Origin of the sequence: Acinetobacter sp. BSP-28 (assembly GCF_044130285.1) — a bacterium.
In the GTDB taxonomy this organism is placed as follows: Bacteria; Pseudomonadota; Gammaproteobacteria; order Pseudomonadales; family Moraxellaceae; genus Acinetobacter.
In genome coordinates, this window is sequence record NZ_JBIQOB010000024.1 from 1 (window position 1) to 50,978 (window position 50,978).

45 protein-coding genes and 2 pseudogenes are annotated in these 50,978 nt (G+C 43.2%); 17 read left to right on the forward strand and 30 right to left on the reverse strand.

Annotation, left to right across the window (positions count from 1 at the left end):
- Positions 1-195 precede the first annotated feature (195 nt).
- Positions 196-1,914, forward strand: a complete 1,719-nt coding sequence (locus ACE01R_RS14870) for a cation:proton antiporter (RefSeq protein ID WP_395552181.1) — start codon at positions 196-198, stop codon at positions 1,912-1,914.
- 53 nt (positions 1,915-1,967) lie between these two features.
- Here ACE01R_RS14870 and ACE01R_RS14875 read toward each other — a convergent pair whose 3' ends face one another.
- From ACE01R_RS14875 to ACE01R_RS14935, 13 genes and pseudogenes are all read right to left on the reverse strand, one after another.
- Entirely contained in the window at positions 1,968-2,246 is a 279-nt protein-coding gene (locus ACE01R_RS14875) for a hypothetical protein (protein WP_395552182.1), read from the reverse strand.
- 108 nt (positions 2,247-2,354) lie between these two features.
- Positions 2,355-2,858 carry a DUF6586 family protein gene (locus ACE01R_RS14880; protein WP_395552183.1) on the reverse strand — a complete coding sequence of 168 codons (504 nt, stop codon included), beginning with the start codon at positions 2,856-2,858 and terminating at the stop codon, positions 2,355-2,357.
- A gap of 73 nt (positions 2,859-2,931) precedes the next feature.
- A pseudogene (locus ACE01R_RS14885) lies at positions 2,932-3,246 on the reverse strand (ASCH domain-containing protein).
- A gap of 108 nt (positions 3,247-3,354) precedes the next feature.
- A complete protein-coding gene (locus ACE01R_RS14890) occupies positions 3,355-3,609 on the reverse strand; it encodes an RNA recognition motif domain-containing protein (RefSeq protein ID WP_395552184.1) in 255 nt (84 codons plus the stop codon).
- A 77-nt stretch (positions 3,610-3,686) separates the two neighbouring features.
- Positions 3,687-5,678, reverse strand: coding sequence for an ATP-dependent helicase (locus ACE01R_RS14895; protein WP_395552185.1), 1,992 nt, complete (start codon positions 5,676-5,678; stop codon positions 3,687-3,689).
- A 270-nt stretch (positions 5,679-5,948) separates the two neighbouring features.
- Complete coding sequence (locus tag ACE01R_RS14900) at positions 5,949-7,091, reverse strand: glycerate kinase (protein ID WP_395552186.1); 1,143 nt, start codon at positions 7,089-7,091, stop codon at positions 5,949-5,951.
- A 93-nt stretch (positions 7,092-7,184) separates the two neighbouring features.
- A complete protein-coding gene (locus ACE01R_RS14905; protein WP_395552187.1) occupies positions 7,185-7,757 on the reverse strand; it encodes an HdeD family acid-resistance protein in 573 nt (190 codons plus the stop codon).
- Between the two features lie 133 nt (positions 7,758-7,890).
- Positions 7,891-8,649, reverse strand: coding sequence for a hypothetical protein (locus ACE01R_RS14910; protein WP_395552188.1), 759 nt, complete (start codon positions 8,647-8,649; stop codon positions 7,891-7,893).
- A 1-nt stretch (position 8,650) separates the two neighbouring features.
- A pseudogene (locus ACE01R_RS14915) lies at positions 8,651-9,458 on the reverse strand (NYN domain-containing protein).
- Positions 9,459-9,552: 94 nt separating this feature from the next.
- Positions 9,553-12,192: a type I DNA topoisomerase gene (topA, locus tag ACE01R_RS14920; RefSeq protein ID WP_395552189.1), complete on the reverse strand. Its 2,640-nt coding sequence runs from the start codon at positions 12,190-12,192 to the stop codon at positions 9,553-9,555.
- Between the two features lie 35 nt (positions 12,193-12,227).
- The gene (locus ACE01R_RS14925; protein ID WP_395552192.1) at positions 12,228-12,677 is read right to left on the reverse strand and encodes an ammonium transporter; all 450 of its coding nucleotides are present in this window, start codon (positions 12,675-12,677) and stop codon (positions 12,228-12,230) included.
- Between the two features lie 70 nt (positions 12,678-12,747).
- Positions 12,748-13,746, reverse strand: coding sequence for a hypothetical protein (locus ACE01R_RS14930; protein ID WP_395552193.1), 999 nt, complete (start codon positions 13,744-13,746; stop codon positions 12,748-12,750).
- 225 nt (positions 13,747-13,971) lie between these two features.
- Positions 13,972-14,217, reverse strand: a complete 246-nt coding sequence (locus ACE01R_RS14935) for a SlyX family protein (protein ID WP_092819062.1) — start codon at positions 14,215-14,217, stop codon at positions 13,972-13,974.
- Between the two features lie 33 nt (positions 14,218-14,250).
- Between ACE01R_RS14935 and ACE01R_RS14940 the strand changes: the two genes are divergently transcribed.
- From ACE01R_RS14940 to ACE01R_RS14950, 3 genes are all read left to right on the forward strand, one after another.
- The gene (locus ACE01R_RS14940; RefSeq protein ID WP_395552194.1) at positions 14,251-16,161 is read left to right on the forward strand and encodes an ATP-binding cassette domain-containing protein; all 1,911 of its coding nucleotides are present in this window, start codon (positions 14,251-14,253) and stop codon (positions 16,159-16,161) included.
- A gap of 106 nt (positions 16,162-16,267) precedes the next feature.
- Positions 16,268-17,203: an LpxL/LpxP family Kdo(2)-lipid IV(A) lauroyl/palmitoleoyl acyltransferase gene (lpxL, locus tag ACE01R_RS14945; RefSeq protein WP_395552197.1), complete on the forward strand. Its 936-nt coding sequence runs from the start codon at positions 16,268-16,270 to the stop codon at positions 17,201-17,203.
- A gap of 267 nt (positions 17,204-17,470) precedes the next feature.
- The gene (locus tag ACE01R_RS14950; RefSeq protein ID WP_395552198.1) at positions 17,471-18,571 is read left to right on the forward strand and encodes a glycosyltransferase family 4 protein; all 1,101 of its coding nucleotides are present in this window, start codon (positions 17,471-17,473) and stop codon (positions 18,569-18,571) included.
- Between the two features lie 505 nt (positions 18,572-19,076).
- On the opposite strand, the gene ACE01R_RS14955 is transcribed toward ACE01R_RS14950, so the two are convergent.
- Both ACE01R_RS14955 and ACE01R_RS14960 read right to left on the reverse strand, forming a co-directional pair.
- Positions 19,077-19,433, reverse strand: a complete 357-nt coding sequence (locus ACE01R_RS14955; protein ID WP_395552200.1) for a hypothetical protein — start codon at positions 19,431-19,433, stop codon at positions 19,077-19,079.
- A 256-nt stretch (positions 19,434-19,689) separates the two neighbouring features.
- Positions 19,690-20,820: an endonuclease/exonuclease/phosphatase family protein gene (locus tag ACE01R_RS14960; RefSeq protein WP_395552206.1), complete on the reverse strand. Its 1,131-nt coding sequence runs from the start codon at positions 20,818-20,820 to the stop codon at positions 19,690-19,692.
- 189 nt (positions 20,821-21,009) lie between these two features.
- Here ACE01R_RS14960 and asd point away from each other — a divergent pair, with 189 nt between their 5' ends.
- From asd to truA, 5 genes are all read left to right on the forward strand, one after another.
- The gene (asd, locus tag ACE01R_RS14965) at positions 21,010-22,128 is read left to right on the forward strand and encodes an aspartate-semialdehyde dehydrogenase (protein WP_395552207.1); all 1,119 of its coding nucleotides are present in this window, start codon (positions 21,010-21,012) and stop codon (positions 22,126-22,128) included.
- A 146-nt stretch (positions 22,129-22,274) separates the two neighbouring features.
- Positions 22,275-23,708, forward strand: a complete 1,434-nt coding sequence (locus ACE01R_RS14970; RefSeq protein WP_395552208.1) for a FimV family protein — start codon at positions 22,275-22,277, stop codon at positions 23,706-23,708.
- 69 nt (positions 23,709-23,777) lie between these two features.
- On the forward strand, positions 23,778-25,094 hold the full coding sequence (locus tag ACE01R_RS14975) for a hypothetical protein (protein WP_395552209.1): 1,317 nt from the start codon (positions 23,778-23,780) through the stop codon (positions 25,092-25,094).
- A gap of 46 nt (positions 25,095-25,140) precedes the next feature.
- Positions 25,141-26,109: an asparaginase domain-containing protein gene (locus ACE01R_RS14980; protein ID WP_395552285.1), complete on the forward strand. Its 969-nt coding sequence runs from the start codon at positions 25,141-25,143 to the stop codon at positions 26,107-26,109.
- A 12-nt stretch (positions 26,110-26,121) separates the two neighbouring features.
- A complete protein-coding gene (gene truA / locus ACE01R_RS14985; RefSeq protein WP_395552212.1) occupies positions 26,122-26,919 on the forward strand; it encodes a tRNA pseudouridine(38-40) synthase TruA in 798 nt (265 codons plus the stop codon).
- A gap of 125 nt (positions 26,920-27,044) precedes the next feature.
- Here truA and ACE01R_RS14990 read toward each other — a convergent pair whose 3' ends face one another.
- On the reverse strand, positions 27,045-28,052 hold the full coding sequence (locus tag ACE01R_RS14990; RefSeq protein ID WP_395552213.1) for an AraC family transcriptional regulator: 1,008 nt from the start codon (positions 28,050-28,052) through the stop codon (positions 27,045-27,047).
- A gap of 231 nt (positions 28,053-28,283) precedes the next feature.
- On the opposite strand from ACE01R_RS14990, the gene infA reads away from it, so the two are divergent.
- Positions 28,284-28,505, forward strand: coding sequence for a translation initiation factor IF-1 (gene infA / locus ACE01R_RS14995; protein ID WP_001284370.1), 222 nt, complete (start codon positions 28,284-28,286; stop codon positions 28,503-28,505).
- A 135-nt stretch (positions 28,506-28,640) separates the two neighbouring features.
- Positions 28,641-29,042 carry a hypothetical protein gene (locus ACE01R_RS15000; RefSeq protein ID WP_395552214.1) on the forward strand — a complete coding sequence of 134 codons (402 nt, stop codon included), beginning with the start codon at positions 28,641-28,643 and terminating at the stop codon, positions 29,040-29,042.
- Between the two features lie 61 nt (positions 29,043-29,103).
- On the opposite strand, the gene leuB is transcribed toward ACE01R_RS15000, so the two are convergent.
- The 5 genes from leuB to ACE01R_RS15025 form a co-directional block, all read right to left on the reverse strand.
- On the reverse strand, positions 29,104-30,183 hold the full coding sequence (gene leuB, locus ACE01R_RS15005) for a 3-isopropylmalate dehydrogenase (RefSeq protein ID WP_395552215.1): 1,080 nt from the start codon (positions 30,181-30,183) through the stop codon (positions 29,104-29,106).
- A 44-nt stretch (positions 30,184-30,227) separates the two neighbouring features.
- Complete coding sequence (locus ACE01R_RS15010; protein ID WP_166169135.1) at positions 30,228-30,791, reverse strand: hypothetical protein; 564 nt, start codon at positions 30,789-30,791, stop codon at positions 30,228-30,230.
- 105 nt (positions 30,792-30,896) lie between these two features.
- Positions 30,897-31,547 (reverse strand): 3-isopropylmalate dehydratase small subunit, encoded by a 651-nt coding sequence (gene leuD / locus ACE01R_RS15015; protein WP_395552216.1) that lies wholly within the window; start codon positions 31,545-31,547, stop codon positions 30,897-30,899.
- A 21-nt stretch (positions 31,548-31,568) separates the two neighbouring features.
- Entirely contained in the window at positions 31,569-33,002 is a 1,434-nt protein-coding gene (gene leuC, locus ACE01R_RS15020) for a 3-isopropylmalate dehydratase large subunit (protein WP_395552217.1), read from the reverse strand.
- Positions 33,003-33,251: 249 nt separating this feature from the next.
- On the reverse strand, positions 33,252-33,443 hold the full coding sequence (locus ACE01R_RS15025; RefSeq protein ID WP_395552218.1) for a hypothetical protein: 192 nt from the start codon (positions 33,441-33,443) through the stop codon (positions 33,252-33,254).
- Between the two features lie 185 nt (positions 33,444-33,628).
- Between ACE01R_RS15025 and ACE01R_RS15030 the strand changes: the two genes are divergently transcribed.
- The 3 genes from ACE01R_RS15030 (at position 33,629) to ovoA (ending at position 37,285) form a co-directional block, all read left to right on the forward strand.
- Positions 33,629-33,871, forward strand: coding sequence for a DUF2061 domain-containing protein (locus ACE01R_RS15030; protein ID WP_395552219.1), 243 nt, complete (start codon positions 33,629-33,631; stop codon positions 33,869-33,871).
- A 206-nt stretch (positions 33,872-34,077) separates the two neighbouring features.
- Positions 34,078-34,950 (forward strand): LysR family transcriptional regulator, encoded by an 873-nt coding sequence (locus ACE01R_RS15035; protein ID WP_395552220.1) that lies wholly within the window; start codon positions 34,078-34,080, stop codon positions 34,948-34,950.
- A 151-nt stretch (positions 34,951-35,101) separates the two neighbouring features.
- A complete protein-coding gene (gene ovoA, locus ACE01R_RS15040; RefSeq protein WP_395552286.1) occupies positions 35,102-37,285 on the forward strand; it encodes a 5-histidylcysteine sulfoxide synthase in 2,184 nt (727 codons plus the stop codon).
- A 52-nt stretch (positions 37,286-37,337) separates the two neighbouring features.
- Here the strand turns inward: ovoA and ACE01R_RS15045 are convergent, their stop codons facing one another.
- Both ACE01R_RS15045 and ACE01R_RS15050 read right to left on the reverse strand, forming a co-directional pair.
- On the reverse strand, positions 37,338-37,583 hold the full coding sequence (locus tag ACE01R_RS15045) for a DUF2789 domain-containing protein (RefSeq protein ID WP_395552221.1): 246 nt from the start codon (positions 37,581-37,583) through the stop codon (positions 37,338-37,340).
- Positions 37,584-37,867: 284 nt separating this feature from the next.
- Positions 37,868-38,518: an HAD family hydrolase gene (locus ACE01R_RS15050; protein WP_395552222.1), complete on the reverse strand. Its 651-nt coding sequence runs from the start codon at positions 38,516-38,518 to the stop codon at positions 37,868-37,870.
- A 183-nt stretch (positions 38,519-38,701) separates the two neighbouring features.
- Here ACE01R_RS15050 and ACE01R_RS15055 point away from each other — a divergent pair, with 183 nt between their 5' ends.
- Together ACE01R_RS15055 and ptsP are read left to right on the forward strand one after the other, a co-directional pair.
- Positions 38,702-39,178 carry an RNA pyrophosphohydrolase gene (locus ACE01R_RS15055; protein ID WP_395552223.1) on the forward strand — a complete coding sequence of 159 codons (477 nt, stop codon included), beginning with the start codon at positions 38,702-38,704 and terminating at the stop codon, positions 39,176-39,178.
- An 88-nt stretch (positions 39,179-39,266) separates the two neighbouring features.
- Positions 39,267-41,564, forward strand: a complete 2,298-nt coding sequence (gene ptsP / locus ACE01R_RS15060; RefSeq protein ID WP_395552225.1) for a phosphoenolpyruvate--protein phosphotransferase — start codon at positions 39,267-39,269, stop codon at positions 41,562-41,564.
- Between the two features lie 6 nt (positions 41,565-41,570).
- Here ptsP and ACE01R_RS15065 read toward each other — a convergent pair whose 3' ends face one another.
- Together ACE01R_RS15065 and ACE01R_RS15070 are read right to left on the reverse strand one after the other, a co-directional pair.
- Positions 41,571-41,762, reverse strand: a complete 192-nt coding sequence (locus ACE01R_RS15065; protein WP_395552231.1) for a hypothetical protein — start codon at positions 41,760-41,762, stop codon at positions 41,571-41,573.
- Between the two features lie 324 nt (positions 41,763-42,086).
- Positions 42,087-43,736, reverse strand: a complete 1,650-nt coding sequence (locus ACE01R_RS15070; RefSeq protein WP_395552288.1) for an acyl-CoA dehydrogenase family protein — start codon at positions 43,734-43,736, stop codon at positions 42,087-42,089.
- A gap of 94 nt (positions 43,737-43,830) precedes the next feature.
- Between ACE01R_RS15070 and ACE01R_RS15075 the strand changes: the two genes are divergently transcribed.
- Positions 43,831-44,451 (forward strand): TetR/AcrR family transcriptional regulator, encoded by a 621-nt coding sequence (locus ACE01R_RS15075; protein ID WP_395552234.1) that lies wholly within the window; start codon positions 43,831-43,833, stop codon positions 44,449-44,451.
- A 115-nt stretch (positions 44,452-44,566) separates the two neighbouring features.
- Here the strand turns inward: ACE01R_RS15075 and ACE01R_RS15080 are convergent, their stop codons facing one another.
- From ACE01R_RS15080 to ACE01R_RS15100, 5 genes are all read right to left on the reverse strand, one after another.
- Positions 44,567-44,899, reverse strand: a complete 333-nt coding sequence (locus ACE01R_RS15080) for a hypothetical protein (protein WP_395552235.1) — start codon at positions 44,897-44,899, stop codon at positions 44,567-44,569.
- Between the two features lie 317 nt (positions 44,900-45,216).
- Entirely contained in the window at positions 45,217-47,409 is a 2,193-nt protein-coding gene (gene katG, locus ACE01R_RS15085) for a catalase/peroxidase HPI (RefSeq protein ID WP_395552260.1), read from the reverse strand.
- 269 nt (positions 47,410-47,678) lie between these two features.
- Complete coding sequence (locus ACE01R_RS15090) at positions 47,679-48,380, reverse strand: DUF542 domain-containing protein (protein ID WP_395552274.1); 702 nt, start codon at positions 48,378-48,380, stop codon at positions 47,679-47,681.
- A gap of 161 nt (positions 48,381-48,541) precedes the next feature.
- On the reverse strand, positions 48,542-49,597 hold the full coding sequence (locus ACE01R_RS15095; RefSeq protein ID WP_395552278.1) for an MBL fold metallo-hydrolase: 1,056 nt from the start codon (positions 49,595-49,597) through the stop codon (positions 48,542-48,544).
- Positions 49,598-49,672: 75 nt separating this feature from the next.
- Complete coding sequence (locus ACE01R_RS15100) at positions 49,673-50,611, reverse strand: cation diffusion facilitator family transporter (RefSeq protein WP_395552282.1); 939 nt, start codon at positions 50,609-50,611, stop codon at positions 49,673-49,675.
- Between the last annotated feature and the right edge of the window lie 367 nt (positions 50,612-50,978).

Here is a 50,978-nt window from a genome sequence, read left to right on the forward strand (position 1 = left end):
AAAATCCGTCAACACGTAATCTTCAAAGAAGCTAAAATTAAATAATTTTGACTTCTTAAAAAAGCGGCCCTCTGGGTCGTTTTTTTTTTGCATTTTTTTTGCTCGACTTGTTACACTTCTAAGCATTCTTTTTTGGCATTTTTTGTGCTTATTCTTTTTTACCCTTAACTTTGGCTCAAGCTTAAGGAGTTTTTAGTGCCTCATGATGTAGATCTGATTATATTACTTGCCGTTGGCTTTGGACTGGCGCTCATTTTTGGCTATATTGCCGCACGTATCCGCCTTCCCCCTCTGATTGGCTATCTTGTTGCCGGAATCCTGATTAGCCCCAACACCCCGGGAATCGTGGCAGATATGCATCTTGCCAATCAGCTGGCTGAACTCGGGGTAATGTTTTTAATGTTTGGCGTCGGGATGCACTTCTCCTTAAGCGACCTGATGCAGGTTCGCCGGATTGCCTTACCTGGTGCCGTATTACAAATTGCGGTCGCGACCTTGCTTGGTATAGGCGTTTCCATGATCTGGGGCTGGAGTTTTGGTTCAGCTCTGGTATTTGGTCTAAGCCTGTCCTGTGCCAGTACAGTGGTGCTACTTAAAGCCCTGGGAGACCGAGGTCTGATCAACTCCGTAAACGGCAAGATTGCCGTGGGCTGGTTACTGGTTGAAGATCTGGTCATGGTGCTTGTACTGGTCCTGCTCCCTGCCACAGCGGTTTTACTGGGTGGAGCAGCCATTACCGGATCAGATCCAAATGCTAATATCTGGATGACCTTAGCGATTACCCTGCTTAAAGTAGCCGGTTTTATTGCCTTTATGCTGATTGTGGGTAAGCGTCTGGTTCCCTGGATTATGCAGATCGTTGCCCGTCTGGGATCGCGTGAACTGTTTACCTTGACCGTAGTGGCCGCTGCGGTTTCTATTGCATTTGGGGCGTATAAGGTTTTTGGTGTGTCGATGGCACTGGGTGCATTCTTTGCCGGGATGGTGGTCAAAGAGTCCGATTTCAGCCATCGTGCAGAAGAAGAAACCTTACCCTTACGTGAAATTTTCTCGATTTTATTCTTTGTGTCGGTGGGCATGCTGTTTGATCCCATGATTTTAGTGCAGCAACCTTGGCATGTACTTGCCGTAGTTGCCATTATCATGATTGGTAAAACGATTGCCGCGATGGCACTGGTACTGTTCTTCCGCTATCCAATTAACACCGCTTTAACAGTCGGTGCCAGCCTTGCACAAATTGGTGAGTTTTCCTTTATTTTGGCGACTTTAGGGGTTTCACTGCATCTATTGTCTTTAGAGGGACAAAACCTGATTTTAGCCGGTGCACTCATATCCATTACCTTAAACTCGTTTGTGTTTTCTGCCATTGAACCGATACAAAACTGGATTCGTGAACGCTCACATTTGGCCCGCTTGCTTGAACGTAGTGGTGACCCGCTTGCCATGCTTCCTGATGAAGTATCACAAGATTACCTGCGTGATCAGGTGGTGATTGTCGGTCATGGTGAAGTCGGCCGTCGCATTACCAAAGCCTTGATGAAGCAGGATATTAAAGTGGTGATTGCCGAAGAGAACCGTGAGATTGTTGAAAGTTTACGTGCCAAAGGCATTGCAGCGGTATCTGGGCATGCTACCGATGCCGGAGTACTCATTCAGGCACATATTCAACATGCACGCCTGCTGGTTCTTTCGCCTATGGATATTTTAGATATTCATAAAATTGTCGATATTGCCAAAACCTTAAATCCACAGATTCAGGTTCTGGTATGTGCCGAAAGCAAGGAAGAAGCTGAAGTGATTCGTCGCGAAAATATTGGCCAGGTTTATTTCGCCAAAGAAGAAATGGCCATCAACATGACCAATCATATTTTAAATCAGATTCAGATTGCGCATCATCAAGCACCTACACACTAATCCTCAGCCCATAAAAAAGCGCACCAAAGTGCGCTTTTTAGGTTTAAACAAGCTTAGCTCAGATACTTCGGCTGTTCATCAACGATTTCAGCCTGCCATTCATTGACCTGCTTTTCCATCATGGCAAACAAAGCTGCTTGCACCATATGCTGGGCAATCACTGGCGTTTGATCACCAAGTAACGCTTTGACTTCATCATTAAACTGAATTTTGACGAGCGGTTCTTTTTCAGAGCCTGCATTTCGCAATGCCAACTCACCACCTTCAAGTTGAACAAGTTCTAAAATCGCTTCTTGATTACCAAATAATTCTTTCAAATGTTCTATAGACATATATCCTCCATGTTCAACATGGTGGCAAAGAGCTGTTGCACTTTGCATTGCTTAGACTATTTTATATAAGGTCGATGACAGAAACTTCAAGAGCACTGGTCGTAAAGTTTAAAATTCAACCATTTCATTACGAAAGCCATCAATCAGCTGGGTCAGATCACGGTGCCATTCACGCAAGATTCTAGTGTCCGGTAACCAAGCTTGTGGGGTTTGGGTCACTTTAATAATCAGGTTGGAAGAGGTTTCATCTTCAGGCTCTGGAGCACTCGGTTCCGGTGCATATTGGCACATACGATAAGCACGTTTTAGCTCGGCAATAAAACCCTGTTTCGCTAACTGCTGCATCACGGTCACTTCAGGCGAGATCTGCCCTTTTTCGGCCATCAGATCTTCAATAGACTTCAAGGTAGGCATAAAGTCATTTAAACGGTAGTAACGAACCAGTTCCTGCAAAAATGCCAATACAGCACCATGCAAATGAAATACCGCAGATTCACGGTGTGCCTGAGCCTGCTGAACATGATCTGTTTGCTCAGCTAGTTGACATGCAAGACGGGCAAAATACAGTTTCTGATTGGTACGATCGGCATGAAAACGGGCAACACGGGACATGGTGATTTCCTAAATTTTGGCGTGAGTTACCTCACTAAGATTAAACTTAATTTTGCTCAATTCACAATAAAAATTATGCATGATCCATTTCAATGAAATAGATTTTGCGCTTGGCCGGCATCTTAACCGGCGGATTTATGGGCCTAACATTGCTGATGACCTAGGCCCAGTATCCTTCCTGCCAATATAAGAGGCCATCGCTGGTCTTAACCTCTGCCTTTGTCCAGGGATGAACTGATTCAATATCTACAATAGCGACAGCCATACCTGATTCTTCATCGCTGGCACACTTTAAATAATGCCTATTTTAGACAATGACCAAGTCGGTTAAGGGTAACTACTCAGGCCGCCACGAACACACTTCTAGCGTTTTCAAGCCTTGAGCGATTCACTGTCCAGCAGGTGCTACAATTGAAAGTGCACGAAAATTCCGTTTCATCTTGATCCAATAAAAAAGTCACACTCATAAAAAAAGGAGCATAGCTCCTTTTATTCTTTATTCTGCTGCCGGCTTGTCTTCAGCCTGCTTGACACGAATACCCTGTCCATGCAAACGTAAAGTATTCAAGCCTTTAATCGCTTTAATCGCTTCACGACCATGTGGCATTTCTACAAAAGCAAAACCTTTTGATTTACCTGTTGCAGCATCTAAAACCAAAGTGCATGAATCGACTGTGCCATATTGCTTGAATAATTCAAGCAATTCAGCTTCTGTCACGGTACGTTCTAAATTACGAACTAAAATTTTCATCTGATGACCTTAAAATAGGCTAAAAAAACCAAAAAGCACTCGCCTACTTACTTTTTGCACTTCAATATTGAGATAGTTTAATCGAGATCGATACCAAAATCTAAATTAATCGATTGGCGTTCAATTAAGGCACTTTTTACTGTTTGTTGACGCGGCTTGTAATGGGTTTCTGTAGTGCACAGGTTGCGGGTCAAGTCATTCAGGAAATAACTTTCAATTTTACGGCCCTGCTCATCCACCTGATCTCGCGCCCAGAGATTCAGGTTTTGCTTGGTTAAAATCAGTTCATCTTTGGCGCGGGTTAAAGCCACATAGAGCACCCGACGTTCCTCTTCAACTTCGTCAAAATTACCTTGCGCGCGTGCATGCGGATACTGTCCGGCAGAAACATTCGCGACATAGCAAATCTTCTGTTCAGTCCCTTTGGCCGAATGAATGGTGATCAGGGTCACCACATCATCTTCAGACTGACGTTCAATTTCACTGATCGAGACTGGATCGAGTACATACTCTTCCAAAAATTCACTTAGCTGATCATGCTTGGTCGCCAACTGCTTGACCAAGTCAAAATCGCCCATGCGTTTCGACCAGTCTTTCTTAGCGTAGTTTTCTTCAAGCTGCTCAAGCAGTGCTTCTATCCCTAAGGTGACACAAGCTTGAACCTGATCTTTTAATACCGACATCTGCTTCATGATCAGCAGCGTTTTTTCAGGAATGCGGCCAAATTTTTCCAGTTTGTCAAAAATCAGTTCCGGATTGTCCTGCTGCAATAATTGCTGCGCCAGTTTACTGGCCCCAACATCACCCACCCCGTTCCACAGGGTCAGAAAACGCATCCAGGCAATATCATCCAGAGGATTGGCAATCACACGCAGTAAACTGAGCAGGTCTTTGACATGTGCAGTTTCCAGCAGTTTCATTCCACCAATAAAGCGGTACGGCACATTGGCCTGAATAAATGCCGCTTCTATGTGACGTGCGGCAAAACTGGAACGCACCAGCACCATATGATCATGCCACGGCGTGCCTTCCAGAAAATGCCGCTCTTTGATATCAATGGCAATCCATTTGGCTTCATCAAACTCGTTCGGGAAGATGTGCAGTTTGGGCTTAAGACCCTCTCCACGATATGCATCCAGACGCTTGTCATATTTGATAGGGCTCTGATCGAGCAACCAGTTAGACAAGTCCAAAATTTGCTGGGTAGAACGATAATTCTGCTCCAGTTTAAAAATCTGCGCATCCGGCACACGTTCTTTAAAATGGTGAATATTTTCAAAGTCTGCGCCACGAAAACCGTAAATCGACTGTGCGTCATCACCGACACAGAACAAGCTAACTTTATCTTTTAAAGGTTCGAGTAGAGCCCATTGCAGTGGATTGGTATCTTGCATTTCATCCACTAGCATATGCTGACAAATAGAGGCTACATAATCACTGAGGCCTTCAGATTGAGCCAGTGCCGAAGCCACCACTGCCAAAATATCATCATAATCCAGAAAGCTACGGGCACGTTTTCGTGCTTCATACTCTTTCATGATGTCCGCGATTTGATCTTTATATTCTAAAAATTCAGGATGCTGTTTTTCTAAAGAAATACTGAGTTTTTGCCGGGTATTGCGTGCAAAGGAATACAGATCACACAGCTGCTGCGGCTTAGGCAAGGCATTGGGATTTTTTTTATCATCTTTGCCGCGAATTAAGCGGAACATCATCAACTGATCATCACGGTCGATAATCGAAAACTGTTCCAGCCCAAAAGCTTTGGGAATACGGCGCAGCAAATACATGCAAAAAGTATGAAAAGTCGAAGCGCGTAAACCTTTGGCCTGCTCGCCCAAAGCCAATTCTACCCGTGCCACAATTTCACTGGCCGAACGACGAGTAAAAGTCAAAATTTGAATTTGATTGGCTGGTACACCTTGATCAATCAGATAGGCTGCACGTGCCACAATGGTTTTAGTTTTGCCACAACCTGCCCCTGCAAGTACCAGACTATGCTTCGCCTCGGTCGTGGCAGCCTGTTTTTGTTGCGGGTTTAATTCATCAATCAGGGTGGCTAAACTCATGGTGTCTCATCGTGCTAGGTAGACGAATAGTTTAACAGAGCTGTTGATAGAAAACTTGCTATGTAAACTCTAGAAGGAATTTACATCGTGACAGGCTGCATGGATGCTGCCGTTATTCAGTGATGCATGGACGCATCATCTGAATAACAAAGGGGTTTGGTTACTTTACCCCGTCAAAGTAACACTTCGCCTACGCGTAAACATGAATATACTATCTTTATTATGTGGCAGTGCCCGCCCCTAGATAAGCCCAATCAAAATTTAGGATTGTTAGGCATTCCAATTACTACCCAAAACAAACTTTTCACATGCCTTTTCCAAATGCCTTTCCGCATTTTTCATCGCATCTTCTAAACCAATGTTAGGTGGATTAATCTCGATAATTTGACTAAAACCCAAGCCATATAATTCATCAATACCATCGCCAACTAGACCCGCAAAAGCAATCACAGGCTTATTGAATTGCTTTGCGACCTGCGCCACCCCAAATGGTGTTTTGCCAAATTTGGTTTGGAAATCAATTTTGCCCTCACCGGTCAATACATAGTCTGCCTGAGCAATTTTTTCAGCCAATTGAGTTTCCTGAATTACCAATTCAACGCCTGATTGAATTGAAGCATGGGCAAAAGCCATCAAACCAAAGCCTAGACCACCTGCTGCACCAGCCCCTGCGATATTTTGTTTGCTGATATTTAATTCTGATTCAATCACATATGCAAAATGAGCAAGGTTTCGGTCCAGTATCTGCACCATTTCAGCTGTCGCCCCTTTCTGCGGACCAAAAACAGCAGATGCACCATTTGCACCACATAAAGGATTGTTCACATCGCTAGCAATAACGATCTCAGTCTGTGCTAAACGGGCATCCAAACCGGAAAGATCGATACTGTGAATCTGATCGAGCTGACCACCACCCAAAGCAACAGCTTGGCCTTGAGCATCCAGAAACTTGACACCTAAGGCTTGCACCATACCACTTCCGCCATCATTAGTGACACTGCCACCTAAACCAATAATGATTTTAGCGACGCCCAAGTCCAAAGCTGCTTTGATCATTTCTCCCGTACCAAAGGTGCTAGTCAATAAAGGATTACGCTTAGATTTTTCAAGCAGGTGAATGCCATTTGCCATCGCCATTTCAATGACAGCAGTCTGATCATTTTCTATCAGCCCAAAATAAGTCTGTACTTTGTGATCAATAAATGGTCCCGACACTTCAATGGCGACTTTGCGACCATTTCGTGCAGCAACCAAAGCATCTACTGTGCCCTCACCACCATCTGCCATGGGAACAGAAATGCAGATGGCATCTGGACAGACCTGTTGGATACCACACTGCATAGCCTGACAAGCCTGTTCAGCCGTCATACTTTCTTTAAAGGAATCGGGAGCAAGCACAAAAGTTTTAGACATAATTTTTAAAATGTGAACTGAACAAATCTGTTATACAACTTAGTGAAGGAATAAAAAAGAGCGCTCAATGCGCTCTTTTGTCCAAGTTCAGTGTTATACATCTGCCGAACTTTGTGGTAATTCGTGTTTAATATAAGAAGCTAAAGTCAGATAGTTAATCCCTTGGAACAAAATATCCACGGCAAGAAACAGACCCAATACCCAAAAGGATGCATCCGGTGACATTAAAATAATCATGCCTGTAATCAGGGTCAGCAGGCCAGAAAACAATATCCATCCCCACCCTTGATAAGCTTTAAAAACAATGGCACTAAAAATTCGGATGATACCAGCGACAATTAATACAATCGCCAACAGATTGGTCAGTACAATCGCGGTTTTTACCGGTGTGCTAAAAGCATAATAACCTGCAACCAGATACAGTACACCGAACAGAGCCCATAACCAGCGAGCGCCACCTTCAAAAATTTTAAAAGCTGCAACAAAATGCAAAACACCTCCAATCATCATCAATATACCGAACAGGAATACCACAGAAAGCGTGGCAAAAGGCAGTGAAGCAAGCAGTACAATACCAAACAAGGTCAGCAAAATACCCAGACCTAAATACCACTTTCGATTTTCATGCAGCTGATGTCGAACTATGTCATTTCCTACTGTTCTCATGTTGTTCTCAAGTCTTTTGTTTAGGAATAGCTTTAGTTTTAGCGGATTTTCTGTCAAAAGTCTGTTATTTCTCTGCATTTTTATCCACAGCCCTATACGCAACTGTGGATAAAAGCATCGTTATCCCCAGGAGTTATTTTTTCCAGCCTAACTCGATTGCGGTGATTTCATTAATCAAAGTCTGTTTCAATGAGTCCGGCATTTTGCTTTTTTGTTGTGACAGCGGAATATGTCCAGCCATTAACTCTGCTTTGGCCTGAGGAAATAAAGGCTGCTGGTTTGGATAAGCATATCCAATTGGATATGCAGGCTGTCCTGTGGCCAAGTCATATTTATCACTTGCACCGAAGCTATGCAGTAATTCATGCACCAGTACAATCTTATTTTGTTCTGACTGTTTTTTGGATGCAAATAAATTCACTGAACCAATCCGCCCCTTTTGTAGAGCAGTGGAATGTTTTAATTCTTTAACCGTTTCAGGATCATAATAATTTAAATACAAAGTCACACTGGGTGAACCATCAGCACCCTCATGCTGTTTCCATGCATAAAAACGAAATTTCAGGCTCCATAAAATGGTATCTAGCATGGTTCCCTGTTCAGGTACTTTAGGGGGAATTTGTTTAAGTTCACGGCCCAACTGAAAGTAAATTGCAATCGGCTGTCCACGATACTGCGCCGACATTTGCTGCAGATATTCTTGCGCCCCATTCAGTTCAGACAAATTCAAGGATTGAATATAACGTTGAGTTGCAGCCCGCCCATCTGCATTGATAGGATGCAGCATGACAATAATGGGTTTGGACCAGTCCTGATTCTGGTCACGATACGCATTCACCGCCACAATCAATAAAATGATAAGTAAACACAGTATCCGAATGTTTTTCCACATATTATCCAATGCTCTGCTTTTTTATTTTTCTTAAATACATTTGACTCATTTCAATTTTAGTTTCAAATAAATTAAGCGTTTTTATCAAACCTGATAATTTAGCTCGACCATAATTTCGTGAATCAAAATCAGGTTTTACTGCACTAATATATTGTCCAACCATACCCAAATTTGCCCAGCCATTTTCATCAGCGTTATCTTTAACAGCTTTATAAATCAAATTTAAAGTAGCCCTATCCATTGCTTCGGGTAAAGTACTTTCTTTAGTTTGTTGGATAGCTTTAGATTCTATTGTCTTTACAGTTTCTGCTATTTTTTTATCTTGTACTAATGCTAATTCTTCATCCTCACCATTTTTAACATCTGCATCCGTTAGGAGATTTTCTACATAAATAAATTTATCACATGCCTTTTTAAAAGCTTCAGGAGTCGATTTCTTACCAAAACCATAAACACTCAGACCATTTTCACGAATACGTGAAGCTAAAGGGGGTAAAATCACTATCACTTGATACAATACAAAAACCATCTAATGCACCTGCATATAATAAATCCATGGCATCAATAATTAAGATCATATCTGTTGCATCTTTGCCTTTTGTATAAGCAAATTGCTGAACAGGAGTTATTGCATGGGGTAATAGAACATCTCTCCATTTTTTTAACGACTCACTACTCCAATCTCCATAAACTCTTTTTACACTTGCAATTCCATATTTAGCAACTTCTTCGAGTACAGATGAAATCGCGTTAATTGATGAATTATCTGCATCGATTAATACTGCAAACTTTTTTGTTTGGATTTCCACTATTACCCCAATTAAATATTTGATTCAGTTCTTATATAAATCATTTTGGCATAAAAAATGCCGACTTTCGTCAGCATTTTTCAGAACTTAAAACTTAAGCTTCAATCCATTTTCCATCCTGGAATACCAGACTCCACTTAGTTTGCTTACCCTCAGGCGTTTCCGAACCAATATACTGCGCTTGATTCTTACGACTGAATTTCACCAAAGTTGGATTTCCTTCAGGGTCAGCATCCGGAGCTTGCAAAATAAACTGATATTTTGGATCCAGCTGCTCGGCCACCGAACGCAGTTCAGCAACTTTAGGTGCTCGTGTTTCACGCACTTTCGGGAATTTGCTCGCTGCCAGGAATAAACCTGCCGCACCATCACGAAGTACAAAGAAATCATCATGCTTGGTTGAACGCAAGTGTTCCATTTTAATTGGATCTACACGCGGAGGTGCAGGCTGACCATTCTTTAACACTTTACGGGTATTGTCACAGCTGGTGCAGGCAAAATAAGGTCCAAAACGGCCAGTCTTCAGCTGCATCTCGCCATCACATTTATCGCATGGAATGGTTGGACCATCGTAACCTTTAATTTTGAACTCACCTTCTTCAAGTTCAAAACCGGCACAATCCGGGTTGTTACCACAGATATGCAGTTTACGACCACCATCAATCACATAACTGTCCATTGCCGTTTCACAAATCGGGCAACGTTTTTTCGACATCAAGTCTGCAGTTTCTGCAGCATCATCATCAGACAGTGCTGCCAAGGATTCTACCGGTGTTAAATTCAGGGTACCTTTACAGCGTTCTTTAGGCGGCAAGTTATAGCCCGAACAGCCCAGAAACACACCTGTGGTTCCTGTACGAATCTGCATCGGACGTGAACATTCAGGGCAATGTACCGCTTCCACTTCCACAGGCAGGTTACGGCGCATACCGTGTTCGCCTTGGGCTGTGGTGAGGCGTTTTTTAAAGTCGCCATAAAAGTTATCCAGCAACTCTTTCCAGTTACGCTGACCATCTGCCACTTTATCCAGCTGACCTTCAAGATCCGCAGTAAAGTCATAGTTCATCAGGTTATTGAAACTTTCATCCAGACGGTCCGTTACGATTTCACCCATCTTCTCGGCAAAGAGACGACGGTTTTCCAGTTTCACATAACCACGGTCCTGAATGGTCGAAATAATGGCAGCATAGGTCGAAGGACGACCGATGCCACGTTTTTCCAGTTCTTTTACCAGCGATGCTTCGGTGAAACGTGCAGGTGGCTTGGTAAAGTGCTGAGACGGATCGAGTTTTTCCAGTTTCAGTACTTCACCGACTTTTACCGCAGGTAGCAAAATATCGTCATCCGCTTTGTTTGCACCGCGAACTTTGGTGAAACCATCAAAGACCAGAGTACGACCTTTGGCTTTCAGTTCCACACCATTAGCATCAACTAAAATGGTAGATGACAGGTATTCTGCTGGAGTCATCTGACAAGCTACAAACTGGCGCCAGATCAGATCATACAAACGTTGTGCATCACGTTCCACACCTGCAAGGCTATCGCCTTTCAGCGCCACATTGGAAGGACGAATCGCTTCGTGGGCTTCTTGTGCACCCGCCTTGTTACCATAACGGTTAGGCTTGGCAGGCAAATATTTCGCGCCATACTCATTTTCAATATGACCACGCACCATATTGACTGCATCATCACTCAAAAAAGTGGAGTCAGTACGCATATAGGTGATGAAACCCGCTTCATACAAGCGCTGTGCCAACATCATGGTTTTCTTCACAGAGAAACCTAGACGTGTGCTTGCAGCCTGTTGCAGGGTTGAAGTGATATAAGGTGCGCTTGGATTAACCTTGGTCGGTTTATCTTCACGACTGGCAACTTTATATTCAGCATCTTTGATCAGGTTTAATAAAGCATCGGTTTCAGCTTTATTGTGCAGCTTGAGGGTTTTACCGCCCTGCTTCACTGCTTCAAGACGGATATCATCTTTTTGAGATTTAGTATCTGCAAAAACTTGCCAATATTCTTCAGGAATAAACGCACGAATGTCACGTTCGCGCTCAACCACCAGCTTTACCGCAACCGATTGCACACGACCTGCCGATAAACCACGAGCAATCTTTTCCCATAACAGTGGCGAGATCATAAATCCCACAACACGGTCGAGGAAACGACGGGCTTGTTGAGCATTGACCTTATCAATATCTAAACGTGCCGGTTGTTTAAACGCTTCCTGAATGGCATTTTTGGTAATTTCGTTAAAGACTACACGCTGGTAACGTGAATCATCCCCACCAATCACTTCTTTTAAATGCCAGGCAATGGCTTCCCCTTCACGGTCCAAATCCGTTGCGAGGTAGATTTCATCGACTTGCGATGCCAATTTTTTCAGTTCTGCAACGACATTTTCTTTGCCCGGAAGCACTTCATAATGTGCTTTCCAGCCATGTTCAGGGTCAACCCCCATACGATTGACCAAAGCTAACTGAGCTTTTTCGGCTTTTTGTTCATCGGTCAGTTTGGCACGTGATACAGGTTTTTTTTCTGTACTTTTAGATCCGCCAGTCGGCAAGTCACGCACATGACCTACCGAGGATTTTACGATGTAATTTGGACCCAGATATTTGTTGATTGTTTTCGCTTTTGCAGGCGACTCCACAATCACTAAGGCACGTTTGTTCGCAGCACTCGGTGATTTTGCTGTGGTGCTTTTGGATGTGGACCGAGGAGCGTTCGCCATAGTTAACCGTTAATCCTGTTTGATGGGTTTATAAATTAAAGTTCAGCCAAAGACGTTAAATAAGCTTTGATGTCATCTAACTGAGTTGCTCGAAGGTCTGATTCTTCATCCCAATAGAGTCCTACACAGTTTGCCTGCATATCAATAGCATAAATGCCCTTTAATGCAATGGGCAAATCGTTAAACTTGTCATCACCCTGCACAATTTTCAGCTTTTGGTCTTCTACTCGTGCACGCATTAATGGCAGTCGGGCATCTGGAATTAAAACACTGTAATAGGCCACCATACTGGCACGTTTTTCCGTTGCCATGGGCACTTTGGTCCAATCGGGAGCAGCCACTAAACGCGGATGTAAAGCCATCTTGCGCGCCTTTTCACGCATCGAACCTAATGCTTTCTCTCGTGGACTGACACGTAGCCCAAAAATTGAGCCGAGCACAAACAGCACGATGAAGACTGTAATCCAAATTCCAGTATTTTCCATAGCACAACCTTTTTATTCCTTTATTAGAGTTGCATAAGCTGAATATAAAACGCAAGTTACAGCGATGAAATTAATTCAGGAACAGCTCATGACTATACAGGACTTCACTGCCATTCCAGTAAATATATCCTTTCTCAATCAATTCCTTAAGTAATAATCGGACATCCGATTTCGGGAAGATCTGCTCCAGCAAATCGCGTAAGGCATAAATGTCTTTCGGTTTGTCGGATTTTAATTCACGTAGTTTTTGCGCCACAATCACCTGCACCGGGTCAATCTTGGAAAAGTTTTTAAATAACTCTTTTTGCGCCTGATGCAGTGTTTTGCTCTGCACTTCCTCCACTTCTGGTGAAGATTCAGTGGATAACTCAGCAAAAGCAGAGGACATGTTCTGCGATTTTTCTAAAGATGTTTTCTGCTCTAAATCCAGTTGCATCCATTGCTTCAGCAGTTTTTTACGGAAGCTGATTTGCTCGTCAAAACGTTTCACAATTTTTAGATTAATCAATAAGCCAGTGAGATGTTGCAGCTGATCATTTTCGACTTTCAAAATATTCGCAAGCGAGTTCTTCAGTTTCTCCAGCGTATTCGGTTTGCCCTTCATTTTCGCTAAAGCATCACAATACTTTTTGACAAGCAACAAATCCGGTTTTTGCAGAATGGTCTCGACACTGGGAATTTTGTACTTTGTATTTAACGCTGGTTCTTCAGCCTGAATCTGAATCAGGCTACAGTTCAGGTTTGAAGATTGCAGCATTTCCAGCAGCGTTTCACTGCTTGGCATGGCAGATATGAGTTCAATAGAAGTATCGGCATCTAGCAGCGCAAGCAGTTGCCCAACCACAACCGCATACTCAAACTCTTTGTGCTCGACTTCTGCCGTTTCCAGAATGACCACTTGCCCACTGCTGACCCAACTTGAAAATTCCGTTAAATCTTGCAGAGAATATTCAAATTTTCCCTGGCAATTAAACAGGTAAATTGCTGCATAATGCGGAATGATGTTACGCAACAATTGCGCAGTCGGCATATTATTTTCAAGATCAAGAAGAACGACTTTATGACTCATATCTTCGAATAAACAGTTCGGCTAGGCAGATGCGGTGCATTAGAACGGTAACCAGGATAAAGGTCAAATACTTTTATAGTTTTGGTTTTTTATTCAGTGTCATAACTCTGTCTAATACTTTGCCTTTTAGAAAAGCTATTTAAGAGATAAGGAAAAATTAAGTTCTTTTTCAAATAAAAAAAGCCTTGATCAATACCAAGACTTTAACATACGGACAGATTCAAATTAATAATGCGGTGGTCGGTTGGTCATCGGGTCAAAAGCGGCAATGCCTTCCGATAAATCGGCAGATTCCACACGCTGATAAAGCAGCTGCATTTGCTTCTTTAAATCCATAATTTCAATATGTTGACGTGTTACCTGTTCATTCAACTGTTCAACTAAATCATCTAAAAATGTAATTCGGACTTGCAAATCTTCCAAGTGTGCGGAAAATGACGCCTGATCATTAAGATTTTTTTGTTTAGTCATTTTAAGTCCTCATTGGGGATTTCAGGAAACAGTATGGCCTATATTACTTTAAGGGATGTCCAACTTGCGTTTGGCGGACCGTCCCTGCTCGACGGCGCGAACTTTAATCTGGAACGCGGTGAACGAGTCTGTTTGATTGGCCGTAATGGTGAGGGTAAGTCTACCTTACTTAAACTCATCGAAGGAAGTTTGCTGCCAGATCGTGGTGAAGTTTCTATACAAAATGGCATCACCATTTCCATGCTGGCCCAAGATGTACCGATGGATTCCGGCAAAGTCGCCGACATTGTAGCCGATGGTGCAGGTGAAGCTGCTGCTGTACTAAAAGCTTATCATGAAGCCAGTGATGCCTGCGTACTGGGAGATATGGAAGCCTGTGACCGCATGGGTAACTTACAGCACAAACTCGATCAAGTCGATGGCTGGGCTTTAGAGAACAAAGTAAATTCAATTTTAAGCAAAATGGGTTTAGACCCGGATGCCGATTTAGCCGATTTGTCCGGTGGTCGTAAACGTCGTGTTCTTTTAGCACGTGCCCTACTCACTCAACCCGATGTACTTTTACTCGACGAACCGACAAACCATCTGGATGTTGAAAGTATTGAATGGCTGGAAAAATTCCTGCTCGATCAAAATAACCTGACCCTGTTATTTATTTCGCATGACCGTTCATTTGTCGACAGCATTGCCACCCGTATTGTCGAGTTGGACCGTGGTCAATTGCGCAGTTTTGAAGGCAACTATTCACGTTACCTTGACTTAAAAGCTCAGCAAATGGAAGCAGAAGAAAAGCAAAATGCGTTGTTCGACAAACGTTTAGCTGAAGAAGAAGTCTGGATTCGTCAAGGCATTAAAGCACGCCGTACCCGTAACGAAGGCCGTGTCCGTGCCTTAAAAGCATTGCGTGAAGAATCAAAAGCACGTCGCTCACAGCAAGGCAAAGTGAGCATGGCCACTCAGGACGCCAACCGCTCAGGCAAGGTCGTGTTTGAAATTGAGCATTTACGTGTGGCCTTTGGCAATCAGGAACCGATTATCAAGGATTTCTCTGCGCTGGTCTTACGGGGCGACCGCATTGGTTTAGTGGGCGATAACGGTGTCGGTAAAACAACCCTGATTAAAGCCATTTTAGGTGAAATTGAACACGGCGGTTCGGTAAAAACCGGCACCCAGCTTGAAATTGCCTATTTTGACCAACTGCGTAATGCGCTTGATTTAGAGAAATCGGTTAAAGACAACGTTTCTGAAGGTTCGGACTTTGTCGATGTCAACGGTGGCCGCCGTCATATCTATAGCTATTTACAGGACTTCCTGTTCTCGCCTGAACGTGCGCGCACACCAGTCAAAGCGCTTTCTGGTGGTGAACGTAACCGTATTCTGCTCGCCAAACTGTTGCTCAAACCATCTAACCTGATTGTGATGGATGAACCGACTAATGACCTGGATATGGTGACGCTTGAACTACTGGAAGAAATGCTCGGCGATTATAAAGGTACCCTGTTACTGATTTCGCATGACCGTGCCTTTATGGACAACGTCGTGACATCCACCTGGGTATTTGACGGTAAAGGCAATATCGATGAATACATCGGCGGTTATCAGGATTACTTGCAACAACGTCCAGACCAGACTGTGGTTGATCAGAAAAGTGATGTCAAAAAAGCCATGGCCAAAGCAGAAGCCAAAGCGGCTGAACCTGCTCCGGCAAAGAAAGTGAAACTCAGCTATAAAGATCAGCGTGCTTTAGAGCAACTGCCTACTGAAATGGAAGCGCTGGAAAAAGAGCAAGCTGAAATTAACGCTCAACTTGCAGATGGTTCCCTGTTTGTAAGCGATGCGGACAAAGCCATGAAACTTTCCAACCGCCTGACTGAAATTGATGATCTGTTACTGGAAAAATTAGAGCGTTGGGAAGAATTAGAAAAGCTGGTTAACGGCAACTGATTTTCTTCATGCTTGAAGCACCTGTAATTGGCGTTGCAGGTGCTTTTTTATTTAAAAAATAACTTCATGTTACACTTGCAAAAAACTTTTGTTCAAAATGGTCACTATGAGTAAAAAGCCAGATTACCAACCCGGAGAATTCCAATGGTCCTTCCTGTTACCTCAATACTGGGGTATCTGGATTGGTATTGTATTTCTGATGATTTTGGCGATTTTACCTTGGGCCATTCAGTACCGTCTGGCCACTTTTATTGGCAATCTTGCATTCGACAAGCTGAAATCGCGCCGTAAAACCACGCTACGTAATCTGGAAGTCTGTTTTCCTGAATGGACGCCTGAACAGGTACAAGCGCATGCCCGTCAGGTTTTTGTCGACCAGATGATTGGTATTTTTGAAACCCTGAATGCCTGGTACTGCCCGCAATGGTTTAAGGGACGGGTCAGTATTGAAGGTTTGGAACATCTCCAAAAAGCACAAGCCGAAGGTAAAGGGGTTTTATTGCTCGGTACGCATTCAACGTTATTGGATGCCGGTGGTTATTTGTGTGCCCAATATTTCGAGCCGGATGTGGTCTATCGTCCGCAGAACAATCCCCTGCTCGACATGCTGATTTATCGTTGCCGCGCCACTATTTATACCCATCAAATTGATCATGATGATATGCGTGGTTTAATTCGGCATTTAAAAAATGGACGTGCCATCTGGTATAGCCCGGATCAGGATTTTGGTTTAAAACAGGGCGTGATGGCACCATTTTTCGGTACGCCTGCTGCCACGGTAACAGCACATCGTCGTTTGATTAAAATGACCAAAGCTGCCGCAATTCCGCTATATTTCTATCGTGATGGTGATATTGCCAATCCACAATATAAAGTACTGATTGAAGCTCCTGTAGAAAATCTACCGAGCGAAGATGAAGTGGATGACGCCACACGCGTCAATCAGATTATTGAACGTCAGCTACGTATTGCCCCAACCCAATATATGTGGTTCCACCGTCGCTTTAAAACCCGTCCGGAAGGCTTTGAGAAAATCTATTGATATAAATGCAATGATTTTAAATTGGCAGTGAAAACAGCCTCGATTTAAGGTGATATTCAAATTCTTTCGAGTAGGCATACCTTACTTTTCAGGGATGAAAAGTAAGCAAAAATCCTTTGTTCCGCTGATGTTACATCCTTGTAACACAGCGAAACAGCGACATCCATGTCGCTATCACGATAGTAAATTCCGAATAATAATTTATTGTTTAAGATGATGATATACCTGTGAATTATTCATCTTTATGAACATATAAGGCAAAAAACCATGAAAGTGATGCAACTTCTTCCTGAACTGAATAGCGGTGGCGTAGAACGCGGTACTTTAGAAATCGCCCGTGCCTTAGTTGCAGCAGGTCATGAATCTTTGGTGGTCTCCAATGGTGGCCGACTGGTGACCCAGCTTGAAGCCGAAGGCTCAAAACATCTGACTTTAGCCATTCATAAAAAAGCCCTGTCGAGCTTATGGCAAATTCGCCCGCTGCGTAAGCTGATTGAACAGCACCAGCCAGACATCGTGCATGTACGTTCCCGTGTACCTGCATGGCTGACCCATTTTGCCTTAAAAGGGATTCCTGCTGCACGTCGGCCACATCTGGTCAGTACCGTACACGGTTTCTATTCGATTAACCGTTATAGCCAGATCATGACCCAGGCTGAAAAAGTCATTGCCGTATCGGATAGCGTGGTGAAATACATCACCGACAACTACAAAAATTGTCCAACGCAGGATATTGTCCGGATTTACCGGGGGATAGACCCTGCCGCTTTCCCGCATGGTTATCAGCCCTCTGCGCAATGGCTAAATCAAACTTTTAAAGACTTTCCCGAACTGGAAAACAAGTTTTTAGTCTGTCTTCCAGGACGAATTACCCGCTTAAAAGGCCATGAAACCCTGATTGAATTGGTCGAAAAATTACAGCAACAGTATCCCAATTTACATGCAGTTGTGGTCGGGGGTGCCGATCCGAAAAAAGCCGCTTATTTAAAAGAGATGCAGGACAATATTCAAAGCAAAGGCTTAAGTGACAAAATCACCTTTGTCGGTCATCGCTCAGATATACGCGAATGGCTGGCTTTTAGTGATGTGGTGCTTTCATTATCGAATCAGGCGGAAACTTTTGGTCGTACCGCTCTAGAGGCTTTATCCGTGGGTACGCCGGTGATTGGCTGGAACCGTGGTGGTGTGGCAGAGATTTTATCGCATCTGTATCCACAAGGTTTAATTGCCGTGGATGATCAAGTCGCACTTTTAAATGCGGTCAAGCAGCATATTGATGAACCTCAGCAAGTTAAGCCAGTCACGATATTTAGTTTAAAAGAGATGTGTGATCAGACAATCAACTTGTATAAACAAATTTTGAAATAAATTAAAATGATTTATCCCTGTCTCTTGAATCTCTTTGCTAGAGACAAAAGTAGGCTGGGTAAAATATGGAATTAAATCCATCTCAATATTATTAATGTTCTGTTCCAGCATAAATCCACATGGGCTCAGTTTGTCCTGCTCAAACAAAACCCATGGATTGATAAAATTTTATCGCTTGGTGGTCAGCCACCTATATTTTTTGATAAAAATCTTTATATTTTAATAACATTGCTTGCATCATTAATCGGTCCACACCGCGGTTTTGAAAATCGGGATTGACCAGTAAATGTGGAAAATACACCACCAGATGTCCATCAGAAATGGCATTTCCCAGACCGATCAATTGTTCCTCTGCCTGGCCGTGACCAAACTATGTGAATGCTGTAATGCCGCCATCAACTGAACGGGCTTTTGAGCGGATGACCAATGATTTGCTCGGTAAATTTTTAATACTTCTGCTTCATGAACCTGATCATGCATTGATATTTCAAAAGTCATAACGTGATTACCCCTTCCACACCCGAAATCGGGCCATGAGCCAAATGAGCAACGGCCAGAAAATGGTATTGATGATATCGTGCAGACTGGCACCAATACGCCAAAGCCCATGGTTGATGAGATCATCTCTGGCATCAAACAGCTCTGCAGCAATTGTAGCAATGAGTACAGTCCAAATCGCCCAGCGTGATTTCAATTGACGATGGTGAAAAAATGCCACAATAAAGAATAATGTCAGCCCGGCATAGATATGCAAAGCATCACGTGATAATTCAGTAAAATTAATAATATAAATTTTAAGTTCTTGAAATTTTGATAAATACATGGCTGACATTTTATTTTTAGGGGCTTCTATAAAAACCATAAACCCGAGTTCTGCGTCCTGCAAAACTCGGGTATATGAGGTTGTGCTTCAAATCTTATTGTTATTTTGTTATTGCTATCCATTGCTGCATCATATCCATGATGACTTTCTATCAGCCACAAATTTCGTCTTCCATAATGGGATGTTCCTTTCCCGCTTCCTTGGCTGATGAGTTTAGATTAAATGAGTTTAGAAAAAAGAACCATTCGCAATTGACCTAAATCGATGTAAGCCATTTCGTACACTTTTCTATTATTTAATCAACTTGCTTGATCTCATTTTTATAGGCCTGGGCAATTTCATCGGTGACTGGTTTTTCCTCTTTTTCAGCCTTTTCAATGCCTTCTTGTATTGTCTCTTGTGCTTTCTGTTCATCGGCATCGGTTTGTTCCAGCTCTTCCTGTACCTGTTCAAAAACACGTCCCGTTTGTAAAACCACATAAACTGGGAAATGGTCTGAACCTATATGAGGCAATCTTTTCATATGGACCAAGGCAAAATCGGTACTGTGAAAAATATGATCCAGCGACCAACGCAATAAGGGATAATCGGCATGGAAAGTATTCACAAAGTGACGCCCCACGCGTGGATCGAGCAAGCCACTCATCCGCTGAAACAGTCGGGTTGTTCGTGACCAGGCCACATCATTCAAATCTCCCATCACAATACAGCTTTCATCCAGATCCTTGATCTGGTCACCAACAATTAATAGTTCCGCATCCCGAAGCGTCGAATCTTTCGCTTCAGTCGGGCTGGGTGGTTTGGGATGCAAGCAATAAAGTTGTACCGGTTGACCTGAACGTAAAATGACTGTGGTATGAATGGAAGGAATCTCATTACTTAAAATGAACTTGACCTCGGTATCTTTCAGCTCTAAACGGCTATACAGATGCATGCCGTATAAATTATCCAGAGGTACAGGCACCCGATATGGATAATCTTTTTCAATCGCGGAAAGTGCTTTTTGCCAGACTCGATCTGATTCTAGAGTTAACAGCAAATCTGGCTGATACTTTTGAATCTGCTCAATCAGCAAATGGTATTTGTTATTTGAAGTCAGGACATTGGAAATGATCAGGGAGATTTGCTTGTCCGGATTCAGCTGATGTTTGCGGACATGCTTGACCTGCTTTTTCCAAAGAAAGGTATAAGGCAGCACCATTTTGAGCTGGTACGCCAGTGCCGCAATCAGACCGATAAAAATAATTTCCCGTGTTAAATTCCAGGGTTGCTCCCAGACCAGCAGCAGAACAAAGGCAATCAGTCCTAAAACCAGAATTTGTAACCGTGGAAAATCGGCACCTCGAATCCACCACTCATCCCGTGGAATCAGTGACCAGAATGTCAGCCATATCACTAAAACTGCAATTATTTCCACCCAAATCATCAGCTTTACTCTGTTTATCTTGGTAATTCGATCTGCAGTTGAAAAACTTTATCAATTTTGTATGTAACATAAACAAGATATTTCTCTCAATAATATTGATGTTTTGATTATGTAGTACTTGCAGTCACGTCCCTTTTTGATACACTCGAATCCCTTTTGATTTTTTTTAACGCACCGAGGCGAAGTGGCATGAAAGTAGGTCTGGTCGGTTGGCGCGGGATGGTGGGTTCCGTCCTTATGCAACGTATGGTTGAAGAGAATGATTTTGCTCATTTTGAGCCATTCTATTTTTCTACCAGTAATGCAGGTGGTGAAGCCCCTGCATTTGGTGGTAAGACTGCCCCAGCACTTATGGATGCAACGGACATTAACAGTCTGAAGCAAATGGATGTCATTATTACCTGTCAAGGTGGTGATTACACGACTGAAGTCTTCCCTAAGCTGAAAGCTGAGGGTTGGAGTGGTTACTGGATTGATGCGGCATCTACCTTACGTATGGATGATGAAGCCATCATCGTGCTTGATCCGGTCAACATGAATGTGATTAAAGATGGTTTGGTGAATGGCACCAAAACATTCGTTGGTGGTAACTGTACAGTTTCATTGATGCTTATGGGCTTAGGCGGTCTGTTCCAAAACAACCTCGTGGAATGGGCAACATCGATGACTTATCAGGCCGCTTCTGGTGCTGGCGCGCAAAATATGCGTGAACTCATCACGGGTATGGGCTACCTGTATAACAACACCAAAGATTTGTTAGATGATCCACGTTCTCCAATTTTAGACATTGACTCTAAAATTGCACAATTGCAACGTGGTGAAGGCTTCCCTTCTGCAAACTTCGGCGTGCCTTTAGCAGGTTCTTTGATTCCGTATATCGACAAGCAGCTTGAAAGCGGTCAGTCGAAAGAAGAATGGAAAGGTCAGGTTGAAACCAACAAGATCTTAGGCAACCAGCAAATCGTTCCGATTGATGGTCACTGTGTTCGTATTGGTGCAATGCGCTGCCACTCTCAAGCGATTACTTTGAAACTGAAAAAAGACATTCCGTTGAACGAGATCGAAGACATTATTGCAAATGCAAATGACTGGGCAAAAGTGGTTCCAAATACTCGTGAAGCATCGATGACTGATCTGACTCCTGTGGCAGTCACTGGTACACTGTCTGTTCCAGTCGGCCGTTTGCGTAAACTGAACATGGGTAAAGAATACCTTGGCGCATTCACTGTAGGTGACCAATTACTTTGGGGTGCTGCGGAACCTTTACGCCGTATGCTTCGCATTTTAATTGAATATAAAAATGCTTAATTGCTAAATGAAAGAAAAAAGAAAAGCCGATCACAATTGATCGGCTTTTTTTATGTATCCTTTATGTTAATATTTTACAATTCTTCAACACCTCGTTAATCTATAACTATTCGCAGTGCGATACAAAAACCGAGCTAAAGATTAAGATGACCGTATATAACAAATTAAAGATAGCCATTTTAGCCATTATTGCTTCGCAGAATATTCATGCGATTACCATAGACCCGATTCAAATCCAGTCTGCGCCGGGCGAATTACTCTATGCCGAAATGAATTTTCGTCAAGCTGACCCACATACCCCAATACAAGCCAGTCTGGCAAATGCAGAAGATATTACCACTTTAGGCGTGGTCCATCAGCCGCCTGGACATCTCAATTTCTTTACCCGTCGCGATAGTTCTGGCAATGGGGTGATTACCATTACCTCTTCACGCCCCCTAACTGAAGCCGAACTCAACATTATTATTAAAATTCAGGAAGGTAACTCGACACGGTTACAACATATTAAAACGCCACTACAACGCAGCCCGGCAAAAACTCAGGCACGTATTCTAGGCAATGAAAAACCGTTAAACCCAATCACAATTGTCAGTGAAAAAGATATTGCATTACAACTGCCTGAAAGTACGCAATATCGAATTGAAAAACCACAAGCGGCATTACAGCAATCATTTGAAGCACCATTAATGGTACATAAAGCGGCTCCACCAAGTTTAAATAGTACGTCTGCTGCATCTGTGGTCATTTCAGCAATGCAGATGCCATCTACCCAGCCGGTTCAAACTCCGCAAAATGCTCCAGCTGAAGCCAAGAGTGCTATACCAGCACAAATTTCGACAAAAAATGAAGTAAAAACTTCAAATAACTCAAATAACAATGTCTCGGCAGACCCTTTAGTCAAGCAATATGCAGCATCTGCACAACAGGCTAAATCGAAAGTGGCAGCAGAAACTGTAGCACCCGCAGCACCAAAAACTAAGCCAGAAACAGCTGCTAAGCCATCGTCTCAGCCTGGAATTACAGCGCAAGCCAGCAAACATGTAGTGCAATCAAATGAGTCACTCTGGGCAATTGCCTCACGTGTAGCGACTGAGCAAAATCGTCCGATTGGCGAAGTCATGAAACAAATCAAGGCCAATAATGAACATGCCTTTATTCAAGGTGATGTGAATCGTTTACGCCGTGGTGCTGCTTTGAATTTAAATACTGTGGGCAACCCTAAAGAAGAGCACAAGCCGAAAGTTGCCCATTTAGCCAAAGCACCTTCCAACCCTTCTCATCAGTCGGCTAAGGCCAAATATCGCTTGAATCAAGCCGAAATGAGCTTGGTTGCAGAGAAAGAACAAGATTCAGCCAGCGGTTCTGCCAAAAAGAACACAGAAAAAAAACAAACTTCTAATGAGTTATCATTAAAAGTTATGACATCTCGCGAAAAAACCGTTAGATTACAGAGAAACGTAACTCAATTAGAATTGGCACTAAATCAGAAGGATCACAGAATTCAATTATTAAATGCCCGTCTAGCCCAATTGCAGCAACAATTGAAAGCTCAACAGGCAGATAAGAAGCCAATACACTAACTCAATGTTACATACGATGATTTTTTGAGTAGGCACATCTCTAAAGTCCTACTCTCTAGGGGTTAAAACATGCTGATTTATGTGATTCCATTAGTAATATTAATTATTGTTTTGGTCGTTTTCAAAAAACGTCAAGACAGCCAAGAATCAGGTAAAACAACAACAGCTAAGGGCAAAACTCAAAAAGTAAGCTCAACTAAAAAAACAGTGACAAAAACAAAAGAAGTTGCTGATACTGTTGTTGCAAAGAAAAAAACCACCCCTTTAGCTGCCGATGTCCGCAATAAAATTGAAGCCCTGATTCGCGAAAACAATTTTTTCTCTGCTGAAGCACAGATTAATCAGGCTTTAAATAAAGACAATTCACAGCATGAGTTGTATTTGCTGTTGCTTGACATTCACATCTTGCAGAAAGATGAGTTCGCCATTAGCCAACTGATTAATCATTTGCGCTCATTAGAGCTAAATGATTTTCTGGAACAGGCACTTGCCAAGAAAGAAGCACATGAAAAACAGGCTGCAGGTTCTAGAGATACCATTGATTTTAAAACCGAATCAGCTCTTACACCTGTGGCTGAGCCAGCAGTTACTGAAACAAAGAATACCGCTGCTTTTGATGCATTAATGACTGACACTGTTGCAGCAGGTGCAACAGCAAATGATCTTGCTTTTGACCAGTTACAGCAAGATCAGCCAGCTCCTCAAACAACCGCGGTTGAAGAAATCAAGCCCCTTGATTTTAATACCCTATCTTTAGATTCAACAGCTACAGCAAATGCTCCAGCTGAAGAAATCAAGCCTTTAGATTTTAATACCCTTAATTTTGATTCTGCACCTGGGGCAGAAACCAAGCCAGAAGCTGCCCCAGTTCAAGAAATTCAGCCTTTGGATTTCTCATTTAGTTTAGACACTACTGCAACAACTGAACAACCGGAAACTGAAAAAGCTGCGACTATTGAGCCTGCTGTAGAAGAAAAACCTGAATTTAATTTTGATTTTTCCATTGCAGAAACTCCAGCAGCTGAAACAAAGGTTGCTGTTGAAGAGACTACGCCAAGCCTAGATCTAGACTTTAATTTAGAGTCAGCACCCCAGATTGAAGAGACAACTGCAGAAGTATCGCCAGCGAAAGCTGCAGGCGTAAGCTTTGATATTAGCAATGTCAGCTCATCTGCATCCAAAGCAGATAAAAATGATCCATTGGTTCAATCCTTCCCTGAGCTGATTGAAGTAGATGAAATCAATCTGAATCTGGAACTGGCACAGCAATATATCCAACTCGGTGCATTTGAATCGGCACGTGAATTATTGGCAGAGCAAGAAGCCGGATATACCTCTGAACAACGCCAACAGGCAGATCATTTACGCAATCAAATAGCATCTTAAGCGATTTCGATCTACTATAAAGCAGTCATCCTTGACTGCTTTTTTTATGATGAAAAAAATAGCGTTAATCTATATGGGCGGTACATTTGGCTGTATTGGTGATCCACTCAGTCCTATGCCTGCTGAGCAATTTATTCCGAAACTGCAACACATACTCCCTCTCGATCAACAGATCGAATGTTTTGTTGCACCAGTCATTCAGGACAGTAGTGCCTGCACAGCCACAGACTGGCTGCACCTGGTTCAGTATATTCAACAACTTCAGCTACAGCAGTTTCAGCATTTTGTGATTATTCATGGTACCGACACCCTCAGTTATGCCAGTGCGGTGCTGTCACGCTTTCTGGGTCAATCCGCGCATGTGGTCATGACCGGTAGCCAGTACCCCCTGTTAAATACTGCGGGAGACAATACCCGTGAATTTACTGATGCCATTGATAATCTAAACTTTGCTCTGGACTGTGTGATCAAATATCCGGTGGGGGTCTATTTAGCCTTTCATCATCATTTAGTTCATGCCCAGTCAGCCTTAAAAATCCATACTACAGAACTGGATGCCTTTAGCGGTAAAAATGCAGCTGAACCCATTTCCCACAGCCCGAGCTATATAGTTCATGAGAATGATCTCAACAAGGCTGCGACTTTTAACTGTTTAAGCTTGATGATGCAGCCTCTGGATTTGGCTCAGCAAGTTACTAATCTGCAAACCATTTGCCAAGCACCGCCAAACTGCCTGATTTTGCAAGGTTTCGGCACAGGCAACCTGGCAGTGAATGAACCATTCATTGCTTGTATTCAAAAACTACAACAAATAGGCTGTGCCGTCATTTTAACCACTCAGGTGCCTTTTGGTGGTATTGATCAGCGTTATGCCATCAGCCAATGGATCCAGCAGACCCATATTCTTCTGAATGACTGTTTGGGACATGCAGATCTTTATGCAAAAGCACTGAAAATGTATTTACAATACGACACTGTAGACCAATGGCAGGCGCATTGGCATGATCACATGTAATTTGAGGTAAATATGCAACGTTTTGCAGTCGGTATTGAGTTTTGTGGCATTCGATATAGAGGTTGGCAAACTCAACAGCCTGGCGTACCAAGCGTGCAGGAAACCATTGAAAAAGTGCTCAGTAAAATTGCCGATGAACCCATTATTCTACATGGCGCGGGTCGTACCGATGCCGGTGTTCATGCCACCAATATGGTTGCGCATTTTGATACCAATGCCATCCGCCCGATTCGTGGCTGGCTGATGGGGGCAAACAGTCAGCTTCCTAAAGATATCGCCTTCCAGTGGATCAAGGAGATGGACAGCGATTTCCATGCCCGTTTTAAAGCTCAGGCACGTCGTTATCGCTATGTCATCTATAACAATCCGCAGCGCCCTGCACTTTTACATAAGCAAGTCACCCATGCCTATTATCCTCTCGATGTGGAGAAGATGATTGCAGCGGCGAAAAAGTTTGAAGGCACGCATAATTTTGAAAGTTTCCGTGCCGCAGCCTGCCAATCCAATCAGCCAGTTCGGCATGTTAAACATTGTCGCCTGATTCAACATGGTTGTTATCTGGTGTTGGATATTCAAGCAGATGGCTTTTTGCACCATATGGTACGTAATATCATGGGCTGTTTACTGGAAATTGGGCAAGGCATGTATGAGGTTGACCATATTGACAATATTTTTGCTGCTGAAGACCGTAAAGCAGCAGGCATTACTGCCCCACCGGATGGCTTGTATTTCATCCATGCCGATTACCCTGAGCAATTTGAGCTGCCTAAAATGCCATTAGGCCCGCATTGGCTGAATATGCCGGAATGATTTATTTAGTATGTAAATTTATAAAATCCCTCCCCTTGCACAACAGTGTGGCTTACCTTTAAAAACGAGAAGTTCCCCTCCTTTTATAAAGGAGGGGTTAGGGGAGGATTTTTAGAATATAAAACTTAGCGCTGCTTGCGCTTGCGATATTCCACGGGCGTTTCATTGGTCCAGCGCTTAAAGGCACGATAAAAAGTGCTCGGCTCGGAAAAACCGGTGAGATAGACAATTCGCTCAACACTTTCCGCCGTATTCGCCAAAAGCTTTTTCGCCAATCGACAGCGATAATCGGAAAGAATTTGCTGGAAACTGGTATTGGCTTCACTCAGCTGGGTGCGTAAACGGCGCGGCGTGATATTTAGATGTGTGGCTACCGTTTCTAAAGTCGTTTCACCACTTTCTAGCGTTGAACCAATCGCGCGGCGCACTTCGCCGACCAGATCATAACGTGCCAGTTCTTGCAGCTTTTCAATCGCCAATTGCTCATGTAACTGCAACAGCTCTGGTTCAGCCTGCCATAACTGGTAATCTAAAATCGCGGGATCGAAATACAAGCGGGTTTCTTTTTGCCCTAAGCTGACCGGACATTCATAGACACGGAAGTATTCATCATCGGGCGCGCCCTGACTGAAGTTAAAATCGATATAGATCGGCTGAAAACGACCTTCAGTAATAAATTTAAAGAAACGCAGCACACCCGACATCGCACACTCAGAAAAATGGCGATTAACGATATTTTCACTTAAGGACTGCTCACCATTGGTTAAATAGCAACGGTCATCTTCAATCACCAGTTTGGCATGAAAGGCATCACTGATCAGACGTTGATAGGCCAGTGCGCGTTTTAGCCCTTCACCAAAGTTTTCACTGGAAATAAACAGATGTTCAATCACCTGCCCACGATATAAAGGCAGGTGTTCCCCCAAATGCAAACCAATATCGGGATCTTTACTGACCTCTTCCGCAGCCACCCAAAACGCATATTGAGCACTGAGCGGGGTACGATCATTGGTTTCGACCTGATTTAAGGCCACACCAGCTTTCATTAAAATTTCTTCAGTTGGCAAACCCGAACGACGAATGGCTTGATAGCCCAATCGTAAAACAACTGATGCATCAGTTAGCTGACCCACGCAAAGACCTTCCTTGTATGTTCTTCATTTATACTTAAAAAGATTGATTTTAGATTAACTGCGATTGACCAAACTGACAACATGACAATGCGCTTTTTTACAGAAAATCTGTATACGGAGGGTTCGCTTATTTAACTGACAGATGAACGAGCAAAGCCGCATTGCGCCTTGTTTTATGCAAAAAAATTGACTATAATTTGCGCCTTTCCAATTTATTCATTCAGGTAGGCTATGGCCAATAAAGAGGAACTCATCGAGTTCGAAGGCGTTGTCACCGAGACGCTTCCTAATACTATGTTCCGTGTACGTTTAGAGAACGGTCACGAAGTGATTGCCCACATCTCTGGTAAAATGCGTAAGCACTATATTCGTATTTTAACTGGCGACAGTGTGAAAGTAGAAATGACGCCTTACGATTTGACCAAGGGTCGTATTACTTACCGTGCACGCTAAGTTTTAGCGAAAGCATGAAAGCCACCTTTGAGTGGCTTTTTTATTGCAACTACACTTACTGACCGTGTATCAAATTACAACGTTGATTCAAATTTCTCTGTTTAAAATAAGGTTTTATGCAACGGAGAAAAGGCGATGTCATTTCTTCACACCCTCAGTCTTTTTGCAATACTGTGCTTGCTGTATGGCTGCACAACATCACCCACAACCAGCGCACAACAACGTGATGCCTATTTACAGCAATTTATCGGGCAGACCAGTCAAAGCATTCAAGCCAAGCTCAATTTGACCAGCATAGGTTACAAGCAAGTGTTGGCGCCTATCGCAAATGATCAGACACTCACTTATACGGTAATGCGTCCTATCACTATTCCAGTACCGATGGCACAGAATCCTGCCGATATCGATGCGGGTAATATCCCTATACCAGTGACGCCTCGAGCCCAAAGCTATGATGTGAGTTTGCAATGTAAAATTATCTATCGCCTAGAAAACAACATTGCTAAATCGGTTTATTACACTGGCCGCACCTGTTAAAACCCTCTGAAAAGCAATAAAAAAACGCAGCTCATGGCTGCGTTTTTGCTGTTGTGCGAACTTAGTTCAATGCAGCAACCACTGCTTGACCCATTTCCACGGTACCCACCTGAGTATTGCCTTCTGACATGATGTCGCCAGTACGTAAACCTTGATCCAACACATTGCCTACTGCATCTTCAATGGCTTGCGCTGCTGCTTCTTCACGGAAGGTGTAACGAAGCATCATTGCCACAGAAAGAATGGTTGCTAATGGGTTGGCAATGTTTTGGCCTGCGATGTCTGGTGCTGAACCATGACATGGCTCATACATGCCTTTACCGTTTTCATCCAGTGATGCAGATGGCAACATACCAATAGAGCCTGTAAGCATCGCTGCTTCATCAGACAGGATATCACCAAACAAGTTACCGGTTACGATCACGTCAAACTGTTTAGGCGCACGTACCAGCTGCATTGCTGCGTTATCTACATACATATGAGACAAGTTGATCTCTGGATATTGCTCTTCTTTAAGTGCAGTCACGGTTTGCTTCCAAAGTTCGGTCACTTCAAGGACATTGGCTTTGTCGACAGAACATACTTTACCACCACGAAGACCGGCAAGTTCAAATGCAACTTTGGCAATACGTTTAATTTCAGACTCTTTATAAACGTCAGTGTTGAAGCCTTGTTTCTCACCGTTTTCCAGTTCACGGATACCACGCGGCTGACCGAAGTAGATACCACCGGTGAGTTCACGCACAATCAGGATATCCAGGCCAGAAACGATTTCAGGTTTCAAGCTTGAAGCACCAGCAAGTTGCGGGTAAAGAATGGCTGGACGCAAGTTTGCAAATAAATTCAATTCAGAACGGATTTTCAATAAACCACGTTCAGGACGGATTGAACGTTCAATCGTATCCCATTTTGGACCACCGACAGCACCAAGCAGGATCGCATCAGCACCTTTTGCCTGTTCTGCTGTCACTGCAGGGTAGGGTTCGCCATGCGCATCAATCGCAGCACCACCCAATAAACCCTGTTCCCAAGTCAAACCCAGATTGAATTTTTCATTCACACGTGCAAGCACCTGTTCAGCTGCTTTTACGATTTCAGGACCAATACCATCACCTGGTAAAATCAAAATATGTTTTGACATGAGTGTTTCCATTTATGAAGTCGATAGATTAAATCGACGGGATTTTAAATTTTCTTTTCCACAAACTCGCCCAGACCGGTCAAGGCATTATAGGGTCTGCAGAAACGTCGGATTGTCTTGTGTTCTTGCAGGAGATCTACACATAAGGGTTCAGGTGCAGATACATTCAGCAAGCTGCCCTGCTGTTTGTTGCGTTCACGGTACATTTTAAAAATGTAACGCTGCTTCGGCTTAAACTGGTGAAAAACATGAAGGGTTTCTGCACGATCCTTGGAAATCGGATAAAAGCGGATCACCAGTTCATGTTGTCCGGGAGGGATTGAAAGATATAACGCATTCGGCTGACTTAATGAGTTTGCCTGTAAACGTAAAATACCCGATTCAACCGCAGCACTATTCACACGGCGCTGTGCTGCATCAATAATTTGAATTTTGTTTAAACGTTCAAATTCACAGTTTGCAGTACCCGCACAGTAAATTAAGGCATTTGTTTTGCTACTTTCAGTTTCTTTTACATGTTTAATTCGTACTGTATCAATACTTTGGCATGCACTTAAGGATGCGGCCATAAGACCCAGTACAGCAAGCTGACCATAAACTTTTGTCATTGTTCGAGCCCAACCCTCACCAAATAAAGCCAACTAAATATTTTTATGGATCCGATATTAGCAAGAGTTAGGCTGCGATACTACTAGCGCTGAAAATTCAAGCAACTAACCGTGAATTTCCTGAAATACCCACGGACGTGACTGTTTGGTCTTTTCTTCATAAGCACGAATATCGTCTGCAGCTTGTAAAGTTAAGCCAATATCATCCAAACCATTTAACAGGCAGTGTTTACGGAACGGATCGACTTCAAATTTAAAGCTTTCACCCGATGGTGTACGCACTTCCTGCGCTTCCAAGTCGATAGTTAACTGGTAGCCTTCAGTTGCTGCACATTCCTTAAATAACTGATCGACAATCTCTTCAGACAAGATCACTGGCAACATGCCATTTTTAAAGCTGTTATTAAAGAAAATATCGGCATAGCTTGGGGCAATCACGGTACGGAAACCGTATTCGTTCAAAGCCCAAGGTGCATGTTCACGGCTTGAACCACAACCAAAGTTGGCACGTGAAATCAACACGGTTGCACCTTGGTAACGTGGCTGGTTCAAGACAAAATCAGGGTTTTTAGGACGTTTAGAAATATCCTGTCCTAAATAACCTTCATCCAAGTAACGCAATTCATCAAATAAGTTGTCGCCAAAACCGGTACGTTTGATCGATTTTAAAAACTGTTTTGGAATAATTAAATCTGTATCGACATTGGCACGGTCTAATGGTGCAACGATACCTTGTTCAACGGTATAAGCTTTCATGTTTTGCTCCCCTTAGCCCAATTAGAATGAACGAACATCAACAAAGTGACCGGCAATCGCTGCAGCAGCTGCCATCGCTGGACTCACCAAGTGCGTACGACCGCCATTGCCCTGACGACCTTCGAAGTTACGGTTAGAAGTTGAGGCACAGTGCTCACCCGGCTGCAATTTATCGGCATTCATCGCCAAACACATTGAACAACCCGGTTCACGCCATTCAAAACCAGCTTCCAAGAATACTTTATCCAAGCCTTCAGCTTCAGCCTGCTGTTTCACCAAACCAGAACCCGGAACCACCATGGCCTGTTTAATTGAAGCAGCCACTTTACGGCCTTTAATCACTTCAGCAGCAGCACGAATATCTTCAATACGCGAGTTGGTGCAAGAACCGATAAATACGCGGTCTAACTGAATGTCTGCCAATGCCTGACCGGCATTTAAACCCATATATTGATAAGCACGGGTCCAGTCATTACGTTGCACGTCATCTTTGGCTTGTTCTAAAGTCGGTACAGATTCTGAAACAGGGATGACCATTTCAGGAGAAGTACCCCAAGACACTTGCGGTTCAATCTCTTCACCTTGCAATACCACAACGGTGTCGAAATGCGCGCCTTCATCAGAGTGCAAGGTATTCCAGTAGGCTACAGCGGCATCCCACTGCTCGCCTTTTGGCGCATATGGACGGTCTTTAACATATTCAATGGTTTTGTCATCGACAGCGACCATACCGACACGTGCACCGGCTTCAATCGCCATGTTGCACACAGTCATACGGCCTTCGATCGACATGTCACGGAACACTTGACCACCGAATTCAATCGCGTGACCAGTACCGCCTGCTGTACCAATTTTACCGATAATCGCCAATACCACGTCTTTTGGTGTAACGCCCTGACCCAATTTACCGTCAACGCGTACCAACATGTTCTTCATTTTCTTTTGAACCAGGCATTGGGTAGCCAATACATGTTCAACTTCAGAAGTCCCGATACCGTGCGCCAAACAGCCAAATGCACCATGAGTTGCAGTATGTGAGTCACCACACACCACTGTCATACCCGGTAAAGTCAAACCTTGCTCAGGTCCAACCACGTGGGCAATCCCTTGACGGATATCATTGATTTTAAATTCGACAATATCGAAGGCATCACAGTTATCATCCAGGGTTTGCACCTGAATACGTGAAGTTGGATCTTCAATACCGGCAATACCCTGCTCACGCTCGGTTTTTGAGGTTGGTACATTATGGTCTGGCGTGGCCACATTGGCACTTAAACGCCAAGGTTTACGACCTGCAAGCTGCAAACCTTCAAAAGCTTGTGGTGAAGTTACTTCATGTAATAAATGACGATCGATATAAAGTAAGGCTGAGCCATCATCGCGTTGTTTTACTAAATGGTCATCCCACAATTTATCGTATAAAGTCTTTGCTTTTGGGGTATTGCCTGCCATGTCGACGCGCTCCATAGAACTGGGTAATGCTTTCGTTAACTTCGATTATAACCACGTATTCACATAAATCTAATTTATCATTTTTATTAGTTTAAAAACTTTTTGGAATTAATTTTAACCCTATCAAAACCCTGCATTTTGGCAAAATTTCATCGCTCAAGTTTTTAAACCAGGCCGCGCCCTCCTTATAAAAAAGTTCAAAAAATCAAGAGCTTTAAAGCTCCGCGCAGGGTGTTATACATGCTGAATTTATCCCGACGGTTTTTCTTTAGCTGCTATAAGCTGTTCAATCGCCCGGATCAGTTCTGCTTTCGCTGCGCCGCATTGGGCAGCCGCCTGATTTTCATCATCTTCATCATCGGCAATTTCATAGACCTGACTGCGTTTTTCCACCGCTTCCTCGAAAATATCGAGGAGGTATTTGATGTGTTTAATATCCATAATGCTCACCCTGCCAGAAAAGTATCTTTGCGCGATACCATTCCCCTGTTGTTGTATTGATTGTTCAGTTTAACCAGTCAATAATCCATAAAACCGATTAAAAATATGAAAATGTTCGTTTTTACAAATCAAATAAGACTGATTATCATTTAGCTATATCCCGAGTAAAGACTGAGGAACAACCCATGGCTCATATTCAAAAATTTGTTGATAATAACCAGCGTATGTTCAAGAAAACCTTTAGCTATTACATTATGCACATCACCATTGCCATGTTGGTCGGTTATTTCGTGACAGGAAGTATCTGGATGGCAGTCACCTTGAGTTTACTTGAGCCGACTATTCAGGCGATCGCTTTCTTCTTCCATGAAAAAATCTGGGAAGCCAAACCGGCGAAAATGCAAAACAGCAACAACGCGACCATCTAAATCTCTGCAAGGCTATATAGATAACATGGGCTGCTTTTTTATTCTTTACAAGGATCACCTCTTTTTTATGAGGTGATTTTTTGTATTTCCAGGCCATAAATTCACATCTGCATACATTTCTTAAGGTCTTTTGCAAGATTAAGTCCCCTATTTAATATAAAAATATTTTATAATTACTTTAATTTCATATAACCAGATATCCCCTTATGAATCTTGCTGCCTTTGAAGCTTTTATTAAAGTCATGGAAACAGGCTCTATTTCTATGGCTGCCGATTTATTGTTTATCACCCAGCCGGCTGTGACCAAACGAATTCATAGTCTGGAAGAATATTTTGGCGTGAAACTGTTTGAATCTGCCGGTCGTGGTGTTCAGGCCACCCATGCTGCACACTCTTTATTACCGAAAGTGAAAAACTGGTTAAATGAGCTGGGAGATATTCATCATACCCTCAGTCACGAACAGGAACAGGTGCAAGGCAAGCTGAAAATTGGCACCAGTCACCATATTGGTTTACATCATCTGCCACAGCACCTGCGCAATTATGTACAAAAATTTCCAGATGTGACTTTAGATGTACATTTTGTTGATTCGGAACAGGCACATGAACAGGTACTGGCCGGTGATCTGGAGCTGGCCTTTTTAACCCTCCCACCGCAAGGTGATGAACGCCTGCGTTATGTGACCATCTGGAATGATCCGCTGGTCTTTGTGGTTGCACCTTTTCATCCGCTGGCACAAAAAAAACATTTGAGCCTGGAAGATCTGATCCAGTACCCGAGCTTATTGCCAGCATCGCAAACTTATACCTCTCAAATCACCTTGGCCGAGTTTGAAAAGCAAGGGGTTAAACCGAAAATCACCATGAGCAACAATCCGCTTGAATCCATCCGCATGCTGGTTTCAATTGGTTTGGGATGGTCGGTGTTACCGAAAACCTTGCTGAATCAGGATCTGCAAATGCTGGATATTAATGTGCAAATGCAACGTCAACTGGGCATGGTCTGGCATCCGGGGCGCACCCAGTCACGTGCCGTACAGGAACTCGTGGCCATGATGCAAAACTCGCATCTCAACTAAAACCAGCTCTAGTGCTGCATCTGCATGGATGCAGCATTTTGTTACCTTAATCCTCAGCACAGTGGCACAGCTTTCGAGTACTTTTAAATAAAACACATAAAGCCCGATGGTTTAAAATGTGCAAAAGAATTCGAAGGAGTATGAGGCTATGCTGAGGGATTCATCACCGATAATATCTAAAAACAACCCATCCATAGCCGATTCTGATGCTGCCGACTTGTGGCAAAGCACTCAAATTTCTTTGCTGCCTACGCCCGATTTAAACTTTGCTGATGAAGCCACTGCACGGCGTAGCTTGCGTGATTATTTCCTCAATACTTTTGACAGCTATGAACTGCTGTTTGACTGTCTAAAAAATGATGAAGCCTATTACCTTAAACCCATCACTTTACGTCATCCGCTGATTTTTTATTTTGGCCATACTGCCACCTTTTTTATCAATAAATTGCTGCTCAGCAAACTGATTAGCAATCGTTTAAACTCGCATGTGGAAAGTATCTTTGCTGTCGGGGTCGATGAAATGAGCTGGGATGACTTGAATGATCAGCATTATGAATGGCCAAGCATCGCAGAAGTCCAGGCTTATCGTCATCAGGTACGTGCACTGGTGCTGAATCTGATTGAGCATGCACCACTGACTTTACCCTTGAACTGGAACCATCCGTGGTGGTCGATCCTCATGGGCATTGAACATGAACGGATTCATCTTGAAACCTCATCGGTACTGATTCGCCAGCAGCAGCTGGACTATGTCTACAATCATCCGCAATGGCGTGCCAATATCATGAGCAGCATTGCACCGGAAAACACCCTGATTGCGGTCCCTGCAGGACAGGTCAGTCTGAACAAGACTTTCGACAGTAACTTTTATGGCTGGGACAATGAATATGGCCAGCATCAAGCTGATGTTCCCGTTTTTGAAGCGTCGCAATATTTAGTCTCCAATCAGGAGTTCTTAAGTTTTGTGGAAGATAACGGTTATTCAACTGATCGCTACTGGACAACAGAAGGACTGGACTGGCTGAAATTTTCTCAAGCAGCACATCCCAGTTTTTGGCGAAAAACACCTGAAGGCTGGTCACTGCGGCTGATGCTGGAAGAAATTTCCATGCCCTGGGACTGGCCAGTAGAAGTGAATTACCTGGAAGCCAAAGCTTTCTGCAACTGGAAAGCCGAGAAAACCTGTCAAAGTATTCGCTTGCCGACAGAAGATGAGTGGTATCGACTTTATGAGGTGGCCGGGTTGGATCCTGATCTTCCCAGTCCTGAACATGCCAACATCGAACTGAAATATGGCACCAGTCCCTGCCCGGTCAATCTTTTTCAGCAGGGTGATTTTTTCGATATTCAGGGCAATGTCTGGCAATGGACTGAAACCCCGATTTACCCTTTTGACGGCTTTCAGGTGCATCCGATCTATGATGATTTCAGCACGCCAACCTTTGACGGCCAGCATAATTTAATCAAAGGCGGTTCCTGGATTTCTGCCGGCAATGAGGCTTTGCATAGCTCACGTTATGCCTTCCGCCGGCATTTCTTCCAGCATGCTGGATTCCGCTATGTCGCTGCTTCCCAAGCACTTCAGCAGTTTCAATCACAATATGAAACTGACCAGATGATCTCGCAATATTTAGAATTTCAGTACGGTGTGGAATATTTTAATGTCGCCAATTTTGCCCAAAGCCTGATTGAGATTGCACAACCTTATTTAAAGGATATTGCTACAGAAAAGGCATTAGATATCGGCTGTGCCACAGGGCGTGCCAGCTTTGAACTGGCGGCTTATTTTGATCAGGTCACAGGACTGGACTTCTCCGCACGCTTTATTCAGCAAGCGGTACAGTTAGCGCAAGGCGAAACGCTACGTTATACCCTGCCCATCGAAGGCGAACTGGTCGAATATAAAGCCTGCAACTTAAAAGAATTGGGACTGGATACCCATGCAAAACGAGTCGATTTTTTTCAGGCCGATGCCTGCAATTTAAAACCTCATTTTACCGATTACAATTTTATTCTGGCTGCAAATTTGATTGACCGCCTGCATCATCCCAAAGATTTTTTAGCTGAAATTCATCAGCGCTTAACCTTGGGTGGAATTTTAATGCTGGCCTCGCCCTATACCTGGTTAGAGGAACATACTGCATGTAGTGAATGGCTCGGTGGTTTTAAAAAAGATGGGGGAAATTTTAGTACGCTAGATGGCATTACTACACTGTTACAAGAGCATTTTGAAATGCTTGCTGAACCTCAGGATGTGGCCTTTGTCATTCGTGAAACAGTACGTAAATATCAACATACATTGTCACAAGTAACGCTATGGAAACGGGTGAGATAAACCATTTACCAAAAAAAGCCAATCTACTGATTGGCTTTTTGACCTTAGATGTTTATCGGATCACTGAATCTTCGTGCAGAGATTCGCTCAGCTGATCGACAATAATCGCCCAGGATCCATCTGACTTCAGTTTTTCTGTTAAAAACTGGCGTTGTGCATCAGTCCAATATTCCGCTTCAGTAATTGGGGTATCGGCAGTGAGTTGATGCGTTGCAATAAAAAGTGATATTGCCTCTTCACTTGAATCTAAGCCCAGTTGTTCAAATAGGTTGGTCATTCTTGGACGTGGTTGGCTCATTTTGATCTCCCATTCTTCACTCTAAAGTTTAATTCTTTATTCGTACCGATCATCATCTTCATTTCTAATATACGGTAAAGGCATAATGATAGTAAGGCTTATTTTATCGTCCCTTAGTCGATATAAAATATTCAACTCGGCTCTACACATGGATTGAAACCATACTCAAGCATGCAATAATTTCGGCTCAGTGCGGTTTTTTTATTTTAACGTTAATTTTTAACCTTTAAAGCAGGGAGAACAGGGATATTCCGCAGGCTCTCCCATCATTCAGAATAAATTGCCTAAATTGACCAGTCCTGAATTTCCCAGTTTTGTTCTTTGGCCAACGCCTCTAGACGCTCATCCGGATTAACCACAATGGCATGATCGGCATATTCCAGCAAGAAACGGTCATTGAATGAATCCGAATAGGCCCATGACTCATCAATATCGCGCCCTTGCAGCCATTGTTCCAGACGGATCAGTTTGCCTTTTTGGTAACACGCAGTATTGATGACTTTACCGGTATATTTGCCATCCACCACTTCTGCATTGGTGGCAATAATTTCAGTAATGCCGAACTCATGAAAAATCGGGGCAGTAATAAAATCAGACGTTGCGGTAATCCCCACCAGCTCATGTCCTGCATTTTTGTGCTTTTGAATGGCAGCAAAACCCTCAGGACGCATTTGTGGACGAATCACCTTTTTCATAAACAATTCGTGTAATTCGGTCAAATACTCATTGTCGTGCTGAGTTAAAAATTCAAAGACGAATTCGTTGTAGGCAATCGGGTCCAGTTGCCCTGCTTTATAATCCTCATAAAACTTGTCATTCATTTGACGATGTCGGATTGGATCGACTAAACCCTCGGTTACTAAAAACTCACCCCATGAATAATCTGAATCGGTATTTAATAAGGTGTGGTCGAGGTCAAATAAAGCCAATTTCATGAAAATACTCGTAAAAACTGCAATTTAAGAAAAAAATTGTAAATCTATCTCCGCTAGTCGATAGAAATTCGTTAAGATCATAGCAATTTTTAACATTTAAGCTGTGCTTTTTTTTGAGATGGATATAGAAATAACAATCCCCGTAAAAAAAGCCACACATTACACAAGATTTAGGTAGGCCAAATGATCGACTCAGAAGGTTTCCGACCGAATGTCGGGATCATTTTGGCAAACGACATTGGACAAGTTTTATGGGCAAAACGCATTGGACACAATGCTTGGCAATTTCCACAAGGAGGTATCCAGTATGGAGAATCCCCCGAACAGGCACTTTATCGTGAGCTGAGAGAAGAAGTTGGCTTATTGCCCGAACATGTTCAAATTGTAGCGCAAACAAAAGGTTGGCTGCGTTATCGTTTGCCGCAACGGTATATACGCTCGGATTCAGACCCGGTGTGTATTGGTCAAAAACAAAAGTGGTTTTTACTCAGGCTGACAGCACCAGCAAAGCATATTCAGCTGGATTTGTCGGACCCACCCGAGTTTGACCAGTGGCAATGGGTCAGTTACTGGTACCCATTAGGTCAGGTCGTGAATTTTAAACGCGATGTCTATCGAAGGGCGATGGTGGAATTGTGTCATCAGTTGCCCTCATTATAGAAAGAAAAAACTGCATGAAAATGCAGATTTTTTAGTAGCATGTTGTTATAAATAAAAATAGTTTTAAACTTATTTTGGAGCAGATTTTATGTCGAATATGCAACTGGACACCTTAAGACGCATTGTACAAGAAATCAATGCGTCCACCAGTTTGCATGAGTCACTCGACATCATGGTCAATCAGGTTGCTGAAGCCATGCATGTGGATGTCTGCTCCATTTATCTACTTGATGAACGTAACCAGCGTTATCTGCTCATGGCTTCTAAAGGGTTAAATCCTGAAGCTGTGGGGCATGTCTCCTTACATACCAGTGAAGGTCTGGTCGGACTGGTGGGACAACGCGAAGAAATCGTCAATCTGGATAATGCACCGAAGCACGAACGCTTTATGTACCTGCCTGAAACCGGAGAAGAAATCTATAATTCCTTCCTGGGTGTTCCGGTGATGTACCGTCGCAAGGTCATGGGCGTATTGGTGGTGCAAAATAAAGAACCCCAGGATTTCAGTGAAGCAGCGGAATCGTTCCTGGTCACCCTGTGTGCCCAGCTTTCCGGCGTCATTGCCCATGCCCATGCAGTTGGCAATATCGATGTGTTCCGCAAGCCAAGCAATCTACCCGCTTATAAAACCTTCCAGGGTGTATCAGGCTCAGGCGGGATTGCCTTAGGCCGTGCCGTGATTCTCTACCCGCCTGCGGATCTGGCAGCTGTGCCTGACCGTGAAGCAGATGACATCAGTGAAGAACTGGAACTTCTGGATGCCGCATTAAATTCGGTGCGTCAGGAAATTCAGTCGCTGGATGAAAAAATGCAGGATGCCTTAATGGCTGAAGAACGGGCTTTATTTAGCGTGTTCTTGCGCATGCTGGATGAAAACTCCCTGCCTGCTGAAATTAAGGCTGAAATCCGTGATGGTAACTGGGCACAGGGTGCGGTCCGTATTGTCATTGATAATCACATTGCCCTGTTCGCACAAATGGAAGATGACTATTTACGCGAACGTGTGTCCGACCTGAAAGATCTCGGTCGCCGTATTCTGGCATTTTTACAGGAAGCCGATGCTAGCCATCGTGAACTGACCGATGAAAGCATTCTGATCGGGGAAGACATTTCAACCGCGGCACTGGTTGAATTACCGGTGGATAAAATTGCCGCGATTGTCACCACCGAAGGTGCCATGAACTCACATATGGTGATTGTGGCACGTGCACTGGGCATTCCAACCGTGGTCGGTGTGACTGAACTGCCAATCAATACCCTGGATGATGTGGAGATGATTGTCGATGCCCATCAGGGACGGGTGTTTATCAATCCGCCGCGCCGTTTACGTACCCGCTATAAAGAAATCCAGAAAGAAGAAGAACAGCTGGCGAAAGACTTAAAACAATACGAAACCAAAGATGCCATTACGCCTGATGGTGTGGCAGTCAAACTGTATGTGAATACCGGTTTAATGATTGATGTCGTTCGCGGGGTACAGCGTGGTGCTAAAGGCGTAGGTTTATACCGCTCTGAAATTCCGTTCATGCTACGTGATCGCTTCCCTGGTGAAGAAGAGCAGCGTGCCATTTACCGCCAGCAACTCAGCCACTTTGCCAATAAACCTGTGGTGATGCGTACCCTCGACATTGGTGCAGATAAAGATTTACCGTATTTCTCGATTGAAGAAGAAAACTCGGCGCTGGGCTGGCGCGGCATCCGTTTTACCCTGGATCATCCTGAAATTTTCTCTTCCCAGATTCGTGCCATGCTGAAAGCCAGTATTGGTCTGAATAACCTGCATATTTTGCTGCCCATGATCACCAGTGTCAGTGAAGTTGAAGAAGCCCTCTATCTGCTGGACCGTGACTGGACCGCAGTGCAGGAAGAAGAACAGGTTAAAATTACCAAGCCCAAAATTGGCATCATGGTTGAAGTACCCAGTGTGCTGTTACAGATTGAAGAATTTTCTGAGCTGGTGGATTTCTTCTCGGTCGGTTCCAATGACTTGACCCAGTATTTACTTGCTGTAGACCGTAATAATCCTCGGGTTGCCAATGTCTACTCGCATTTCCATCCTGCAGTTTTACGCGCTTTAACCCGTCTGGTTCAAGAATGTCATAAGTATGATAAACCGGTCAGTATTTGTGGAGAAATGGCTGGTGACCCATTGGCGGCTGTGCTACTGATGGCGATGGGCTTTAATACCCTGTCGATGAGTTCAAGCAATATTTTGCGGGTACGTAAAGCGATTTGTCATGTTCCGATGACCGATGCACAGGAGCAGCTGGAACGTGTATTAAAAATGAGTAACCCACTGATGGTGAAAAGCTGGATGGAATATTACTTCAAGACCCATGGTCTGGGGGATATGGTGAAATCGGCAACCCGTATTGTGGGTGCTTAATTCTATTCAATTGTAAGAAAATACAGTGAAATAAAAAGGGAGATAGTCATTTGAGTATCTCCCTTTTTTGTGCTTGTCATAGCCACGTTTTGCATTTTTCTTTCGATCTACAAAGACCTGGCTTTTGTTGACCTCATGCATGTGTTTTGCCACAAAGTTGTGAATCACAACCTCTGGCAGAGCTTTTTTCTTTGCCATTTTACTCACCTATTTTCATTCACCACCCGGATGGGATAGCAAGCCGATATTACGCTTTTTTGTACATTTTACAAGCATGTTTATGGGGTTGATGTTTTGCATTGCAAGTTATTTCCTCCTCTCTCTTGCGTTGTAGTGTTGCAAAAGGGATAAGTACTTTTATATCTAAAAGTACCGAATTTAACTTTAAGTTTTTTCAAATTACCCTCCCTCCTCTTGCGAAATATATTTCTCATCCCAAAGGGAGGGAGAGCTTTTCTCTGAGTGAGTTTTAATGCATTGCTAAAAAGACAAAGAATAGCTAAGAGAAGTATTAAAAATAATTTAACTTGCTAAAGCTCTTTCCAGCACCCGGTCCACATCTACCTGCTTCGCTGCAATCATACCCACCACACGGCCATGAAATTCGCTATAACGCGTTGCAATAAAACCATCTGCGACATAATCAGGTGCATAACGTTTTAATAACACTGCTTGCGCCAAAATCACCAAACGGCTGACCAAACTGCGCCCCATAAACTGCACATCTTCAGGGGACTGATTGAAGAGCTTAAACAAAGCCTGCAATTCATTTTGCAGCGTTTCATCTTGCAAGGCAGTCGATGCCAGATCTTTAAACAGCACTTCAATGAATTCAGGTTCACGTGCAATCGCGCGCAACACATCCAGGCACATGACATTGCCTGAACCCTCCCAAATGGTATTGACCGGGGCTTCTTTAAAAATGCGCGCCATGATGCCGTTATCGACATAACCATTGCCGCCAAAGACTTCCATCATCTCGCCAGTCAGCTCGACTGCACGCTTGCAGATCCAGAATTTGGAGGCTGGTGTCATGATACGCTTCCATGCCAAAGAGAGAGCATCGTCCGATTCATAGCAATGTGCCAAATGAAAACTTAGTTGCATCGCGGCTTCGGTTTCCAGGGCTAAATCTGCGAGTACTGCTTGCATCAGGGGTTGTTCGGCTAAATGTTTGCCAAAAGCCTTACGCTGACGGGTATAGGCAAGACATTGCACCAAGGCCTGACGCAGCATGGCGGTACTACCGACCGAGCAAGTGAGACGGGTGTAGTTTGCCATTTCAATAATGGTCGGAATGCCGCGCCCAGCTTCACCGATCATAATGCCCCAAGCATCCTTAAATTCAACTTCGGAACTGGAGTTGCTGCGGTTGCCGACTTTCTCCTTCAAGCGTTGCACATGAATATTGTTTTTCGTGCCATCTTCCAGCCAGCGCGGCACAAAGAAACAGGCCAAGCCATCCTGCTCGGTTTTTGCCACCACCAGATGTGCATCACACATCGGAGCTGAGAAAAACCATTTATGTCCTGTAAGCAAATAGGCTTTGCCACGTCCTGACTCTGCGACGGGTACTGCCATAGTTTCATTGGCGCGCACATCCGAACCGCCCTGCTTTTCGGTCATGCCCATCCCGAGCCAGATCGATTTCTTCTGAGTAATCGGCAGGTCACGTTCATCATATTCTGTGGATAGTAGTTTCTCACCTATTTTTGCCCACAGTTCAGGTTCACGCTGAATCAGTGGAATACTGCCAAGCGTCATCGAAGTCGGACATAAACTGCCACACTCCACCTGTCCACTTAAGTAAAAACGCGCTGCCCACTCCACCCATTTCGAAGATGATGCCGCATGATTAAATGGATGTGCATGGCTGTCAAACTTACGATTTAAAGCCATCCATTTGTGCCAGGCAGGATGAAACTCAATGTAATCTTTACGGCGGCCACGGGCATCGAAGGCATGTAAAATAGGCGTGTGCTTATTGGCTAAATCGGCATATTGATAATATTCAGATGATCCCACCACTTTACCCATATCACACAACGTTGCTTGATCATGGCTGCCATAACGCTTCAATATTTCATGTAAAACCGTATCGGATGAAAATAAATTGTAATCTTGCAGTTCATCAAACTGGTTGCTGATTTGATGGGTCATCCATGTATTCATCATCTATATTTCCTGCTTGTTGTTCTGGGCTTTTCATTCCAGTATAGAGAAAAAATAGCCACGGGATGTTCGGCTTTGTTGGGTCAAACTTTTTATGAAAAATCCACAGATTCAAGTACGGCGTAAGCCGCGTCAGTCCAGGGCCAAGCTGACACAGGAAGCCTTGCAGGACAGTTTTGTTCGGCTTTTGCATGAACGTCAGGCAGATAAAATCACGATTCGGGAGATTACTGATTTGGCTGGAGTGGGCTTAGGCACGTTCTATGAATATTTTTCCAAAAAGGAAGATTTAGTTGCCCTGACCATTCACAGACACGTAAAAAACAATGCCGAGAACTTAAAAACTTATGCACACAGCCTGATCAAGTTATCCACAAATTTGGCTCTGGATGAGTACTTAAAGCAAGTGATTCGTTATCAGCTTGAGCAGATTCAGGCTCAGCAGTTTTTATGGGCACAGACCTTTTTGCTGGAACGGCAAATTTCCAATATTGAAAGTTACCGTAAAAGCTATGAAATGATGGTGCAGATGTGGCAAAGCATTCTTGCACCTGTTATTAAAGATGCTGAACAGCTCAAACGGATTAGTTTAAATATGCAACGGGTCTGTTATGGCTTTGTGTCGCAGACGTTATTGGTGGAACCAGAGTTTGGGGAGTGGGTGATGTTGAAGAGAGAAATTCTTCTAAGTTTAGGAAAGTCTAATTTTGAATAATAGGATTTCCCTTTATTTCTATGCTTACATTTAAATGATAGGCCGTTGATATATAAAAATAATACTAAAATCTGATTTATATAAACTCTATTATATTAAATTGAAGTTTTAGTTGCTAAAGATTTGGAAAGCGAATTTTTGTTTCAGCTTTTCTAATTTCATTACTGGTAAAAGAAATAGTTGTTCGTAGTGAATAAGCATAGGTTCCTTGAATAGAATCATTAGATGATTCATATGAGATATAAAATCCGTTATCAACTTTATCCACCCATTCGAAATTCATTTTATATTTTTGAAATAGAAATTCGATAATTTTCCTTTTTAACTCTATATCATTTGTATCAATATTATAAGCGATACAATGAAGTTTACCTTGCCATTCTTGAAGTGAAATAGGTCCAACTGGGGTTGCTAATATATACCAGTTTGATTCTTTGATGAAATTCACGTTTGGAATATGTTTTTCTAAATTGAATTTAGTCTGAATAGTTGAAAAATCTCAACCAATTTTAAATATAAACGGTTTTAGTACTTGATCCTGATTCATTATATTGGTCTCTGCATGCAATAAACTATTAGTAAAAAGTGAAATGAAAGCCATCAAGATCAAAAAAGCTTTTGACATAAGTAATTCTAAATTTAAGTTTTCGTAAAATTAACACAATACACTTTATACGCAACCAATCTTATAAATCAAATAATATCAACATATTAAAGTCTATAAAAAACCGCCCTTTCGAGCGGTTTTTTACATCTCAATGTAAATTATTTTTTCACATCAAAACGGTCTGCATTCATGACTTTCGTCCAGGCAGCCACAAAGTCTCTCACAAATTTTTCTTTGTTGTCATCTTGTGCATACACTTCTGCATAAGAACGCAGAATCGAGTTCGAACCGAACACCAAGTCTACGCGTGTTGCAGTCCATTTCTCAGCGCCTGTTGCGCGCTCAACAATGCTGTATGAGTTCTTGCCTGTTGGCTTCCAGTTGTAGGCCATATCGGTCAAATTCACGAAGAAGTCATTGCTGAGCACACCCACGCGGTCAGTGAATACACCCTCTTTCGCGCCGCCGTAGTTCGCGCCAAGAACGCGCAAACCACCAACCAGTACAACCATTTCAGGTGCAGTTAAACCTAGCAATTGTGCACGGTCTAACAACATTTCTTCAGGCTGAACCACATAATCCTGCTTGATAAAGTTACGGAAACCATCTGCTTTCGGCTCGAAATCTTCAAACGAATAAGCATCGGTTTGTTCTTGAGTTGCATCACCACGACCCGGTGTGAATGGAACTTTTACGTCCACACCTGCAGCATGTACAGCTTGCTCAACTGCAGCAGTACCGCCTAATACAATGAGGTCTGCAATACTGACTTTCTTCTCAAGGCCAGCCTGAATTTCTTCAAGTTTTGCCAAGACTTTTGCTAAACGTGCAGGTTCGTTACCCGCCCAGTCTTTTTGCGGAGCTAAGCGGATACGTGCACCATTGGCGCCGCCACGGTAGTCAGAACCACGGAAGGTACGAGCGCTATCCCATGCGGTTGCAATCAGTTCAGCAGACGTTAAACCACTGCTTAAAAGTTTTGCTTTCAGCTCTGCAACTTCAGCATCAGTCAAAGTGTAATCCACAGCTGGAATTGGGTCTTGCCAGATTAAATCCTCAGCAGGAACATCAGCACCTAAATAACGGGATTTTGGCCCCATATCACGATGCGTCAATTTGAACCAGCCGCGAGCAAAGGCATCTGCCAATTTGTCTGGATTTCTATAGAAATCTTCCGCAATTTTTCGGTATTCAGGATCAAATTTCAGAGCCATATCAGCATCTGTCATCATCGGGTTGCGGCGTACATTCGGGTTATGCGCATCAACAGGCTTGTCTTCCTCTTTGATGTTAATCGGTTCCCATTGTTTCGCACCCGCAGGACTTAAGGTTTTTTCCCACTCATAGGTGAACAATAAGTAAAGAAATTCGTTGTCCCATCTGGTTGGATGCGTGGTCCAGGCACCTTCCAGACCGCTGACCATAGTATTTGCACCGTTACCTGTACCTTCAGAGTTGTGCCAACCCAGGCCCTGGAATTCCACATCTGCGCCTTCAACATCGGCACCAAGATTTTCCGCCTTACCATTACCGTGCGCTTTACCTACAGTATGACCACCGACAGTTAAAGCCACAGTTTCTTCGTCATTCATCCCCATACGGTCGAAGGTAATACGCATATCTTGTGCAGTACGTAGTGGATCTTGAACGCCATCTACACCTTCAGGGTTGACGTAGATCAAGCCCATTTGCACCGCAGCAAGCGGATTTTCCAGGGTTGAACGATCCGCATCACTTTCGTAACGGTTTTTGGTTGGCGCAAGCCATTCTTTCTCTTCACCCCAATAAATGTCTTTTTCAGGTGCCCAGATATCGGTACGACCACCACCAAAACCAAAAGTTTTCAAGCCGGCAACGTCATAAGCGACTGTACCTGCCAAGACGATTAAATCGCCCCAAGAAATTTTGTTGCCGTATTTACGTTTAATCGGCCAAAGTAGACGACGACCTTTATCGGTGTTGACGTTATCCGGCCAGCTGTTGAGTGGCGCAAAACGTTGATTACCAGTGTTGGCACCGCCACGACCATCTTGCTTACGGTATGAACCGGCCAAGTGCCATGCAGTACGTACGAACATACCAATATAGCTGCCATAATCAGATGGCCACCAGTCTTGGCTGCTGTTGATGAGTTCGCGTAGATCTTGTTTTACCGCTTCCAGATCTAATGAGTTAAATGCAGCTGCATAGTCAAAGTCTGGATCCATTGGATTGGTTTTTTTATCGTGCTGGGAAAGAATATCGAGATTAAGCGCATTCGGCCACCAATCCGAATTCTGAGTACCTGTAGAGCTTGTATGACCGCCGGCTTGATGGAATGGGCAACCTGAAGTTTGTTGATCTTGTGACATGTTTGAACTCCCAAAAATACGTTCAAATGATTATTGTGAGGAACCGTTAAAAAAACATCTAATTCATAATCAAAATAACTGTTTTTTATGACAATCTAAAGCAGCTTTTACGAATAGCAACAATCGAAAATGTCTATTCAAGATAGGCGTAAAAACAGGATTAATTTACTCTTAACAGATGAAGTGAAAATTTTAAAATGACATGTTCAATCTATGAAAAAAAGATCCTATTTCAATAGGGTCTTTTTGATCTGAAAAGTTTTGAAAATTTAACTGGAATAGCGTTTAAACAGCACACTATTTTCTTTGGCAATATGTAAAAACAGATCATCCACCAATTCATGCAGTTTTGCATAAACCACTTTTACAGTCGCACAAGCATAGTCTGGTGGAGTAAAATGTTCTGTCAATTCAATAATCTGCTTAATCAACTGACCTGCTGCCTCATGCTCATTTTCGAGTTCGGCAATTAAATTTTTAATTTTATTTAAATCTGCTTCAGACTTTGTCGCAATGCGTAAAGCAGGAAAGAGAATTTTCTCTTCTTTGGCAAAGTGTTGTTCAAGTTCCATTTTTAGCAAACTGAAACAACGATGCAATTCTAATAAACGCACAGGGTCGTGGTTAAAATGCACCAATAAGATTTTATTGACTAATGCATCTAACTCATTCCAAAGTATCCGTTCAGGGACATGATGAACAGATAAAATTAAGTCAATTAACTGTTGATCAGACAATTCACTCACCGGAACTTCAGTCCGCTCCTGACTTAAATAGTGTTGATAAGCTTGCTGAATTTCACTTAGAAAACCGGTATCTAATCCGGTGTCCTGAATTACAGTGTGCAGGCTACGGTCACCCTGACAGCAATAATCAATTTGTAAGGCATTTAGTCGTGGTGTAATGGCGGGAAAGAAGGTCACCAACTCACCCAAGGTCGTGTGCTCAGTAATCTCTAATGTTTTTGTCATTTTATAATCCTTCTCATCTGTGCAACATTATGGGATAGAACATAGCGCACAGCTTCATCCAACAGCAAAAAATATACTGTGCCGCTATTTTTTTAGCATGATTCAATCCTTTATATCAGCATCTAACGGATCTCTGATGCAATCAGGCATCTCTATAGTATCTAAACGATCAGCTTCTTTCCTTCACGGACACAGTAAAACGGCGTCATCAATTTGGAAGTATTTTTCATCGCCACTTTTAAATCGATCTCAGGTTGTTCCCGGCCTTCATCAGTCAGCTGAAAAGTGTGGTAATGAATCGCCAGTGAACATTTAGAATGTAAATCCTTATGCGCCTGAAAAGCCTCCTGTGGATTCAGATGCATATAACCCATCAGCTCACGCGGCTCGTAGGAACCAATCGGTAATAATGAAATACGCGGTGCACCCAAACGGTTTTGAATTTCTTTAAAATGTGGCGAATAACCGGTATCACCAGCAAAGAAACAATGATCTTTTCCGGCTAGTACGGAAAATCCGCCCCACAGTGCCCGGTTGTGATCGCGAAAGCCTCGACCTGAAAAATGCTGTGCCGGGGTATAGATAATTTTTAAATCATGCAACAAGGACGATTGCCACCAGTCCATTTCCAGCACATGGTAACTTTTCGGCAAATACCATGAATTGCCCAGGCCGGTATAAATCGGCATGGTAAATTTATCATGCAGCCATTCCAGACTGGCCAGATCCATGTGGTCATAATGATTATGACTGAGCAGCACCGCATGGATGGTCGGCAATTCTTCCAGCGCAATCCCCGCCGGGATCACCCGTTTCGGACCTTTGCCCTGCTGGGGACTGACATGTTCGCACCAAACCGGATCGGTGAGCAGATTATAGGGCCCGATTTGCAACAGTACTGTGGCATGCCCAACAAACCACACTTGCCAGTCATCAATGCTGGCATGGGGACGATCCTGAGGAATAGCCCGTTTGCTGGCATGGAATTCAGCATGTTCTTTTTGAATATCGACATTCCAGGTCGATGACTTGCGGGTGAGCAGCCATTTGATCAGCTCGGCCCGTCCACGCCCTGCCGGATTGGGTAATGCATTGAAGAATCGCTCACCATTATGATGATTCGAATACATAAATTGAAATGAAGGCTGACGCCAAGTATGTGACCAGCATGCTTTGGTCGGGAGTTGAAAGTGTAATTGCTCAGGCTTCTGCTTCATGTACATTCAATTTCTTAGTGTGACCTAAACATTCAAAATCCGATATTTTGAATGTCGCGTCATATATATCACGTTTTATTCCAAACGTCCTTTCATACGTTCCAACCACACCTGTTTAGTCTGCGGTTTGACAAACAATGCCACAATTTCCGGATGAATCTGTTTAATTTTCGCTTCAATTCTGTTGACGCAATCTTCAATATCATCCGAACTTAAATTGTCTTCAAATTCCAGGCTTAAGGAGGCCAGCACTTGATGCGCACCCATCTGTTCAGTCAGTACGCCATTGGCCGACTGTACCGCCGCATCTTCCTGGGCAATCAGCAAGATATTGTTGCGTAATTGTGGATCGGCCGTTTCCCCAAGCAATAGCCCCTTGGTTTCGCGGGCTAATAAAATAGCAGAAAGCGCCAACACAACACCAATCAAGATAGAAGCCACGCCATCCAATTCGGGAATATTTAAAGCATGAGCCAGATAAATACCAATCAAGGCAATAAACAGGCCACATAAAGCAGCCGTATCTTCAAACAGCACGGTAAAGGTAGTGGGATCTTTACTGCGTCGAAAAGCCTCAAAATAGCCTTGCGTGCCTTTCACCTTGCGGAAAGCTTTTAAGGCCACAAACCAGGAGGTTCCTTCACATAAAATGGCGATGATTAAAACAATATAATTAATGGTGGGATTCAGCATTTCTTCAGGATGCAATACATGTTGTATGCCCTGATAAATGGAGACGATGGCACCCAGTGCAAAAACCATCAACGCCACAATAAAGGCCCAAAAATACAGTTCACGCCCATAACCAAAGGGATGCTTATAGTTGGCGGGCTGTTGCGATTTTTTCATGCCATAGAGCAGCAAAATTTCGTTCAGTGTATCCACCACCGAGTGAACCGCCTCACTGAGCATGGCCGAACTGTTGGTCATATAGGCAGCTACAAACTTGACCAGCGCAATAGCCAAATTTCCCACCAGTGCTGCATAGACCACAATCTTATTCGAATCAGACATTCAAACTTGTCCTAAGCATTTTTTGCTAAGCGTTATTGTTATCAAATAGATCTATTTGATTTTATAGCTCTTTCCATAGTACTCAATGTCATTGTGCTCGTGGTTTATTCTTTTGTTTTTTTTAGCGCAACTGGTGAATGTTTCTCCAGGTAATTTAAAGATGTTTCATGTGAAACATTGCTGTTGAATTTTATGAGGTTTTCCTGATTTCCACAGATTGCAAACGAATAAAAAAAGAGGCAGAAGCCCACTACTGTCCCATAGTTTGCTTTAAATAAAAAAACCTGAGTCTAAATAGTTAAAATATGAGTGCAAACAAACACTTTAACTATAAAGGACTCAGGTTTTGTCACATCAGAATACCGTA

Excerpts from the sequence above, each read along its gene's own strand:
- ACE01R_RS14875 (WP_395552182.1), bottom strand. The coding sequence starts at position 2,246 with ATGTCTATAGAACATTTGAAAGAATTATTTGGTAATCAAGAAGCGATT.
- ACE01R_RS14880 (WP_395552183.1), bottom strand. The coding sequence starts at position 2,858 with ATGTCCCGTGTTGCCCGTTTTCATGCCGATCGTACCAATCAGAAACTG.
- ACE01R_RS14890 (WP_395552184.1), bottom strand. The coding sequence starts at position 3,609 with ATGAAAATTTTAGTTCGTAATTTAGAACGTACCGTGACAGAAGCTGAA.
- ACE01R_RS14895 (WP_395552185.1), bottom strand. The coding sequence starts at position 5,678 with ATGAGTTTAGCCACCCTGATTGATGAATTAAACCCGCAACAAAAACAG.
- ACE01R_RS14900 (WP_395552186.1), bottom strand. The coding sequence starts at position 7,091 with ATGTCTAAAACTTTTGTGCTTGCTCCCGATTCCTTTAAAGAAAGTATG.
- ACE01R_RS14905 (WP_395552187.1), bottom strand. The coding sequence starts at position 7,757 with ATGAGAACAGTAGGAAATGACATAGTTCGACATCAGCTGCATGAAAAT.
- ACE01R_RS14910 (WP_395552188.1), bottom strand. The coding sequence starts at position 8,649 with ATGTGGAAAAACATTCGGATACTGTGTTTACTTATCATTTTATTGATT.
- topA (WP_395552189.1), bottom strand. The coding sequence starts at position 12,192 with ATGGCGAACGCTCCTCGGTCCACATCCAAAAGCACCACAGCAAAATCA.
- ACE01R_RS14925 (WP_395552192.1), bottom strand. The coding sequence starts at position 12,677 with ATGGAAAATACTGGAATTTGGATTACAGTCTTCATCGTGCTGTTTGTG.
- ACE01R_RS14930 (WP_395552193.1), bottom strand. The coding sequence starts at position 13,746 with ATGAGTCATAAAGTCGTTCTTCTTGATCTTGAAAATAATATGCCGACT.
- ACE01R_RS14935 (WP_092819062.1), bottom strand. The coding sequence starts at position 14,217 with ATGACTAAACAAAAAAATCTTAATGATCAGGCGTCATTTTCCGCACAC.
- ACE01R_RS14940 (WP_395552194.1), top strand. The coding sequence starts at position 14,251 with ATGGCCTATATTACTTTAAGGGATGTCCAACTTGCGTTTGGCGGACCG.
- lpxL (WP_395552197.1), top strand. The coding sequence starts at position 16,268 with ATGAGTAAAAAGCCAGATTACCAACCCGGAGAATTCCAATGGTCCTTC.
- ACE01R_RS14950 (WP_395552198.1), top strand. The coding sequence starts at position 17,471 with ATGAAAGTGATGCAACTTCTTCCTGAACTGAATAGCGGTGGCGTAGAA.
- ACE01R_RS14955 (WP_395552200.1), bottom strand. The coding sequence starts at position 19,433 with ATGGTTTTTATAGAAGCCCCTAAAAATAAAATGTCAGCCATGTATTTA.
- ACE01R_RS14960 (WP_395552206.1), bottom strand. The coding sequence starts at position 20,820 with ATGATTTGGGTGGAAATAATTGCAGTTTTAGTGATATGGCTGACATTC.
- asd (WP_395552207.1), top strand. The coding sequence starts at position 21,010 with ATGAAAGTAGGTCTGGTCGGTTGGCGCGGGATGGTGGGTTCCGTCCTT.
- ACE01R_RS14970 (WP_395552208.1), top strand. The coding sequence starts at position 22,275 with ATGACCGTATATAACAAATTAAAGATAGCCATTTTAGCCATTATTGCT.
- ACE01R_RS14975 (WP_395552209.1), top strand. The coding sequence starts at position 23,778 with ATGCTGATTTATGTGATTCCATTAGTAATATTAATTATTGTTTTGGTC.
- ACE01R_RS14980 (WP_395552285.1), top strand. The coding sequence starts at position 25,141 with ATGATGAAAAAAATAGCGTTAATCTATATGGGCGGTACATTTGGCTGT.
- truA (WP_395552212.1), top strand. The coding sequence starts at position 26,122 with ATGCAACGTTTTGCAGTCGGTATTGAGTTTTGTGGCATTCGATATAGA.
- infA (WP_001284370.1), top strand. The coding sequence starts at position 28,284 with ATGGCCAATAAAGAGGAACTCATCGAGTTCGAAGGCGTTGTCACCGAG.
- ACE01R_RS15000 (WP_395552214.1), top strand. The coding sequence starts at position 28,641 with ATGTCATTTCTTCACACCCTCAGTCTTTTTGCAATACTGTGCTTGCTG.
- leuB (WP_395552215.1), bottom strand. The coding sequence starts at position 30,183 with ATGTCAAAACATATTTTGATTTTACCAGGTGATGGTATTGGTCCTGAA.
- ACE01R_RS15010 (WP_166169135.1), bottom strand. The coding sequence starts at position 30,791 with ATGACAAAAGTTTATGGTCAGCTTGCTGTACTGGGTCTTATGGCCGCA.
- leuD (WP_395552216.1), bottom strand. The coding sequence starts at position 31,547 with ATGAAAGCTTATACCGTTGAACAAGGTATCGTTGCACCATTAGACCGT.
- leuC (WP_395552217.1), bottom strand. The coding sequence starts at position 33,002 with ATGGCAGGCAATACCCCAAAAGCAAAGACTTTATACGATAAATTGTGG.
- ACE01R_RS15025 (WP_395552218.1), bottom strand. The coding sequence starts at position 33,443 with ATGGATATTAAACACATCAAATACCTCCTCGATATTTTCGAGGAAGCG.
- ACE01R_RS15030 (WP_395552219.1), top strand. The coding sequence starts at position 33,629 with ATGGCTCATATTCAAAAATTTGTTGATAATAACCAGCGTATGTTCAAG.
- ACE01R_RS15035 (WP_395552220.1), top strand. The coding sequence starts at position 34,078 with ATGAATCTTGCTGCCTTTGAAGCTTTTATTAAAGTCATGGAAACAGGC.
- ACE01R_RS15045 (WP_395552221.1), bottom strand. The coding sequence starts at position 37,583 with ATGAGCCAACCACGTCCAAGAATGACCAACCTATTTGAACAACTGGGC.
- ACE01R_RS15050 (WP_395552222.1), bottom strand. The coding sequence starts at position 38,518 with ATGAAATTGGCTTTATTTGACCTCGACCACACCTTATTAAATACCGAT.
- ACE01R_RS15055 (WP_395552223.1), top strand. The coding sequence starts at position 38,702 with ATGATCGACTCAGAAGGTTTCCGACCGAATGTCGGGATCATTTTGGCA.
- ptsP (WP_395552225.1), top strand. The coding sequence starts at position 39,267 with ATGTCGAATATGCAACTGGACACCTTAAGACGCATTGTACAAGAAATC.
- ACE01R_RS15065 (WP_395552231.1), bottom strand. The coding sequence starts at position 41,762 with ATGGCAAAGAAAAAAGCTCTGCCAGAGGTTGTGATTCACAACTTTGTG.
- ACE01R_RS15070 (WP_395552288.1), bottom strand. The coding sequence starts at position 43,736 with ATGAATACATGGATGACCCATCAAATCAGCAACCAGTTTGATGAACTG.
- ACE01R_RS15075 (WP_395552234.1), top strand. The coding sequence starts at position 43,831 with ATGAAAAATCCACAGATTCAAGTACGGCGTAAGCCGCGTCAGTCCAGG.
- katG (WP_395552260.1), bottom strand. The coding sequence starts at position 47,409 with ATGTCACAAGATCAACAAACTTCAGGTTGCCCATTCCATCAAGCCGGC.
- ACE01R_RS15090 (WP_395552274.1), bottom strand. The coding sequence starts at position 48,380 with ATGACAAAAACATTAGAGATTACTGAGCACACGACCTTGGGTGAGTTG.
- ACE01R_RS15095 (WP_395552278.1), bottom strand. The coding sequence starts at position 49,597 with ATGAAGCAGAAGCCTGAGCAATTACACTTTCAACTCCCGACCAAAGCA.
- ACE01R_RS15100 (WP_395552282.1), bottom strand. The coding sequence starts at position 50,611 with ATGTCTGATTCGAATAAGATTGTGGTCTATGCAGCACTGGTGGGAAAT.